Below are 57,137 nucleotides of genomic sequence, written 5' to 3' on the forward strand. Positions count from 1 at the left end.
GGCGTTTAAATCCGATACGATCGCCCAGGGCCCCCATTGGCAGCACCATACCCGCCATGACCAACGAATAAATATCGATGATCCACAGCAGTTCGTTGCCGCTGGCGCCCAGCGTCATGCTTAATGTCGGCGCCGCCACGTGCAGTACCGTGGCATCAATGGCCACAGGGATATAAACCAGCACGATTATCACTAACGCTAACCACTGACGAAACATAAATGTCCTTTTCATTACAAACCTGGACACATGTCCAGAAATGCGATCCTACGGAAAGCTGAATAACTGTCCAGCTTTTTGTTACACTCGTTGCGTCGCGATTGAGGGTGAACAGAATGGCCTATTTAAACAAGGATGAACGTCGGGAAGCGATCCTGCATGCCGCCATGCGTGTGGCATTAAGTGAGGGATTAACCAGCATGACGGTTCGACGTATCGCGGCCGAGGCCGACGTCGCCGCAGGCCAGGTCCATCACCATTTCGCCAGCATTGGTGAGTTAAAATCACAGGCTTTTATTCATCTTATCCGCGACCTGCTGGATGCAGAGGTGGTGCCCGCCGATGCCAGCTGGCACGACAAGCTTCACGCCATGCTGGGTAGCGACGACCGCCACTTTGAACCCTACATCCGTTTATGGCGTGAAGCGCAAATCCTTGCTGCCCGCGATGAAGAGATTAAAGGTGCTTATGTCCTGACGATGGAGATGTGGCACAAGGAGACGGTAGCCATTATTGCAGCGGGTGCAGATGAAAAAGTCTTTAATCTTCATGACACGCCAGAGAATATAGCCTGGCGATTGATAAGCCTGGTTTGCGGTTTAGACGGAATATATATGTTAAATATTGCCGGTATGGATGAAGCTGCATTTAATAAGCATCTTCATAAAGTCATTACTCTGGAATTATATTAAACCGCGTTACAAAATTATAATTTTACAATTAGTAACACTTAAGCAGACGCTTCTTAACCCTTCATTGCTCATGGATTCCCATTCTTATCTATCCTTTCAGACATATCCCAAAATTTCCTGATAATTCAAGAGAACAAACCTGCAGGCAACTGCCTGATTCCCGGTGCTTTTTCTGCTGTTTATGGACATTTAAGAGGGCGATATGTCACAACTTAATGAGAAAAATAATCATTATCTATTAAACAACTGGAAACCCGAAAACCCCGCCTTTTGGGAAAATAAAGGCAAACATATCGCCCGTCGTAATTTATGGATCTCCGTCAGTTGTTTACTTTTAGCCTTCTGCGTCTGGATGTTATTTAGCGCGGTGAGCGTAAACCTGAATAAGGTGGGTTTTAATTTCACCACCGATCAACTCTTTATGTTAACGGCCCTCCCTTCTCTTTCAGGCGCAATATTACGCGTCCCCTACTCCTTTATGGTGCCTATTTTTGGTGGTCGCTACTGGACGGTATTGAGCACCGTAATACTGATTGTTCCCTGCGTCTGGCTGGGCATTGCCGTACAGAATAACGCTACTCCGTACTGGGTATTTATTATTATCGCGCTGCTGTGTGGTTTCGCCGGGGCTAACTTTGCCTCCAGCATGGGCAACATCAGCTTCTTCTTCCCAAAAGCGAAACAGGGCAGCGCGCTGGGTATCAACGGCGGGCTGGGTAATTTGGGCGTGAGCGTCATGCAAATGGTCGCTCCGGTCGTGATATTCCTGCCGATGTTTACCTTCCTCGGCGTGCACGGCGTGCCGCAGGAGGACGGCTCTCTCCTGTCGCTGGCCAACGCGGCCTGGATATGGGTACCGCTGCTGGTGCTGGCAACCCTTGCTGCCTTTTTTGGCATGAACGATATCGCCAGTTCTAAGGCCTCGATTGCCAGTCAGTTACCGGTACTGAAACAGCCACACCTCTGGCTGTTAAGCCTGCTCTATCTTGCTACCTTCGGCTCGTTTATCGGCTTTTCCGCCGGTTTTGCGATGCTCTCTAAAACACAGTTCCCGGATGTGAATATTCTGCACCTCGCCTTCTTCGGGCCGCTGATTGGGGCGCTGGCGCGATCGGCCGGCGGCGTGGTCTCTGACAAACTCGGCGGCGTGCGCGTGACGCTGGTGAACTTTGTTCTGATGGCGATCTTCACCGCCCTGCTGTTCTTCACCCTGCCGGGCTCAGGCTCCGGCAACTTTACCGCCTTCTACATCGTCTTTATGGGACTGTTCCTCACCGCCGGGCTGGGCAGCGGATCGACCTTCCAGATGATCGCCGTCATCTTTCGGCAAATTACGATTTATAAAGTGAAATTGCGCGGCGGTAGTGAACAGCAGGCGCAACAGGAGGCCGTAACTGACACCGCTGCCGCGCTGGGCTTTATCTCCGCCATTGGCGCAGTCGGCGGGTTCTTCATTCCGAAGGCCTTCGGCACCTCGCTGGCAATGACCGGGTCCCCGGTAGGCGCGATGAAAGTGTTCCTCGTCTTTTACATCGTCTGTGTATTCATCACCTGGCTGGTGTATGGCCGCCGTCAAAAGCACATCAAATCATAAACATGCCATTAATTACGTTATGAGCAGTGTAACCACGGGGCGGGAGTCGCCCCGTCAGGAGAGACGTCATGAGTAAATTGTTGGATCGCTTCCGTTACTTCAAACAAAAAGGCGACAGTTTCGCCGATGGGCACGGACAGGTGTACCACACCAACCGTGACTGGGAGGACAGCTATCGTCAGCGCTGGCAGTTCGATAAGATTGTGCGATCCACCCACGGGGTTAACTGTACCGGCTCCTGTAGCTGGAAAATTTACGTTAAAAATGGCCTGGTGACCTGGGAGACCCAGCAGACCGACTATCCCCGCACCCGCCCCGACCTGCCTAACCATGAGCCGCGAGGCTGCCCGCGCGGTGCCAGCTACTCCTGGTATCTCTATAGCGCAAACCGCCTGAAGTACCCCCTGGTGCGCCGCGCCCTGATTGAACTCTGGCGTGAAGCGCTGGCGCAGCATGGCGACCCGGTGCTGGCCTGGGATGCCATCCAGAGCGACCCGGTGAAATGCCAGCGCTACAAACAGGCACGTGGGAAAGGCGGATTTATTCGATCGGGCTGGAAGGAGCTCAATCAACTGATTGCCGCCGCCAACGTCTGGACCATCAAAAACTACGGCCCCGACCGCGTGGCGGGGTTCTCGCCCATCCCGGCGATGTCGATGGTCTCCTACGCCGCCGGCACCCGCTATTTGTCATTGCTGGGCGGTACCTGTCTCAGTTTCTACGACTGGTATTGCGACCTTCCTCCCGCTTCGCCGATGACCTGGGGCGAGCAGACCGACGTGCCGGAATCGGCCGACTGGTACAACTCTGGCTACATCATCGCCTGGGGTTCCAACGTGCCGCAAACGCGTACCCCGGACGCCCACTTCTTTACCGAAGTGCGCTACAAAGGCACCAAAACCATCGCCATCACCCCCGATTTTTCGGAAGTGGCAAAGCTTAGCGATCAGTGGCTTGCCCCTAAACAGGGTACCGACAGCGCGCTGGCCATGGCGATGGGCCATGTCATTCTGAAAGAGTTCCACCTCGATAACCCCAGCGACTACTTCCTGAACTACTGCCGTCGCTACACCGACATGCCGATGCTGGTGATGCTCGATGAGCGTGAGGACGGGACCTATGTGCCAGGTCGGATGCTGCGCGCCTCGGACCTCGCCGACGGGCTGGGAGAGGCCAATAATCCGGAGTGGAAGACCGTTGCCTTTACCCTGGCCGGTGAACTGGTAGCGCCAAATGGCTCTATTGGCTTCCGCTGGGGAGAAAAAGGCAAATGGAACCTGGAACCGCTGGCGGCAGGCCAGGAGACGGAGCTGACACTCTCGCTGCTGATCACCCACGATCGCGTCGCGAACGTGGCGTTCCCCTACTTTGGCGGCAACGAAAATCCCCATTTCCGAAGCGTGAAGCAGGAGCCGGTGTTACTGCGCAAAGTCCCGGCAAAAACGCTGACTCTGGCAGACGGCACCACCAAACAGGTGGTCAGCGTCTATGACCTGGTGCTGGCCAACTATGGCCTCGACCGTGGGCTGGACGACAGCAATGCCGCCACCGATTACGCAGAGATCAAAGCTTACACCCCGGCCTGGGGCGAGCAGATCACCGGCGTGCCGCGCCACCATATCGAACAGATCGCCCGGGAATTTGCCGATACCGCCAATAAAACCCATGGCCGCTCGATGATCATTCTCGGCGCCGGGGTGAACCACTGGTATCACATGGATATGAACTACCGGGGGATGATCAACATGCTGGTCTTCTGCGGCTGCGTAGGCCAGAGCGGTGGCGGCTGGTCGCACTATGTGGGCCAGGAGAAACTGCGTCCGCAAACCGGCTGGCTGCCGCTGGCTTTTGCCCTGGACTGGAACCGTCCGCCGCGCCAGATGAACAGCACCTCCTATTTTTATAACCACGCCAGCCAGTGGCGCTATGAAAAGCTGACGGCGCAGGAGCTGCTCTCGCCGCTCGCGGACCCGGGGCAGTTTACCGGGCACCTGATCGACTTCAACGTCCGCGCCGAGCGCATGGGCTGGCTCCCCTCCGCCCCGCAGCTCAATCTCAATCCGCTGCATATCAAAGCCCGCGCCGATGCTGCCGGCATGACGCCGCAGGAGTACACCGTGCAGGGGCTAAAATCGGGCGACGTCCGCTTCGCCTGCGAGCAGCCGGATAACGGTAAAAACCATCCGCGTAACCTGTTCGTCTGGCGCTCTAACCTGCTGGGCTCCTCCGGTAAAGGCCACGAGTACATGCTGAAATACCTGCTGGGGACCGAGAGCGGGATTCAGGGCGAAGATCTGGGCTCGACGGATGATGTGAAACCGGAAGAGGTGGAGTGGCAGACCCCCGCCATCGAAGGGAAGCTTGACCTGCTGGTGACCCTCGATTTCCGCATGTCCAGCACCTGCCTGTTCTCGGATATTGTCCTGCCGACCGCCACCTGGTACGAGAAGGACGACATGAATACCTCGGATATGCATCCGTTTATTCACCCGCTTTCGGCCGCCGTTGACCCCGCCTGGGAGTCCCGCAGCGACTGGGAGATCTACAAAGGGCTCGCTAAAGTTTTCTCGGAAGTCTGCGTGGGCCATCTCGGTACCGAAACCGATGTGGTGCTGCAACCCCTGCAACACGACTCCCCGGCGGAGCTCTCGCAGCCCTTTGATATTCAGGACTGGCGCAAAGGCGAGTGTGAGCTGGTTCCCGGCAAGACTGCCCCCTCCATTGCGGTGGTGGAACGTAACTACCCGGAAACCTACGAGCGCTTCACCGCCCTCGGTCCGCTGCTGGATAAACTGGGCAACGGCGGGAAAGGCATTTCGTGGAATACCGAGAAAGAGATCGATTTCCTCGGCAAGCTGAACTACGTCAAGCTTGATGGCCCGGCGAAAGGCCGCCCGCGTATCGAAACCGCCATCGACGCTTCAGAGGTGATCCTCGCCCTCGCCCCGGAAACCAACGGCCAGGTTGCCGTGAAAGCCTGGGAAGCGCTGGGGCAGCTGACCGGACGGGATCATACCCACCTGGCGCTGAATAAAGAGGACGAAAAAATCCGCTTCCGCGATATTCAGGCGCAGCCGCGCAAGATTATCTCCAGCCCCACCTGGTCCGGCCTCGAGAGCGAACATGTCTCTTACAACGCCGGTTACACCAACGTCCATGAGCTGATTCCGTGGCGCACTCTCTCGGGTCGCCAGCAGCTTTATCAGGATCACCTGTGGATGCGCGCCTTCGGCGAAAGTCTGGTGGTTTATCGTCCGCCAATAGATACCCGTAGCGTGACGCACATGCGTGACATTCCGCCGAACGGCTTCCCGGAGAAAGCGCTGAACTTCCTGACGCCGCACCAGAAATGGGGCATCCACTCTACCTACAGCGAAAACCTGCTGATGCAGACCCTGTCGCGCGGTGGTCCGATTGTCTGGATAAGCGAAACGGATGCCCGGGAGTTGGGTATTGAGGATAACGACTGGATCGAGGCATTTAATGCCAACGGCGCCCTCACCGCTCGCGCCGTAGTGAGCCAGCGCGTGCCGCCGGGCATGACCATGATGTATCACGCCCAGGAGCGCATTCTGAACATTCCAGGTTCGGAAGTGACTGGCCGACGCGGCGGTATTCATAACTCAGTTACCCGCATCTGCCCGAAACCGACCCACATGATCGGCGGTTACGCGCAGTTGGCCTACGGCTTTAACTACTACGGCACCGTCGGGTCGAACCGCGATGAGTTCATCATGATCCGCAAAATGAAAAACATTAACTGGCTGGATGGTGAAGGTCGGGACCAGGTACAGGAGGCGAAAAAATGAAGATCCGCTCACAGGTTGGCATGGTACTGAACCTCGATAAGTGTATTGGCTGTCATACCTGCTCCGTCACTTGCAAAAACGTCTGGACCGGGCGTGAAGGGATGGAGTATGCCTGGTTTAACAACGTTGAGACCAAGCCGGGCATCGGCTACCCCAAAAACTGGGAAGATCAGGAGGAGTGGCAAGGTGGCTGGATCCGCGGTATCACCGGCAAGCTCACCCCCCGCCTCGGCGGCAAAATGGGGGTGCTGTCGAAAATCTTCGCCAACCCGGTCTTACCGCAGATTGACGACTATTACGAACCCTTCACCTTTGACTACCAGGATCTGCACCGCGCCCCGCAGGGGGAACACTTACCTACCGCCCGTCCACGCTCGCTGATTGACGGCAAGCGGATGGATAAAATCAAGTGGGGGCCAAACTGGGAAGAGCTGCTCGGCGGTGAGTTCGAAAAGCGCGCCCGCGACCGCAACTTCGACAAGATGCAGAAGGAGATGTACGGCCAGTTTGAAAACACCTTCATGATGTACCTGCCGCGCCTGTGCGAGCACTGCCTGAACCCAAGCTGCGTCGCCACCTGCCCCAGCGGCGCCATCTACAAACGCGAAGAAGATGGCATCGTGCTCATTGACCAGGATAAGTGCCGCGGCTGGCGTCTGTGCATCAGCGGCTGCCCGTACAAAAAAATCTACTTCAACTGGAAGAGCGGTAAGTCAGAAAAATGTATCTTCTGCTACCCGCGTATTGAATCCGGCCAGCCGACGGTCTGCTCAGAGACCTGTGTCGGGCGTATTCGCTATCTCGGCGTGCTGCTTTACGACGCGGATCGTATTGAGGAGGCGGCCAGCACCGAACATGTCACCGATCTTTATGAGCGCCAGTGCGATGTCTTTTTAGATCCGCACGATCCGGCGGTGATCGAAGAGGCCGTTAAGCAAGGTATTCCGCAGAACGTGATTGACGCTGCCCAGCGCTCGCCGGTTTACAAGATGGCGATGGACTGGAAGCTGGCCCTGCCGCTGCACCCGGAATATCGTACCCTGCCGATGGTCTGGTATGTGCCGCCGCTGTCACCAATTCAGTCCTACGCCGATGCGGGCGGCCTGCCCAAAACCGACGGCGTGCTCCCCGCCGTGGAGAGCCTGCGTATCCCGGTCCAGTATCTGGCAAATATGCTGAGCGCGGGCGATACCGGCCCGGTGCTGCGCGCCCTCAAGCGGATGATGGCCATGCGCCATTACAAACGTTCACAAACCGTGGAAGGCGTGACCGATACCCGCGCCATTGACGAGGTCGGGTTGACGGTCGAACAGGTGGAAGAGATGTATCGCTATCTCGCCATTGCCAACTACGAAGATCGCTTCGTGATCCCCACCAGCCACCGCGAAATGGCCCGTGATGCCTTCCCCGAGAAGAACGGCTGCGGCTTTACCTTCGGCGATGGCTGCCACGGCTCAGACACCAAATTCAACCTCTTCAACAGTAGCCGTATCGACGCCATCAATATTACCGAGGTGCGTGAACACGGGGAGGGAGAGTAATGCGGATTCTGAAAATCATTGCGCTGTTAATGGAGTATCCCGACGAGATGTTATGGGAGAACCGCGATGAGGCGTTAGATCTCATTGCCCAGGATGCCCCCACGCTGTTGCCCTTTACGCGAACCTATCTCAGCGCCCCGCTGCTGGACAGGCAGGCCGAGTGGTGCGAAGTGTTTGAACGTGGCCGGGCCACCTCGCTGCTGCTGTTTGAACATGTGCATGCGGAGTCGCGGGATCGCGGCCAGGCGATGGTCGACCTGATGGCGCAGTACGAAAAGGTCGGTCTGCAGCTGGATTGCCGGGAGCTCCCCGATTATCTGCCCCTTTATCTGGAGTATCTCAGTATTGTGGGCGAAGCGGAAGCGCGCGATGGGCTGCAGAACGTCGCCCCGATCCTGGCGCTGATTGGTGGGCGACTGAAGCAGCGCGACGTTGCCCATTATCAGCTGTTTGACGCTCTGCTACGACTGGCCGAAACCCGGCTTTCCAGCGATAGCGTAGCGGCACAGGTTGCCACCGAGAAGCGTGATGACACCCGTCAGGCGCTGGATGCGGTGTGGGAAGAAGAGCAGGTGAAGTTTATCGAAGACAACGCCACGTCGTGCGACAGTTCGCCGATGCAGCAATATCAACGACGCTTTAGCCAGGACGTTGCACCGCAGTACGTGGACGTCGGCGCCGGAGGCCCCAAATGACGCACTACCTGAACGTGTTTTTCTATGACATCTATCCCTATATTTGCGCCACCGTCTTCTTCCTCGGAAGCTGGCTGCGTTATGACTATGGTCAGTACACCTGGCGTGCCTCGTCGAGCCAGATGCTGAGCAAGCGCGGCATGAACTGGGCCTCTAACCTGTTTCATATCGGTATCCTGGGGATCTTCTTCGGCCACCTGTTCGGGATGCTGACCCCGCACTGGATGTACGCCTGGTTTTTACCTATCGCCGTGAAACAGCAGCTGGCCATGTTCGCCGGGGGCGTGTGCGGTGTGTTAACGCTGATTGGTGGGTCAATGCTGCTCTACCGCCGGCTGTTTAACCAGCGGGTGCGCGCCACCTCCACCACGCCGGACATCATCATCATGAGTATTTTACTGCTTCAGTGCATTCTGGGGCTGAGCACGATTCCCTTCTCCGCCCGTTTTCCGGACGGCAGCGAGATGATGAAACTGGTGGGCTGGGCGCAGGGTATCGTCACTTTCCGCGGCGGCTCATCGGAGATGCTTAACGGCGTGGACTTTATCTTCCGTGTGCATCTGGTGCTGGGGATGACCATTTTCCTGATCTTCCCCTTCACTCGTCTGGTGCATGTGTGGAGCGCGCCGTTTGAATATTTCACCCGCCGGTATCAGGTGGTGCGGTCACGGCGTTAATTTATTCGGGTGGCGTCGCCGCCACCCGGCTATTTCCCTGCCTGCGGATGCGTCTCAAACCCCGCCATCACCGCCGTCAGCTCGGCCAGTGAAAAACCGTTTTTCGGATCAGATACCCCCAGCCCAAACTGCTCCTGCAATACCTGATACAGCTCGGCGGCATCGGCGAGATGACGCTGCTCAACCGCCAGCGCCCCCTGCCAGCGGGTGAAATTAAAATTGGTTAAGGTCAGTTTGCCCCCCTCGGGCAGGTGTCGGCACATCAGCAGGTGATGGCGAAAGTGCGATTGCGGCCAGTGAGCAGACCAGAAATTGCCCATTACATAGTCATTGAAATGCTGCTCTGCGAGATCGAACTGGTACATCGACTGCCAGCGATCGTGATGGTGAACCTGTAAGGCCCAGTTATCCCCCTCGTTCTGCAGGCGGTACATGCCGTGCGGCGTGGGCTGCTCCAGGTCGGCAATCAGGCGAACCGGCGCGGTCAACGTCTGGCCGCCAAAGCCCACGTCGGCAATCCAGCGTTCGCCGTTTAGCTCAACCAGCAACAGTCGGTGGGTACGCGGCGGCATCTGCGGCGGATTCGCCAGCACCACGCGGCCCAGCAGGCTGCGGACCGTAAAACCCACCTCACGCAGCACGCGCTCGAAGAGTCCGTTCTGCTCAAAGCAGTACCCACCGCGACGGGCGGTAACCAGTTTGTCTTGCACGCTCTCCTCGTCGAGCTGGATCTCGCGTGGCAACACCACGTCAAGATTCTCAAACGGGATGCTGCAATTATGGTGGAGATGCAGCCCGCGCAGGGTGTCGATATTCGGGGTCGCGGGCTGTTGCCAGCCCGTGCGGGCGAAATACGCAGTCAGAAATGGAGACATAGTGAACTTCCTTGCAATGATGTTCCCTGTTTATAAACTATTTTTGCGTCGCCACCTGCGTAAAAGTGCTTTTTTAGCGCCCCGTCGTGCGCTGCATGATACCCAGCGCGCTCAGCATCAATATCAGTCCGGTCACTAACGTCAGGGTGGCCATCGCCATTCCCTGCCCAATCGAGCCTTGTTCGAACTGGCGCCAGATAAAGACCGAGACGGTCTGCGTCCCCGCCGGGGCCAGTAATAGCGATGTCACCAGCTCGCGAGAGGCAATGGCGAAGACCATCAACATCGCCGCCAGCATGGCCGGTGACACCAGCGGTATCACGATAAAACGTAGCGCCTGCAGTGCCGATGCGCCGTGTACCCGCGCCGCCGGTTCGAGATTACCACCCAGCTGGCGCAGTGCACTGCCAATGTAGCGGACCGGCCACGGCAATAGCAGGCAGCAGTAAGAGAGCAGCAGTATGACCCAGCTGTTATAAGGTGATAGCGGCCAGAAGGTGCGGTTCCACAGTAAAATAAGCCCCACGCCCACCACAATCCCTGGCAGCGCGGCGGGCATCAGGGATAACGCATCCACCAGCGCCCGGCCTCTGATTTTTTGCACCACCACCAACCAGGCGGCTAGCAGCCCCAGTAGCCCGGTAATGCACGCCGTTCCCAGCGCCAGCGACAGGCTGGTACCCAGCGCAGCCAGGGCATCTCCCTGCTGGCTAAAGAGTGCCGCGTAATGTGACAACGTCACGTTATCCGCAGTGACACCCGCCGATAAGGTGCCGAGCACGCCTGAAAGCGCCATCGAGGCCGCGGGCAGCACCACAGCAATCAGCCCAATCAGCCCCATCAGCACGACGACGGGTAATATAAAGATCCCGGCCTCCGCCCCTCTGTTCTCTGTCGGCTTACCCGTAACGCTGGTTACGTCGTGCTGCCCCGTTAGCTTTTTCTGCAACGCCCAGGCGCAGAGCGCGATCGCCACCAGTACCACGGACAACATCGATGCCCCCGAGAGATCGATAGGCCAGTCGGCCAGCTTTTTCTCGATATCGGTGGTCAGCATCAACACCCCTGCCCGCGTGCCCAGCGCCGCCGGCACGCCGTACTCTTCGATCGCCAGCGTAAACGAGAGCAGCATGCCTGCCGCCAGCGCCGGTGAAAGCAAGGGCAGCGTGATATGCCAGAAGGCCCGCCCTGCGCTGGCACCATGCACCCGCGCAACCCACGCCAGCCGCTGCCCGCTGGCCAGCAGACTGCGCGAGACGGCAAAATAGACTACCGGGAAGATATTGAGCGCCATCACCAGCACAATACCGGTTTTACTGAACAGCAGGTCGTTCAGATTGACACCCGTTAACTGTTGCAGGTAGCCATTACTCTGCAGGACCAGCATCCATGACAAGGCCGCGATATAGGGCGGTGTTAAAAAGGGGATCAGGAAGAGCAGATCCCACAGGCGCGGCAGCGGCAACGTCAGTAGCCCGCGCGCGACCCCGAGCGGAAAACCAATCAGCGCGCTGACCAGCGCCACGCCCAGGGCGATCTGCAGAGTTCCCCCCAGCATCCCCGGGAGCTGCGGCTCGGCCAGCAGTTGACGTACGCCACTAAAGGCGGCCGAAAAAGAGCCGGCGCTAAATTGCGGGAATACCGCCTGTAGCACAATAAACAGTAGCGGAAGCGCCACCAGTACCATCAGCATGGCCAGCGTCGCCCCTGAAAGAAAGGAGTGTTTCACACGCGATCCTGAAGACGGGGTTGCCCCCGTCGGAAAAGTTACAGAGAGAAGAGCGTGTTAAAACGCTTCAGAATGGCGCTGCGCTCGCTGCTGCCGTCGCTTTTGGTCGGCAGGATATTCAGTTCGTTCAGCAGCGGGCGTTTCGCCTTGATGTCTTCGCGGGCTGGCATCAACCAGGCGTCGGCCACCATCGCCTGGCCTTCCGGCGACAACACATAATCAACGAAGGCTTTGGCGTCATCCGCATGCGGGGTTGATTTGAGGATCATCATCGGGCGTGGGGCAATCACCGTGCCGCTGGCCGGGAAGATCACCTTCAGGGATTCCCCCTGGTGAATGTTGCCGTAAGAGACGTAATCCACCGCGCCAAATACCGCCGCTTTTGCCCCCTGCATCACTGGGGTGACCGCCTGAGCGTTCGGGCCGCTCACCACCATGCCGTTCTTCTTCAGGTTATCAAATAGCGACCAGGCCTTATCGCCCATCCCATTTTGTAACCCGATCAGCAGATCGAGAGAGGCGCCTGACAGCGCCGGGTCTGGCGTCGTCACTTTATCTTTGAAGGCGCCGGTGGTCAGGTCCAGCCACTCCTTCGGCTCCGGGGTGCCGCTTTTGGTGTTCCAGACGATGCCCAGCGCCGATACCCCCTGGGCCACGAAATCAGTAGATTTCAGGTCGGCGGGCACATGTTCAGCGTTGGCACTCTGGTACGGCAACAGCCAGCCGCGGTTATGCAGATCTTCCGCCGTATCCCAGGAGGCGGAGATCAGAATGTCGGCCTGCGGGTTGGCCTGCTCCGCTTCGAGGCGCGCCATCACTTTACCGGTAGTGGCCTGGAAGATATCCACCTTCACGCCGGTTTTCTTTTCGAAGCCGCTTGCAAGGTTCTTCGCCAGCGATCCCGGCCCGGCGGTATAGAGGGTGAGCGCGTGGGCGCTCGACATCATGACGGACGATAATGCCATGGCTACCAGCACTCCTTTTTTTACGGACAGTGTAATTTTCATGCAAACTCCCCTGAGGATTGAATCAAACGATCGGCAGCGACGCTGCCAGCAGAAAGGTGCACGATGCGATCGGCCAGAATCTCGGCTTCACGGCGGTCATGCGTAACGTAAACGGCGGTGGTGCCAAGCTGGCGCAGTAGCGACGCCATCTCCAGGCAGAGAGATTCGCGCAGTTCGCTATCGAGGTTGGAGAGCGGCTCGTCAAAGAGCAGTACCCGGGGTTCGGCGACAATGGCGCGGGCCAGGGCGACGCGCTGCTGCTGCCCACCGGAGAGCCCGGCGGGTTTGCGGTCGGCAAAGTCGGCCAGACCCACGCGTCGTAAAGCCTGCGCGACGCGATCGTCACGCGCGCTGCCTGAGACATTGCGCATCTTCAGTGGAAACGCCACGTTCTGCGCCACCGTCATATGGGGCCAGAGCGCGTAGTCCTGGAAGACCATGCCGATATCGCGGGCCTCGGGCGGTAACGACCAGCCCGCCCTCGCCACCTGACGATCGCCGAAATGGATATCGCCCTGCAGCGGGTGGGTTAACCCGGCCAGCAGACGTAACAGCGTGCTTTTTCCACAGCCCGAGGGTCCGAGCAGCGCAATCACGCTACCCGCCTCGATGTGCAGATCGATTTGGTTTAATACGGTATTCGCGCCAAACGCGTACGAGACGCCTTTGAGCGTGATGGGGGTGAGCATATTGTTATCCTCTTTGGGATTTAGTGCCGTCACTGTAGGGGGGCTATGTGACGAAACCATGAACAAAATGTTGCGTATTGATTTTGTCTGCGCTTCAGAGGTTTAATGGCCTGGCGCTAATACTGAGGAGTTGTTATGAGCCACTTTCGCCCCGTCGAGTTAAAACATGCCAGCCGTCTGCTGAACCACGGCCCTACGGTGCTGATCACCAGCCGGGATGAGCAGATTGATCGACGTAATGTTATGGCGGCCGCCTGGTCGATGCCGGTCGAGTTTGAACCGCCGCGTATCGCCATCGTGGTGGATAAAAGCGCCTGGTCTCGCGAGCTGATTGAGCGCAGCGGCATGTTTGGCATTGTGGTGCCGGGCGTTGCTGCCGCTAACTGGACCTACGCGGTGGGTAGCGTCAGCGGGCGGGATGAAGATAAATTTAACTGCTACGGGATCCCGGTTATCAACGGCCCGGTGCTGGGGCTGCCGGTCGTTGAAGAGAAGTGTCTGGCGTGGATGGAGTGTCGGCTATTACCGGTGACCTCCGCCGCCGAGAAATATGACACCCTGTTTGGCGAAGTGGTGGCCGCGGCCGCAGATGAACGGGCGTTTGTCGCCGGACGCTGGCAGTTTGATGAGGATAAGCGCAATACGCTGCATCACCTGGGCGCAGGGACCTTTGTGACCAGCGGCAAGATGGTGAAGGCGGCGGAGTAAGCGCTGGGCCCTGCTAAACCCTCAGCATGTTGCTTGCGAAGCGACTGTGACTTTATCAATAAGGTGCCCGGGCCTTATTGCAAATGGCACGTCGACGCCCGCCATTGTCACCAACTTTACAGCAACGTCATTATTCAGGGTGATAACCGTACCGGGTTACTGCCCTTAGTGGTCGGAGTTTAAACAGAACAGTTTACAGAATCCAATAATCCTTTCTAAATGCGGTAACGTCTGCTGAGTGATAATATGCCACTCTTCAAAAGTGAGCTGGCCATGCCATTCCGTTATATTCTTGCCTTTAAAGAAAAAGGACAAGCCATTGAAACAGTGGCGCTCATTGGTGCCCTCTTCAAGATTTCCACTTTCAATGAGACGTTGCAGTAACTCACCGGCTTCAGTGATTATCGAAAGATGTTCAGCGGTAAGTTTTGGCATGGCAGAGAGTTCGTTAGCAGTTAATAGTAAATAATCCCTGAATCTATAATAAAGTTACGTTCAGGCTTCAGGGAATGAATTAATAGCGTGGCGGTGAGAGGCCTGTTAAATAGTCATTTCAACCAGCCCTTAATCACTCTGTTATCAATAAGATTAGCCTTGCCATTTTTATAAATAACCACCTGATATAGCCCCTGAGAATAAACCTGTGCCTGTTTAGTAGATTCATCCAGTGCGGCAGGTTTCCCATCAACATACACTAAGCCATCTGCATGACGCGCGACCGTGACGTCAAAACCAGACCATGTACGGGGTTTTACGGCGAGGGTATGTTCACTTGTCGGTGCACAGGCCTCATACTCTTTCACCTGTTGCGGGGTAAGTTGTAGCCCCTGAGCGTGGAAATTGCGGAGATCTTTACAACTGGTTTTATGAGCCCGCTGCGCATATTGTTTAGCCGCGTTTTCTAAAGCCTGTTTTTCTGCGGCTGCGTTGATAGTGGCACGTTTATTCTGTTCTGCAAGATAACAAGCATCGCGTGAAATACCTTGTGCTTCACATTGTGCAATTTTGTCAGCCTGAGAAGAGCAGCCGGCCAGTAATAAGCCTGCAATTAATGAGAGGTTTTTACAGTTCATCATTATAGTAGCCCTGAATAAGTTACATTCGTTGTTTATATCCGGTTCTCGCCCATGTCAGTGAACAAACAGCGAGAAGCTTAATGTCAATTTTATACTGCGTTAGGTCACGTACTCTTTGCTGCGCGGTAAAGGAATAATTCTTCGGTTACTCCACAAAACATCACTATCAAACATCCCTCCCCCAGCTTGCATAAACAGGAATATGCCATCGGAAGGTTACCAGCCGATGGACATGCCTGCCCCATAACCAATATTGGACGCGGTGTCATCTGAGACGGTAGCTTTCATGGTGATACGTTGAGAAAGACGGGCAGAAAAGCCGACAGCGACGGCAGACTCACCGTCATAGCCGCCTACGCCAGCCCCTACTGCAAAAGATTGCATTTGTAGAACCTGAGGAATATTGCTCATTGCCATTGCGCCGGAAACGCCTGCCGAAGCTTGTTTCTTATTCTCATTAACCTGACTTTTCAGGTTGCTAAAATTGCTGTTCAGCTTGTTAAGCTGCTGGGTGTTGCTGGCTACCTGTGACTGTGTAGAGCGGAGCGCTGCGTGGTCAGCATTCACTACTCCGGTTTCTCTCTGCTGGCTCGTTGCCAGAGTTTTAATCTGCGTGCCGTAATAAGCAGATTGCACCTGCTGCTGTTTCGCCAGTTGAGTAACCTTATCCTCTGTCGCGGCGACGGTATTATGATTAATGGCGATCTCTTTTGCCTGGCCGGCGTCAGGCTTAGGCGTCGGGATTGCATCAATTGCAGTTTTCACCGTGGCCTGGGTTTCGGCCTGCTGCTTAGCGTGCAACATCCCCTGAACGCGGTCACTGTTTATCATTGCAATCTGTTTAGCTGTCCCCTCAGCAGCTGCGGAGGTGTTAGTTATCGCAGTAGCATTCTCATTGATCGCCATGGCGTTGGACTGAATGGCACGGGTGTTGTTATCGGTTTTAACCGTGCTGCTGCTAAGCTGGGCGCTTACCTGATTCAGGCTCGTCTTCATCGAAGTCAGGTTGGACTGCGTCAGCGTAATGTCTTGCTTATTAGCGGTAATATTGTCCTGATTCTGCTTAATGAAGGTACTTTGTTGCTGCAGGGTATGTAATGCCGAATCAGCGTTACGCTGGGCATGGTGAAGTGCTGAATCCTGAGCACTATCCTTCAGGGTTTGTGCAGAGGCGTTAGCTTGAATAGTTTGGCTATTGGTCGTCGCCAAATGCTCGGCACGATCTGCTGTGGTCTGAACTGCGCTTGTGTCACGCTGAACGTTTTTCACATCATCCTGGAGGGACGTAATGGAAAGCGCGTGCGAATCAATACGCTGCGTGTTAGTTGTCACCGCCTGCCGGGTGGAATCTATAGCCGCTTTGTTAGCGTCGATATCAATCTGAGCAACCATAATTGCATGGTGAGCGTCAGCAACCTTTGTGTTTGTCCAGGCCGCATTCTGCTCTGTTTTTGCAATAACACTGTCTTGCAAAGTATCACGGCTAGCCTGAACCGCTACAGGGTCTGCGTGCTGTGACGCGGTGCGATCAATATTGGCCTGCAGGAGGGCTCTACCCTGCTCCGCCTGCAGTTGATGGAAGTGGTTAACCTGGGCAGCTTTCAGGGCTGCTTTCTGGCTTGCAGTACGATCAATATTGGCCTGAATAAGTGGGGAAAAGCTGGCGGCTGGGATTTCTGAGTTCGATGCTGCGGGTTTTGAACCTGCTAATTCCGGGTTTGTCAGCGGCGTTTTGTCTACATCACTGCCACTATTGCCAGGGTTCTCATTATCCGCGAAGGACGTTTTAGCAATGCTCTTCGCGGGGGCTGCTGATGAATCTGCTGAAAGAGGTTTGATAAATTCCAGATTCATCAGCTGGTGCGTTTCTTGATTCCAGGGATGGTTGCCAGACAGCTGATTATTCGCCTCCTGTAGCGTGGCGGCACGGTAAGTGTTTTCCAGAATCCAGGACGCATGCGTCGCGATTTCAGGGTGTGCCAGGAAATAAGCATCCGCCGCCAGTCTATCTGTACCCTGCAGATCAGCAAACGCAGGTGCACATACCGCACTGATAACCACAGCCATAATGGATTTGTCTAACCGTTTCATCTCTTAATTTCTCTTGAAAATTTATACGTAACATTGGAAGAAACGGTTCTTTAAGTTTCATATTAATGTTTCTTAAAGAACTCATTGACGTTCCTTTTCGAAATGAAAATACCTCCGAAAAAATGTGATGTAAAGCGGTTACATTCGCCTGATAGTTCATATTAGTTATAATTGAAACGAAATTATGTTTACATGAGAAACAAAAGGAAGCGCAAATTCATAGCGTTTCTATCTAAGAAACAGCAAAGACTTGTTTTATTTAGCAAATAAAGCGCTGTTTATAGCCCATGGCTGAATGTGATTCTCAAAAGTGCTAAAATACGTTTCTTTGATAAATCTCAATTTTTAAAGAGTGCATCCGTAAGGGCGTTTGATATGAACGAGTTTGAAAAGATCTTCAACGATCTGGGGATAGACAAGGGCTTGCTACCTATTTTGTTTCGTTCGAACAGGTCTGTGATACATAAATACCTAAGCGGCGAGAGCACAGCCCCCGCATCAGCGTTATCGCTGTTATTGTTGATAGAGTTGATTGAAAAGCGAAATCCCGAACTTCTGGATGAATGGGCGGTACTGTCAGATTTTCAGGTTCCTCGCGAGGTCTATTTGGAGCAGCCTGATTATTACAAGGGCTGGACCTGGGCGACTCATAAGCTACATCCGAAAGTGCTTGAGTTCCTGCGGGCACGGCACCCGGAGATCGAATGACGAAGCGGAGCAAATGGCCCCGTTTCGTGGAATAGCCATTGAGAAATGGTGATGATTGTTGCGAAGAACGTAGCAGATCTTGTTCTGACTGGCGCATCCCTGCGCCCATGCCAGTTCTATGAACATAACGGGTGACGAACCGTCAACGTGAAAAAAGCACGTTGTCCACCCAATAATCGTTAAGCTCCTTTCGAACGGCTGGCGATAATCCCTTCTGCAACATTACGCGGCGCTTCGGCATAGTGATGAAACTCCATGCTGTAGGTCGCGCGGCCCTGGGACATCGAGCGCAGCGTGGTGGCATAGCCGAACATCTCTGCCAGCGGCACATCGGCGCGGATAATCTGGCTACCGTACCGCTCCTCCATGCCCTGCACCATGCCGCGGCGGGAAGAGAGATCGCCCATTACATTCCCGGCGTAGGTCTCAGGCGTCTCTACCTCAACGTGCATCACCGGCTCCAGGATGACCGGATCGGCCCGACGCGCCCCCTCTTTGAAACCAAAGATCGCCGCCATGCGGAAGGCCATCTCCGAGGAGTCCACGTCGTGATACGAACCAAAGGTCAGAGTCGCTTTTACGTCCACGACCGGATAGCCCGCCAGCACGCCGCTGTTCATCGCCTCGCGCAGCCCTTTTTCCACCGAAGGGATGTATTCGCGCGGCACCACCCCGCCTTTCGTGGCATCTTCAAAGACAAAACCGCTGCCCGGCTCCAGGGGTTCGAGGCTGAGGACAACATGGCCGTACTGCCCTTTACCGCCGGACTGACGCACAAATTTGCCCTCGATCTCTTTCACCGCTTTGCGCAGGGTTTCACGGTAGGTCACCTGCGGCCGACCGATATTCGCCTCCACGCCAAACTCGCGTTTCATCCGGTCAACGATAATCTCCAGATGCAGCTCACCCATTCCGGAGATGATCGTCTGCCCTGACTCCTCGTCGGTGTGCAGGCGGAACGACGGATCTTCTGCAGCCAGACGTTGCAGCGCGATCCCCATTTTCTCCTGATCCGCTTTGGTTTTTGGCTCAATGGCCAGCGAAATCACCGGGTCCGGGAACTCCATCCGTTCCAGGGTAATCACCGCCGCCGGATCACAGAGCGTGTCGCCGGTGGTGACATCTTTTAACCCGACACAGGCCGCGATATCCCCGGCGCGCAGCTCGTCTACCTCGTGGCGATCGTTAGCCTGCATCAGCACAATGCGCCCAATACGTTCCTTCTTGTCTTTCACCGGATTGTAAACCGCGTCGCCTTTTCTCAGCACGCCGGAATAGACCCGGATAAAGGTCAACTGGCCCACGTAGGGGTCGGTCATCAGCTTGAACGCCAGCGCCGAGAAGGGTTCGTCGTCGCTTGGGTGGCGCTCGGCAGCCTGCCCCTTCGCATCTACCCCGTCAATTGCCGGGACGTCCAGCGGCGAGGGCATCAGTTCAATCACCGCGTCGAGCATCCGCTGCACCCCTTTGTTTTTAAAGGCGCTGCCGCAGAGCATCGGCTGGATTTCGCCCGCCACGGTGCGTTGACGCAACCCGCTGATGATGTCAGCTTCGTCCAGATCGCCCGTTTCCAGATATTTATCCATGAGCGCATCGCTGGCTTCAGCCGCCGCCGAGACCATCTGCTCACGCCAGGTCTGCGCGGTGGCCTGCAGCTCATCCGGCACCGGCGCATAGCTGAAGGTCATGCCCTGCGTGGCATCGTCCCAGACGATAGCGCGCATCTTAATGAGATCGACCACGCCGGTGAAATGCTCTTCCGCCCCGATCGGAATCACGATCGGCACCGGGTGAGCTTTTAACCTGTCGACCATCATCTGGACCACGCGGAAGAAATCAGCACCCGGGCGGTCCATTTTGTTGACGAACGCGATACGGGGTACGTGATACTTATTGGCCTGCCGCCAGACGGTTTCCGACTGGGGCTGCACGCCACCGACAGAGTCATACACCATGACCGCGCCGTCCAGCACCCGCATGGAGCGTTCTACTTCAATGGTAAAATCTACGTGCCCCGGGGTATCGATGATATTAATCCGGTGCGGTTCATAGCTACGGTCCATACCGGGCCAGAAGCAGCTCACCGCCGCAGAGGTAATGGTAATACCTCGCTCTTGCTCCTGCGCCATCCAGTCGGTTGTTGCCGCGCCATCGTGGACTTCACCCAGTTTGTGACTCATTCCGGTATAAAACAGGATGCGCTCAGTGGTGGTCGTTTTACCGGCATCGATATGCGCGGAGATACCGATGTTGCGATAACGTTCGAGAGGGATGGGTCGGGGCATGATGCGTCCTTAGTCAGTTGACTGTGAGTAAGCGACCGGGATGGTCGCGTCTGAGTTCGTCTGCTATCATAGTCCTACTGTACGAGTATGTACGAACTATTTTTTAAGGTTTGCGCTATCAATGGTATAGCTCAAACTGATGCCTTATCCAGGAGCCTTATGATCCCTAACCATCCCGAACCGGAACAGATACAGCTGGAAAACGTGCTTTTAGCGCTGGGTAATCCGCTGCGTCTCGCCATCATTCGCCAGCTTGCAGACGGCAGCGAAGCAAGCTGCAATGCCCTGCGACCGCCGGATATCGCGAAATCGACCATGACACACCACTGGCGCGTTTTGCGCGACAGCGGGGTCATCTGGCAGCGGCCACAGGGGCGAGAAAATATGATTTCATTGCGCAGCGAGGATCTCGATAATCGCTTTCCCGGCCTGCTGGAAACATTGTTGCGGGTGATGAATAACGCGGCTCCGCGCGCCTGAGTCAGGCGCGCTGGTCATATCAGAACGCCGGGGACCCGTCGTCGTATTGCAGGCTAAATGTCGCTTCGCCACGCTTTACGCTGGCGCTTACCGGTGAATTGAAGTGCATACCGGTCACGCTGAGATTATCTGTCGCTACCCGCTCAAGCAGGCGTTTGCGCGTTGCCGCCGCGGTCTCCGGATCGCTGTCAAAGGCAATGGTGACATCTGGCTGCTCTACCTGAATATGTGGGAAATGGACGATATCCCCCCAGATTAATAGCGAATCCTGCGCGTTCCCGACCACATAGCCGGTATGCCCCGGCGTGTGACCAGGCAGTGGCACCGCCTGAATACCGGGCAAAATATCTTCCTGTGTGAAGGTCACCAGTCTGTCGTCATACGCGGCAAAAGCATTTTGTGCCAGCTCGAACGAGGGCTTAAACCTCTCTGGTGCGCTGGCCTGCATCGTTTTGTTGCGCCAGAACGCCAGTTCACGCTCGTGCACAAACAGCCGTTCAACATGGCGAAAATGGGGCGTGGCGAGCGGCCCGGCAAGGCCACCGATATGGTCTGGATGGGCATGTGTAAGCAGGACGGTGTCGATCTGCAAGGGATCGATTTCTGCCGCCGCCAGCGCCACCGGCAGCCGCCCGCCCCAGCCTTTGAAGTTGCCCGCGCCGCTATCCACCAACACCGTATGCTGTCCGGTCTGGATCACGTAAATGTTGATGTTCATACGTGGCAACGTGCTCACGCCCCGCGCCTGCAGCAGGGCTTCGGCTTTTGAGCCGGTGATCCCCGAAAGTAGCTCAAACGACCCATCCAGGTAGCCATCGCTGAGCATGGTAACGATGCTATCGCCCACTTTTTTCCGGTTGACCATGGGTGCCTGAACCTGGTGTGTTAACGGCATGATATGACCTCTCTGGTTGGTGTGGCTTAAGCATAAGTCGTTGGTGAGGCAGTAAAAAGAGGCGTTTTCGTATTACACTGTTATCCACAGAGTAATAATCGTTAGCTGAGGCCATCCCGATGCGTGCCAGAATGTATGAACAGATGAGCATTTTTGTTGAAGTCGCCGAACGGGGAAGTTTCGCCCGGGCAGCGGATGTGCTCCACCTGCATCGCCCCGCCGTAACCAAAGCCATCCAGCAGCTGGAAGAGGAGCTGGGTACGCGCTTACTGCATCGCACCACCCGAAAAGTCAGCCTCACCTCTGAGGGCGAGCTCTTTTTCCAGCGGGCGAAAGCATTGCTGCATGAGATGGACGATGTGATGGCATCGTTTTCGCCGACGCGTCCTCCGCGCGGTCGACTACGCGTTGATACGCCACTCTCGCTGGCACATGCCGTACTGATCCCGGCGCTGAGGGACTTTCAGGCACGTTATCCGGATATCGAACTGGAGCTGACCTCTTCCGATCATCGGGTTGATATGGTGGCTGAGGGCATTGATTGCGTGATCCGCCTTGGCGAATTGCAGGACTCTACGCTGGTGTCACGACGTCTGGGTGATGCGCGGCTGGTCACCTGCGCTACGCCGGAATATCTGGCGCACTATGGCGTGCCCGGCACGCCGGAGGATCTCGCCAGACACCAGACCGTGATGTTTTTCAGCGGGCACAATCGCGTTGTAATGAAGTGGCGATTTATAAAACAAGGTTCGCCGGTGACGGTCCACCCGGCCAGACACATGCTGGTCGACAACACCGATATTATGCTCTCCTGCGGGCTGTCGGGGCTGGGGATAATCCAGGGTATCCATGCGGTTATGGCCCCTCATCTCGCCGCCGGCCGACTGGTGGAAGTGCTCTCTGACTACACCACCGCATCGAAACCGGTCTCGGTTCTCTTTCCGGACCGACGCTATCTGACACCTAAAGTACGGGTCTTTATCGACTGGCTGAGTGAGCTTTTTGCCGCGAAATCCGGGGGTTTTAAAAGATTATTATCCTGAAAGAAACAGTACGCGGAGAGCGGCGATGGTATTAACTCACAAACCTTACAGGTAAATGCCGTAAGAGAATGACCCGATGTCGCCCTCCTCCTATGCGCCATAATTTCGCCAAAAAAAACGGTAACCTTCGTTACCGTCTTTGCCTTACAGAGAATATCCCGGCTTCTTAATCAGCTCGTCGAGCTTCGGGCCAATCTCCGTATCCCAGACCTGCGCTTTCCAGTCTGCTTCCTGAACTTCGTTAAGCGCCACGGAAACAGCGCGATCTTTACTGTTCAGGTGACGAACGATCACCTCGGCGATCTCCTCTGCCAGAGCGGTTTTTTGTTCGTCATTCAGATCGCGCGGGAAACATTTAATATCAACGTGTGGCATAAGCAGGGCTCCTTTATCAGTTAGCCTTTCACGCTATCAGATTATCTCGTTAGCTTTTAGCACCTTGTGCAGTTTAGCGAGCTGGCTCACCTTATCGGCGATGGCGACGATATTGGGGGTATTGGCCGCGAACCACTCGCCGCGCGGCCCCCAGCTACGCATCACCACAAGGTAAGCGTCGAGTAAGGTGAGCTGTTCGCCAAGGGCCCACGGCGTGGCCTTGAGATGGTTATCCAGCCACAGATAGAGCGATTTGCGGTACTCCCGACAGTTTTCTTGCAGTTGCTGCGGTGCATCAGGCGCCCAGCGCTCCGGATAATCGGCGTAGGTAAAGGTGGGATAGACGTTAGCGACCAGCCAGATGAGTAAGCGCTGAAACTGCTGACGTTCACTGTGCCCTACCGGCGGCGCCAGTTCGGGGCAGCGGTCGAGGATCATCAGCGCAATCGCGGCGGTCTCCGTCATGATCTCGCCATTCTCCAGTTCTAGCGTGGGCACCTGGCACAGCGGGTTAAGCCGCTCGAGCCTTTCGCGCTGCGGCCCGGGGGCGTCAAAGCCCTCTACGTTGATAAACTGATACGGAATATCGGCGAGGGTTAGCATCACCTCACTGATTGCCGAGCCCCAGCCGGGTACGCCATAGACTTTAATCATGCTGCCTCCACGCAAGAGAAACCCTAAGTGTAGAGCAGCATTAGTAGGTTATCCCCGGCGGATTGACCTCCGATCGTTCCACCGCTTCGCCCTGCTCGCCCCAGCGCGCCAGCACCTGCTGATACTCCCCGCGCTGGATGGCCCCGTCCAGGGCCGCCTGCAGGGCATAGACCAGGCCATTGCCCTTCCTGGTGGTGGTTGCCACATAGGCCTTCTTCGGCCCTAACCCGACCACGCGGGTTTTGCCGGTGAGAGCCGCTTTGTAAGCTGAGACAGACTGCGGCCCGAAGAAGACATCCGCCCTGCCGGACTGTATATAGAGGTTGCCCGAGGCATCGTCCGTCAGGTAGACCGGCAGCGCCGGCTGGCGCCCCGCCCGAATATTTTCTTCATTCCAGCCCAGCAGGATCCGCTCCTGATTCGTCCCCGAGCCGACAATCACTTTTTTGCCCGCCAGATCGGCGGCCGTGTTGATCGACGCTATTTCGCTGGTGGATTTCACCGAAAACGCCAGCGAATCCACGCGATAGGTGGCAAAGTCGAACTTCTGCTTACGCTGCTCCGTCACCGCTATGTTCACCAGCGCCACGTCGTAGCGCCCGGCAATGATCCCCAGCGGCCAGTCTTCCCAGGCTACGGGAACCAGCTTCAACTTTAACCCGAGACTGCCCGCCAGCAGTCGGGCAATATCCGGATCGCTGCCGATACGGGTGCGGTTATCGCTGGCAAGGAGCGCCAGCGGGGGCGAGTTTAGGGCCGAGATCGCAACGGTCAGGGTGCCCGGCTCGATAAAACGATAATCTGCCGGGATCTTCGCCACCGCCTGTTTATCGAGAGTTACCGTCAGCGGCTGTTCATTGGCCTGCAGATTAATGCCGGCGTGGCTTGCAGTGGATACGAGCAGCCCGGCCAGAAGTCCATATTTCATCTACGCTCCTTACAACACTTTCGAGAGGAACTGGCGCGTACGCGCATGGGAAGGACGGTTCAAAACTTCGTCGCTGCTACCCTGCTCCACAATTTTGCCATCGACCATAAACACCACCTGGTCCGCCACTTCACGCGCAAAGCCAATCTCATGAGTCACCACGACCAGCGTGGTGCCCGAGCGGGCCAGCTTTTTAATCACATCCAGCACTTCGCCCACCAGCTCAGGATCAAGCGCCGAGGTAGGTTCATCAAACAGCATGACGCGCGGTCGCAGCGCCAGGGCGCGGGCGATGGCAATGCGCTGCTGCTGCCCACCGGAGAGATGGCGCGACCAGGCGTCGGCCTTATCGCGCAGCCCTACCACATCCAGCAGCTCGTAAGCGCGTTCTATTGCCGCTTTACGGGTCAGCTTTTTATGCGCCACGGGGGCTTCAATCAGGTTTTCCAGCACCGTCAAATGCGGGAAGAGGTTGAAGTTCTGGAACACATACCCCACGTTCACCCGCTGCTTGAGGATCGCTTTCTCTTTCAGTTCAAAGAGCTTGTCGCCCTGACGGCGATAGCCGATGTAGTCGCCATCTATCTGAATAAACCCTTCGTCCACCCGCTCCAGGTGGTTAATGGTGCGCAGCAGGGTCGATTTGCCCGAGCCGGAGGGGCCGAGGATCACCGTCACGGAACCCGGCGGGATCTCCAGCGAGACGTTATCCAGCGCCTTGTGGCGACCAAAAAACTTACTGACGCCGGTGATTGAAATATGTCCTTCAGGAGAGGCTGGCATGGATAGGCTCCTGTGTCTGGGTGGGAGTAACGGAACGGCTGCGGCTGGCGCTGCGGTTCTGGTTGACCGCGGAGCGACGCTCGCTGCGGGCGAGGCCACGCTCCACCAGGTGTTGAATAGCGGAAAGGACGGTCGTGATCGCCAGATACCAGACGGCACCCACCATCAGCAGCGGTATCACCTCCTGGGTACGGTTGTAGATCATCTGAATGGTGTAAAAGAGCTCAGGCATCGCCAGCACGTAAACCATTGCCGTCCCCTTGGCGAGGCTGATGATCTCGTTAAACCCGGCCGGCAGAATGGTGCGCAGCGCCTGGGGCAATATGATGCGCAGGGTGCGGCGCGAGGCGGGTAACCCCAACGCAGCGGCCGCTTCATACTGACCGTGATCCACCCCCAGAAAACCGCCGCGAATGATCTCGGCGGTATAGGCGCTCTGCACCAGCGTCAGCCCCACTACCGCGGTGGAGAACTGCCCGAGCACGTTAATGGTCTCAAAACGGCCCCAGGTGATCTGTGTAAAAGGCACTCCGAGAGAGAGCGTGTCGTACAGATACGAGAAGTTATAGAGAATAATCAGCACCACAATCAGCGGTAGCGAGCGGAATAGCCAGATATAGCCCCACGCGAGGCCACTGAGCAACCACGACGACGACAGACGCGCCAGCGCCAGCATGCCGCCAATCACCACGCTCAGCGCGGTGCCAATCAGGGTGAGTAACAGCGTCTGCCCCACCCCCTCCAGGATGACCGGGTCGAAGAACCAGTGGGCAAACACCGCCCACTCCCAGCGCGGATTAAAGGCCACCGATTGTACGACCACAGCCAGCACAAAGAGCGCCACAACGGCCCCCAGGGTACGCAGCGGGTAGCGCGCCGGGACCACTTTGATGGTTTCAACGTTGTTCATTGTCACTTCCTCATGCGGTTTTACTGAGCGCTTCGCGCACCAGCGTTTTGGTGAAGCGCAGACGGCCATCGAACGGTGGCTGGCTGTACTCTTCCGGATCGCGATTCAGATCGAACTGCGGCTGATACCCCTGACTGAGATAGAGCCGCACCGCCTCTGGCTGGCGAAAACCGGTAGTAAGGTACATCTGGCTGTAACCTGCACGCACTGCCCTGCGCTCCAGCTCCTGCACCACCCTGGCCGCCAGTCCCTGCTGACGCAGCGTTTTGTCCGTCCAGATCCGTTTGATCTCTGCGGTTTGGGGATCAAAGGCTTTATACGCGCCGGTGGCGATAATCACCCCGTTGCGCTCCAGCACGATAAACAGCCCCTGCGGCGGCAAATACCACTCGGTCAGTTCGACTTCCGCATCTTTCGAGAAGTAGTCGCCGTAGCGGTCGGCATACTCCTGGAACAGTCCTTCGAGAATCGGCTGCAGATCGGCATCTTGCGGCGAAACGTCGCGAAATAGCTCGCTCATGGGGCCTCCTTAGTCGCCAAGTCCGGCCGGATTCACTTCAGAGTGCGGAATACGCTCCACGCCCTCGCCCCAGCGGTTGAGTACCTTGTCGTAATCGCCGTTTTTGATCGCTCCGTTGAGCGCGGTCTGCACCGGCTCGACCAGGCCACCGCCTTTTTTCAGCGTCACGGCGATGTGCGCCGCCTTCGGCCAGCCGCCATCCACGCTGCCCACCAATTTCGTTTTACCGGTGAGCGCGGCTTTCCAGGCCCCAATCACGTTCGGGCCAAAAAAGGCATCTGCGCGACCCGACTGGATCGCCAGGGTTTGCGCCGCATCATCCTTGGTATAGACCGGGATAAAGGGCTTCAGCCCTTTTTTGAGGTTCTGCTCATTCCACGCCAGCAGGATGGCTTCCTGATTGGTGCCGGAGCCCACAATAATGCGCAGTCCGGCGATATCTTCCGCTTTCTCAATGGCGTGGATCGGACTGGAGGATTTAACGTAGAAGCCGAGAGAGTCTTTTCGGTAGGTGGCAAAGTCGAACTTCTCTTTGCGCGCCTTGGTCACGGTAATATTGCTGATTGCGGCGTCATATTTACCGGACGAGACCCCCAGCGGCCAGTCTTCCCAGGAGGTTGGCACCACGTTCAGCGCCAGCCCAAGGCTATCAGCGACAAGGCGCGCGACGTCGACTTCGCTGCCCAGCAGCGTTTTGTTGTCATCAGAAAAAACGGTCAGCGGCGGTGAATTTAGCGCTGCTACCGCCACGGTAAATTTCCCCGGCACCGCAAAGCGATAGTCTTTCGGTAACTGTGCCACCGCTTCGTCGTTTTTCGGGGTATGGATCGGGGTTTTATTGGCCTCAAGGCTCACGCCGGTGCCGTTAATAGTGACATTCTCTGCCCAGACGGCAGGGGTAAAGGCCAGCGCGAGCGCCAGAATAAGCGATGTTTTCTGCATAGCGGATGTCTCTTTTATTATTTTACGAACTGGTTTTCAGGCTGCTCTAACCCCAGGCTGTCGCGCAGGGTGGTCCCAGGATAGTCGGTGCGGAACAGGCCGCGGGCCTGCAGGATCGGCACCACCTCATCGACAAAGCGCGGGAAGGTCTCCGGCGTGCCGCCCTGAATGATAAAACCGTCCGCGCCCCGGGCGTCGAACCACTGCTGCAGACCGTCTGCCACCTCTTGCGGGGTGCCGGAAAAACGCGGGCGCGGTGAGGCCGCCTCCAGCGCAACCTGGCGCAGTGTGAGATTGCGTTCGCGGGCATTGCGCTTGATCTCATCGGTGGTGCTGCGAAAGCTGTTCTGCCCCAGATCGCCGATGTCCGGGAAGGGTTCGTCGAGAGGATATTGCGCGAAATCGTGATGCTCGAAATAACGCCCCAGATAGTTGAGCGCGTCATGAATGGACACTAACGCCGCTGTGGTTTGATATTGTTGCTCTACGTCATCGGCATCTTTGCCCACGATGACGCTCACCCCCTGAAAAATATGTAACTCCTCGTGGCGGCGACCGTGTAATTCGAGCTGTTGTTTAACATCCTGATAGAAGGCGCGGGCCTCCTGCAGGCTGTCGTGGTGAGTAAAAATGGCGTCGGCATGTTTCGCCGCCAGCTTTTTGCCGTCGTCTGACGCCCCGGCCTGAAATACAATCGGTCGCCCCTGCGGCGTACGCCCGATATTCAGCGGCCCTGCTACCTGGAAGAAATCGCCCCGATGGTTGAGGGTATGCAGCTTTTCAGGATCAAAGAACTGACCGCTCTCTTTATCACGAATAAAAGCGTCTGCCTCCCAGGAGTCCCAAAGCCCTTTTACCACCTCCAGATACTCGTCGGCGATGCGATAACGTAGCGCGTGCTCCGGATGTTTATCCCGGGAGAAGTTTTTCGCCGAGCCTTCCAGCGGCGAGGTCACCACGTTCCAGCCCGCGCGCCCGTTGCTCAGGTGGTCGAGGCTGGCAAACTGCCGGGCCACGGTAAAGGGTTCGCTATAGGAGGTGGAGAGCGTGCCTACCAGCCCCAGGCGTGAGGTCAGGGTCGCCAGAGCGGATAATACCGTCAGGGGTTCGAAGCGATTTAAAAAATGCGGAATCGACTTCTCATTAATATAAAGACCGTCGGCGACAAAAATAAAGTCCAGCTTGCCCGCTTCCGCCTTTAATGCCGTCTCTTTAACAAAGTTAAAATTAATACTGGCATCGGCAATCGCCGCCGGATGGCGCCAGGCCGACATATTTCCGGAAGCGCCATGCAGTATGGTCCCCAGTCGCAATTGTCGTGTTGCAGACATATTCACCCCTTAACGATTAAATGTGTTGTAACGCTTTCTCGGCAAGCTGCGCGAAATATCGGGCGGCGGGCTCGATTAATGCCTCGTCCGGATTGAACGCCGGATGGTGCAGTCCGAACGCGCTGGCGCTGCCAATACTGACGAACGCACCGGGGATCTGCTGCAGGTACACCGCAAAATCTTCTCCCCCCATATGCAGTTCGGCGTGGTGGGTTTCGTAGCCGGTTTCCCTGGCCACGGCGGTGGCGAAATCAGCCCAGTGCGCATCGTTAACCAGCGCCGACGGGCCGGTGTACCAGGTGATATCAATCTGGGCGTTAAACGCGCTGGCAAAGCCGGCGGCAATTTCACTGACCCGATCCTTCACCTTCTGCTGCACCTGAGTGCTGTGGGTGCGCAGGGTCCCCTCCAGCTCGACGCTTTCCGGCAGGACGTTCCAGGTATTGCCCCCTTCGATACGGGTTACGCTGAGCACCACCGACTCCAGCGTATTAACATTACGGCTGGCCACGCTCTGCAGGGCCGTAACTAACTGGCTGGCGAGTACGATAGCGTCAGAGCCCTCATGCGGGCGCGCCGCATGGGCACCTTTACCGGTGATACGAATGACAAAACGATCGACGTTGGCATAAAACGGGCCCCCACGGGTGGCAAAGGCGCCCACCGGCAAACCGGGTTCGTTGTGCATGCCAAAGATAGCGCTGACACCCTGCAGGGCTCCCGCGCGGATCAGGCTTTTCGCGCCGCCAAAATTCTCTTCTGCGGGCTGGAACAGAATACGCACGCGACCGGGCAGCGTGGCTTCACGGGCTTTTAACTGCAGGGCCGCGCCGAGGATCACGCTGGTGTGAATATCGTGTCCGCAGGCGTGCATCACCCCGGCGTGCTGCGAGCTAAACGCAACACCGCTGCGCTCATCGATGGGTAAGGCATCAATATCGGCCCGCAGGGCGATCTGTTTCGGCCCGGTGCCGATCTCGGCGATCACGCCCGTCGGGATGTCAAACGGGAGTACGGCGATCCCGGCGTTATCGAGCCAGCGGCGAATGCGGGCGGTGGTTTCCACTTCCTCGCCCGACAGCTCCGGGAAGCGATGCAGCTCGCGTCGCCAGGCGATCAGTTGTTCATTGAAGTTCATGCCAGCACCTCGCGGGTTTGCGCCAGCAGACGCAAGGACTGCGCCCGGCTCTGTCCGTCGGCGATCGGCGTATCGATAATAAATTCGTCGATGCCCCAGCGGTCATGCAGCGCCTGCAATTGCGCCGCCACTGACTCTGCGGTGCCTGCCAGCAGCGACTGGGCGCGCCGGGCAATGCGCAGCGGTTCGCTACCCGCCTGGCGTGCGAAAGCGTAAGCCTGCTCTTCGCTGGCTACCGACACGCGCTGGCCGTTCACCAGCTCCACGCCCCACACCTCGACCTTTTCCGCCAGGGCATCGGCCTGGGCCTGGGTCGGCGCGACGATGGCCTGCACGGCTACTATCACATCCAGCGCACTGCTGGCGCGCCAGGTAGCAATGACATAGCGTAGCAGATCGGGGTCGCCGTTCAGGTGCGCGGCGAAGACAAAGTTCCAGTTAAGGCGCGCCGCCAGCAGTGCGCTCTCGATGCTGGCTCCCAGCAGATACCCCTGTGCCGGAATGGCGGGCAGCGGAGTGGCACGCAGTTCGTTATCAGAGGGGGTTAGCCAGCCGTCCAGTTGGGTCAGTTGTTCGGCGAAACTGCCCTTCTCCTGCGGATTTACCCCCTGTTGCAGGGCGCGGGTCGAGAGCGGCAGCCCGCCCGGGGCTTTGCCAACGCCGAGATCGACCCGGCCAGGGGCGAGATTGGCCAACACGTTGAAATTTTCTGCCACTTTATAGGGGCTGTAGTGTTGCAGCATTACGCCGCCAGAGCCGACGCGGATGCGGGAGGTCTGCCCGAGGATCCAGGCAATCAGTAACTCCGGGGATGGACTGGCCAGCTGCGCGGTGTTGTGGTGCTCGGCAATCCAGAAGCGGTGGTAACCCCAGGCTTCGGCCTGCCTGGCCAGCTGTAAGGTACGCGCCAGCGCATCGGCGGCGGTGTCGTTTTCCGCGACGGGACTTTTATCCAGAATGCTGATTCGCCAGGACATGTTTTGTTCTCGTTTGACTTAACATGTCGTCATTATTAAAGGGCGATTTCAGCGCTGAGAAACAATTAATTTACATTTGGTTTGCCAGAAATCAGAAATAGCGCGGCAAATTAGGCCAATGCGCGTAACTCGGCAATCAGATCGTCGGCCTGCTGGCGTCGGGTTATCCGCACAAAGCGAATATGGGAAAATTGCGGGTTAGCCATGTCGGCTTCATAGCGCGCACGGTTGCTGCGCCAGGTTTTAATGGTCCAGAGCAGAACCGATTCGCGGCTGAAGAAGGAACGGCGAAAGCTCTCGCGATTGCCGGTGCCGGGCCATAACTCTTGCTGGCTCCAGGCGCGTTTAGCTGCCCTCACTACCGCCTGGCGAAGCGTACGCATAAACCCGTAATCGACCCAGATAATCAGATCCACATCGCGCCACTTTACGGGACGCGTGCGATTGTAGTTGCCATCCAGCACCCAGCCCGGCGTAGCGCTGAGGACGTTTTCCAGCTTTGCAAAGAGCTCCTCATCAGGCGTACCTTGCCACGCTGGCCGCCAGTAGAGCGTATCCATTTCGATATAAGGGAGATGCAGTTCGGCGGCGAGGCGTCGCGCCAGGGTGCTTTTACCACTGCCGCTGGTACCAATAAGATTGATCTTCACAAACGGGCTCCGTCAGGGATTATCGGGGGCGTATAATAGCGTTTTCACCTTGTTAATGAAACGGCAGTTCAAAACAATAGTTTTGCCCACGGATTCATTTCGCGCTTTTTATTTCACTTAAGTCACTTCATTCACCCGCCCTGTTTATTAATATGGTAATGTTATTTTCATTTTTATTACATTATCGTCGGCACGGTATTAAAAATTATTTAATTTAGGCACTTTCTAATTCCAGATATTTTGTGGAGAATACGCCGCCTGGTTTATAAAAAATAAATACTTTATCTTGCCTGATACTTTATCGGGTAATCGCTATTTATGACGACACCACCCTGGAGTAACGTATGAGGCGTAACAGTCCTGTTACACAAAACGAGTATTTGCTTAACGATGGCACGACGTTAATGTCGACCACGAATACGCAAAGTCATATTACTTACGCCAACTCGGCCTTTATTGCGGCCAGTGGTTATAAAGAAGAAGAACTTATTGGCGAGCCGCATAATGTGATTCGTCATCCGGATATGCCGCCGGAGGCCTTTAGCGATCTGTGGTACACCCTGCAACAAGGCGAGAGCTGGACAGGGCTGGTGAAAAACCGCCGCCAGAATGGCGATCACTACTGGGTGCGTGCCAACGTGACGCCCGTTTATCAGAACGACACGCTGACCGGCTATATTTCAGTGCGTAATATTCCCCTGCGCGACGAAATCGCCGCCAGCGAAAAATTATACGCGCGCGTCTGCAATAATGAATTAAAAGGGCATCGCTTTTATAAAGGGGTGCTGATACGCCGGGGTCTTCTCTCTTTCTTATCATTATTTAAGCGTATTAGCACCGCCAGCCGTGTCAATTATGCAATGGTGGTATTCGCCGCTCTGGCGATGACGACCCCTTTTTTATTTACTCAGCCGCTCTGGCAAGCCTCCGTGCTGGTCCTGTTATTTGTCTTGCAGGCATGCTATTTCAATAGCCAGATTTGCCGCCCGCTAAAAACAATCGTTAAACAGATGCAGCGCGTCGTTTCGGGCCGAAAAACCGATTATTACCATTTTGACCGCGTTGATGAAATTGGGTTGATGATGCGCCTGGTAAACCAGTCCGGGTTGAATCTCAATTCGCTGGTTGACGACGTAGGAACTCAAATTACCGGTATTCGCGAGATCAGCCAGCGGGTAGCCACCGAGGGCGATGCGCTGCAGGCGCGTTCGGAGGAGATGGCGGACGATCTGCAGCAAACCGCCGCCGCCGTAGAAGAGATAGCCAGTGCGGTAAAACAGACCGCCGAAACAGCCCGTGAAGCGATCCTGATGGCCGACCAGACCCGTACCAGCGCAGACCATAGCGAAGCGATCATGAAGCAGACCATTGGCATGATGCAGGCGGTATCACAGGATAATGGCCAGATCGTCGACATTATCGGGGTGATTGATCGTATCGCGTTTCAGACCAATATTCTGGCGTTGAACGCCGCGGTTGAGGCTGCGCGCGCCGGGGACGCCGGTCGGGGCTTTGCGGTGGTGGCAGCCGAGGTGCGCCACCTGGCGCAGCACTCTGCCTCCGCTGCAAAAGAGATCAAAGCGCTGATTGAGAAAAACGTCGCCAGCGTTAACGCCGGCGTGGATAAAGTGGAGCAGACTGAAACCCACCTGAGCGCAATGATCGGCAACGTGCTGACCATGTCGACATTGATTAAAGAGATAGGCCACGCGACTCAGGAACAGACGCAGGCGTTGTCCCTTATCAATACCGCCATTTCACGTATTGGCGTGATGACCCATAACAATACCGCCATGGTTGATAATGTCACCCAGGCGGCAAATCACCTCACCCAACGCACCACCCGCCTGCAGCACGCGATTGCGGTATTTGGCGGCTAAACGGTCGCTCTTCGCCAGGTATCGGGCCGTTAGCGGCCCTGATACTGCTCGTCGCTGACCTTCTCCATCCACGTCACCGGGCTACCGTCCACCGATTCCGCAATAGCAATATGGGTCATTGCCGTTTCGCTGCTCGCCCCGTGCCAGTGTTTTACGCCGGGTGGGATCCAGGCGATATCCCCTGCATTCAGCCCCTGCGCCTCTTCGCCCCATGCCTGCAGCCAGCCGCGTCCCTGGGTGACAATGAGCGTTTGTCCCAGCGGATGGGTGTGCCAGGCCGTGCGTGCGCCGGGTTCAAAGGTGACGGTTGCGCCACCGACGGTGGCGGGCCCGGTTGCCTGAAACGGGGCATCAATACGTACGGCGCCGGTAAACCATGCTTCGGGGCCGCGCACGGAGGGCAGTGAACCATTTCGGATAATTTTCATTTTTGCTCCTGTTTAGCTGATGCGTTAACAGTAGCGCACCTCTGCTGCGCCGATTAGACTGCATAATCAGAAAGGAACCATGAGCCAAATTCATTAATGGGAAGCTGGTATGCTGAAAGACAATTTTAACGATCTGCTCTCCTTTATGGTGGTCGCACGCGAGCGCAGCTTTACCCGTGCGGCGGCGCAGCTGGGTGTCTCTCAGTCGGCGCTTAGCCATGCGATGCGTAACCTGGAGGCGCGCCTTGATGTGCGCCTGCTGACCCGCACCACCCGCAGCGTGGCCCCCACCGAAGCGGGCGAGCAGTTATTTCTCCGTTTGCGCCCCCATCTGCTGGAGATTGAACAAGAGCTGACAGCCCTGCGCGATATGCGTGACAAACCGGCCGGGAATATTCGTATCACCGCCGGAGAGCATGCCATGTCGGCGGTGCTGTGGCCGGTACTGAAGCCGTTTATGGCGCAGTATCCCGATATCCATATTGAGGTGACGGTCGACAATGGGTTGACGGACATTGTTGATGGCCGCTTTGACGCGGGGATACGGCTTGGTGAGCAGGTGGCGAAAGATATGATCGCGGTACGGATCGCCCCGGATATGCGCATGGCGGTCGTCGGCTCGCCCGCCTATTTTGCCCGTTACGGCGTGCCAGAAACGCCAGAACAGCTGGAAAACCACCGCTGCATCAATATGCGTTTACCGACGCGCGGTGGATTATATGCCTGGGAGTTTGAAAAAGAGGGCCGGGAGCTGCGGGTGCGGGTTGACGGGCAGCTTACGCTCAATAACCTGCCTCAGCGACTGGATGCCGCCGAGGCAGGGTTAGGTCTGGCCTACGTGCCGGATGATACTGTCCAGCAGGCACTCGCCGAAGGTCGGTTGATTCGGGTACTGGAGGAGTGGTGCACACCTTTCGATGGCTATCACCTCTACTACCCCAGCCGCCGTCAGCACACCACGGCCTTTGCCCTGTTTCTGGAGGCGTTACGTCAGCAATAGTTTATTTGCCCACACGCGCCTGAAGATGTTTCGGATAGCGATCTCCCACTACATCAATACCCTCCAGCGCCTGGTTAATTCGTGCCAGCGCGTCAGGTGACAACGTCACCTCTGCGGCACCGAGGTTCTCCAGTAGACGGTGCTGTTTGGTGGTACCGGGAATAGGCACTATCCATGGCGCTTTCGCCAACAGCCACGCCAGGGCAATCTGCGCCGGGGTCACCCCCTGCTCTCTGGCGAGGCGTTGCACCACATCGATGAGCTGCTGATTCGCCAGCCGCGAGGCTTCGCTAAAACGCGGCACCTGATTACGGAAGTCCTGCGCATCAAACGTGGTCTGTGCGTTAATCGCGCCGGTCAGAAAACCTTTCCCGAGCGGGCTGAAGGGGACAAAGCCGATATTCAGCTCAGCCAGAAGCGGTAAAATGGCTTTCTCCGGCTCCCGCCACCAGAGGGAATATTCGCTCTGCAAAGCAGAAACCGGGCACACAGCATGGGCGCGGCGGATAGTCTCCACCCCCGCCTCAGAAAGGCCAAAATACTTAACCTTCCCCTCTGCAATCAGATCCCTGAGAGTACCGGCCACCTCCTCGATGCCCACATCCGGATCGACGCGGTGCTGATAATAGAGATCGATAACCTCGGTTTTCAGCCGTTTCAGCGATCCCTCTACGGCAGCGCGAATGTGCGCCGGTCGGCTGTTCAATACCTGACCCGGCTGTGTACAATCGAAGCCGAACTTGGTAGCAATCACCACTTGGTCACGTACCGGCGCCAGCGCCTCACCGACCACCTCTTCATTGATGAACGGGCCGTAAATTTCTGCCGTATCAAACAAGGTCACCCCGTTTTCCACGGCGTTACGAATCAGAGAGATGGCCTGCGCTTTATCGGTTGCCGGGCCGTAGCCATAGCTTAGCCCCATGCAGCCCAGCCCGAGGGCGGATACCTGTAAACCGTTTGAACCTAACTGTCGCTGCTGCATTGTTTGCCTCATGAGGTTGTTAAATGACCTCAACAAGTGTGAACGGAAAATTTAATGAATACCACGCCAGTAATATGCTTAACGTTATGAATTCAATTCATCAATTTCACTGTTCAATAATTAAGCAAACCTGATGAGTTGTACGCCATTTAAGCGAAATACAGTTTCAAAATTTTAACCGATTCAGCCCTCTGTAACCCGCGCCTGCTCTGACCAGACGAATTTTTTCGAGCTCCATCACTTTCGACCCGTTATATTTTGCGTCACTTATTAATTGCGGGTAGGATGCTTCGCCATGTTTCGCCTATTCCACACGAAGAATAACTGGAAAGGGAGCATGTTTCCGGCCAAAGGCAATCGTTTGTGTCGCCGGGGCCGGAGAGAGGACATCCGAGGATGATTCAGACAGGTAAACAGGTAACTCAATGAAAACAAGCAATAAAAGCGCAGCCGACCATCAGGCGGCAAAACGTCGCTGGCTGGATGCCCACGAAGAGGGGTATCACAAGGCGATGGGCAACCGTCAGGTGCAGATGATCGCAATTGGCGGCGCAATCGGTACGGGGTTGTTTTTAGGTGCAGGCGCGCGCCTGCAGATGGCGGGTCCGGCGCTGGCGCTGGTCTATCTGGTATGCGGCATCTTCTCTTTCTTCATCTTACGCGCATTGGGTGAACTGGTTTTACACCGCCCCTCCAGCGGCAGTTTTGTTTCCTATGCCCGTGAATTCCTCGGTGAAAAAGCCGCCTATGTTGCCGGCTGGATGTACTTCGTCAACTGGGCGATGACCGGTATTGTCGATATCACCGCCGTGGCGCTCTATATGCACTACTGGGGCGCGTTTGGCGATGTTCCGCAGTGGGTCTTCGCGCTGGGCGCGCTGGCGATTGTGGGCACCATGAACATGATTGGCGTGAAGTGGTTCGCCGAAATGGAGTTCTGGTTTGCGCTGGTAAAAGTTCTGGCGATTGTGATCTTCCTGGTGGTGGGTACCGTGTTTCTCGGCACCGGCAAGCCGCTGGACGGCAACGCCACCGGCTTCCATTTAATCACTGATAACGGCGGCCTCTTCCCGCACGGCCTGCTGCCTGCGCTGGTACTGGTTCAGGGCGTGGTCTTCGCCTTTGCCTCCATTGAGCTGGTCGGTACTGCGGCAGGCGAATGTAAAGATCCGCAGACGATGGTACCGAAAGCGATCAATAGCGTGATCTGGCGTATCGGCCTGTTCTATGTCGGCTCCGTGGTGCTGCTGGTACTGCTGCTGCCGTGGAATGCGTACCAGGCAGGTCAGAGCCCGTTCGTCACCTTCTTCTCGAAGCTGGGCGTGCCGTATGTGGGCAGCATCATGAACATCGTGGTGCTTACCGCCGCGCTCTCCAGCCTGAACTCAGGCCTCTACTCCACCGGCCGTATTCTGCGCTCTATGTCGATGGGTGGCTCTGCACCGAAGTTCATGTCAAAGATGAGCAAGCAGCAGGTCCCTTATGCCGGGATCCTCGCCACGCTGGTAGTCTATGTGTTTGGCGTGTTCCTGAACTATCTGGTGCCTTCTCAGGTATTTGAGATTGTGCTGAACGTTGCCGCGCTGGGCATTATCGCCTCCTGGGCCTTTATCGTGGTGTGCCAGATGCGTCTGCGCAAGGCCATCAAAGAGGGTAAAGCCGCCGAGGTGAAATTCAAGCTGCCGGGCGCACCGGTGACCTCCTGGCTCACCCTGCTGTTCCTGTTTAGCGTGCTGGTGCTGATGGCCTTTGACTACCCGAACGGGACCTACACCATCGCGACCATTCCGCTGCTGGCTATTCTGCTGGTTGCCGGCTGGTTCGGGGTGCGTAAGCGCGTGCATGAAATCCACAGCACTGCCCCGGTTCATGCTGAAGAGGGAAATCAGGATGGTCCGCTGGTTGAAGAGACCTCGCGTTAATCAAACTTAGCCACTAAAAAAGGGAAGGCATAGCGCCTTCCCTTTTTATTTGCCTGCGTAAGGTCAACTACCCTTACAGCGCAATACGAATCACATCGTCAGGCTGGGTCGCTTCCTGCTGACGGCTAGACTTCTGCTTCACCGTCACGTACAGGGTTTTGCCATCGGCAGAGAGTGCCAGGCTGTTCGGGAAGGTCGGGGTCTCGAAGGTTTTCGTCACTTTATAAGTTTTGGTGTCGATCACGCTCACTTTACCCGCTTCGCGATGCGTCACGTAGGCTTCATTACGCGTCGGGTTGAAGAGCACGGCCAGCGACTCTGGCGCCGCCACTTTCTTGATCACGCTGCCATCTTTCAGCGAGACAACCAGCACTTCCGGCTGTTTGGAGTCGGTAAGGAAAGCGCGCTGGCCCGCCACGTCCAGGCTCAGGTTCAGGTAGAAGTGCTCTTTCCCGTCATCCTGCAGTTTTTTACGGCTGAGTATCTTGTGGGTAGCGGTATCAATGGTTAGCAGTTCACCGTCGGCATTGGTGGTGTAAAGGCGTTTCGCCTGTGCATCCAGCGCCAGACCGGTGCTGAACTTACCGGTATTGGCGATAGTCTCTTTCAGCTTCAGCGTGGCGCCGTCCACAACCCAGATCACGCTCTCTTTGCCGATACCGGTGATATAGACGGTGTTGGTGGTGTCATCGGCCACCAGCTCGCGCGGCTGCAGCGGTTTAACCGTTTCGCTGCGCTGACGATCGTCCAGCACCAGGCGCCCTTTTACTTCACCCGTTTTCGCATCGATCGCGGTGACGGCGCTGTTGGTGGTATTGCCAAACCACAGGGTTTGCGTGGCGTTGTTGATGGTCGCGCCAAAAGGTTTCAAATCGTTATGAATGGCCTGGGTCACTTCGAGAGTGACGGGATCAAGACGATAGACCACCCCGCCTTTATCTGTTTTGCGGCTCTGGGTGGTGGCAACCCACAGCGCGTTCTCCTGCTGGCTGACGGCCATCTCGTAAGCGCCTTTCCCCACCGCTTTACGCAGCATCTCTTCGGCGGCATGGACATTGAACGTACCCGCTACCAGCAGAGAACCCAGCAGCAAAGAACCACGCAGACGCGGTGAGCACAGATGACGTAAATTCATAACAACTCCCTTTTAAACATAGGTGGAATGGCTGACATCGCTTCCGGCTGCAAAGTCATGGCTTTGCATTTATTGAATGCGAATACTAATCATTATTTATATGAATGTGGAGTAAATCTTGCCGCTTCCGTCGCGATCCGTCTTTTTTATCTACACTTCGATTAACGCAATGTGCGTTTATGGTTTTCAATACATTTACAAAACATTTAACATACACGCACATGTTCCATTTGGTACGTTTAATTCCACTATCGGCAACTATTCATGAAAATCATTTCTGCCAGTAAGGCAACGTTTCCCCTGCTGTTGGTTCCTGTCGTCTTTACCCCCGTTAACGCCATGGCTGCCGACGAACAGACCATGATCGTCAGCGCAACGCCGCAAACCGTTTCAGAACTGGACACCCCCGCCGCCGTCAGCGTGGTGAACGGCGAAGATATGCGTCAGGCTACGCCGCGTATTAACCTGTCGGAGTCGCTGGGCAGCGTGCCGGGCTTGCAGATCCAGAATCGCCAGAACTATGCCCAGGATCTGCAGTTGTCGATGCGTGGCTTTGGCGCTCGCTCTACCTTCGGCGTGCGCGGCATCCGTATGTATGTCGACGGCATCCCCGCGACGATGCCGGATGGCCAGGGGCAGACCTCCAATATCGATCTCAGCAGCGTCGAGAGCGTGGAAGTCTTGCGCGGCCCCTTCTCTGCCCTGTATGGCAATGCCTCCGGCGGGGTGATCAACGTCGCCACCGAGACCGGCAAACAACCCAATACCATTGAAGCCAGCAGCTACTATGGCAGCTTCGGCAGCTGGCGTTATGGCATGAAGGCCACCGGAGCGATGGGCGACGGTACCCAGCCGGGCGACGTGGATTACACCGTTTCCACCACCCGTTTCACCACCAAAGGCTATCGCGACCACAGCGGCGCGCGTAAAAATCTCGCCAACGCCAAACTGGGCGTGCGCATTGACGATGTCAGTAAGCTGACCCTGCTGTTCAACAGCGTGGATATTAAAGCCGACGACCCGGGCGGGCTGACCGAACAGGAGTGGCGTGCTAATCCGACCCAGTCGCCGCGCGCCGAACAGTTCAATACCCGCAAAACGATTAAACAGACGCAGGCCGGCTTACGCTATGAGCGTCAACTGAGCCAGCAGGACGACCTGAGCGTGATGATGTACGCGGGTGAGCGTGAAATGACCCAGTACCAGTCGATTCCTGTTGAAGCACAGAAGAATGAAAAACATTCCGGCGGCGTGATTGATATGCAGCGTCATTACCAGGGTATCGATACCCGCTGGACCCACCGGGGCGAGCTGCTGGTGCCAATGACTTTCACTACCGGTCTCAATTACGAGAACATGAGTGAAAATCGCCGCGGCTATGAAAACTACGTGCTCAATAATGGCGTGCCCACCTTCGGCGAAAAAGGTAACCTGCGTCGCAATGAACGCAACCTGATGTGGAACGTTGACCCCTATCTGCAGACCAGCTGGCAGCTGACCCAGAAGCTGACCCTGGACGCGGGCGTGCGTTACAGCTCGGTCTACTTTGACTCCAACGACCACTATATTAAGGGCGAAAATGGCGATGACAGCGGCGACGCCAGCTACCACAAGTGGCTGCCGGCCAGCTCCCTCAAATATGCGGTGACCGACGGCTGGAATCTGTATGCCGCGGCCGGACGCGGGTTCGAAACCCCGACCATCAACGAACTCTCCTACCGCTCTGACAATCAGGGCGGGCTTAACTTCGGCCTGAAGCCATCGACCAATAATACCTGGGAGGTGGGGAGCAAAACGCGCATTGGCAATGGTCTGCTGACCGCCGCGCTGTTCCGTACCGATACCGATGATGAGATTGTGGTCGATACCAGCAGCGGCGGCCGTAACAGCTATAAAAACGCCGGTAAAACCCGCCGTCAGGGGGTCGAAGTGGCCCTGGATCAGCAGTTCGCCGAGAACTGGAAGCTGAAAATGGCGTGGACCTATCTGGATGCCACCTACCGCACGAACGTCTGTTCCAAGAGCGATTGCAACGGTAACCGTATGCCTGGCATCGCCCGTAATATGGGCTTTGCCTCCTTTGGCTGGCAGCCTGCTGAGGGTTGGTACGCCGGCACCGATGTGCGCTATATGAGTGACATTATGGCGAACGATGAAAACACGGCGAAAGCCCCCTCCTATACCGTTGTTGGCCTGAACACCGGCTACAAGTTTAACTACGGTAACTGGGGAATGGACCTCTTTGGTCGCGTAGATAACCTGTTCGACAAAGAGTATGCCGGTTCGGTTATTGTCAATGAATCGAATGGGCGTTACTACGAACCCGCGCCGGGACGTAACTACGGCGTCGGCTTGTCGGTGTCGTACCGTTTCGAGTAATAAAAAAACCGGCAGCCTTGCGCTGCCGGTGCTTTTTTAAGCCAGCTGCGCCTTCTGATCCAGGCGGAACGCGGCAACCAGCGTCTCCAGCAGCCGCGCCTGATCTTCCAGCGCCTCTGCCGCCGTTGACGAGGCACCCACCAGCGAGGCGTTTTGCTGGGTCGTGGTATCCAGCTCCATCACTGCACGCGAAATCTGCTCAATACCGCGGCTCTGCTCTTCCGATGCCGAGGAGATCTCTCCCATAATGTCATTCACGCGGGTGACCGAGTTCACCACCTGCTCCATGGTCTGCCCGGCTTTCGCCACCAGGTCGCTACCGGTGGTAATGCGCGAGACCGATTCGCTGATCAACAGTTCAATATCCTTCGCCGCCTGCGAGCTGCGCTGCGAAAGGCTACGCACTTCGCTCGCCACAACGGCAAAGCCGCGCCCTTGCTCACCCGCGCGGGCGGCCTCGACGGCGGCGTTCAGCGCCAGGATATTGGTCTGGAAGGCGATACTGTTAATCACCGCGGTGATATCGGCAATTTTCTGCGAACTGGTATTGATGTCGCTCATGGTACTGACCACATCCTGCATCACGCGTCCGCCCTGGGTGGCGGTTTGCGAGGCTTCTGCCGCCAGCTGACTGGCGTGACGGGCGTTGTCGGCGTTGTTTTTTACCGTGGCGGTGAGCTCTTCCATACTGGCGGCGGTCTCGACGACGGCAGCTGCCTGCTGCTCGGTGCGGGAAGAGAGATCGGTGTTGCCCTCGGCGATTTCGGAAGCCGCCAGCGATACCTGCGCCACGCTGCTACGCACTTCGCCAATCATGGCGCGCAGTTTCTCGTTCATCCGGCCCATCGCTCCGGTCAGTTTACCCAGCTCATCTTCACCCTGCGGATGGATTTCGGAGCTGAGATCACCGCTGGCAATCCGTTCTGCCAGCTGCAGGTTGTGTTTCACCGGATGGGTAATCTGGCGGGTGACCCACCAGGAGACGATGATCCCGAACAGAATCGCCACCACGCCAACAATGGCAGTGATGGTACTGGAGCTGTAAGCCAACGCATCGTTGTGCTTTTTCACCAGGGCGATAATGGCGCGCAGAGAGGCGCTACTGTCATCCCCTGCGGATTTGACGTTATCTTCTGCCGCTTTCAGCGCGGCAACGGCTGCCGGGTCGTTCTTGTCAGCGGTATAGGCCGTCATGGCGGTCTGCATTTCGCTTACGCTACGGCCAAAACGGGCCAGGTGCCCCGCCACATCATCGACAATCACCTTCTCTTGTGTGGTCCACTCCAGCTGCTGCGCTTCGGTGGTTAATTCAGCGGCGTGTTTAACATAATTTGCCATCAGCTGACCCGACTTCTCGTCAGCGGTATAGAGGAATTTGAGACGGTTAATCTTGGCCTGGAAAACCTCGATGTTGATGTTGTAGATCAGATTGGTTTGCTGGTAGACATCGCGGATCTCTTTAAAGCGTAATACGCTCATCAGTGTTGATACCGCCACTAACAGCAGCACCAGACCAAAACCTGCGGCGAGCTTTTTGCTCATTTTTATATTACGTAATCGTTGACTGACACTCATTCCTGGCTCCTTAAAAGGCAACTGTGCCTTTTAAGGTTATCGGCAGGACAATTGGTTATTTCAGCGTCAGTCTGGTCTTATCAGTCGAGAAATGAAATAACGTTTCCGGCAGCACAAAGTCTGCCGGAAATTATTGACAGCGCAATATCGAGCGATATTACCGCCGAGCCCGGTTTAAAAAATGACTTAGCTTAAATATTGCAGAATCAATATGTCGTTCGCTTCATCTATTACTTTATCGATGGCGGTCCGACAGCCCTCGACATCGCCTTTTTCTAGCGCACGGAGCAGTGCATCATAGCGATACGTAGACGACGGGAGATCGATATTCTCGTCATAGAGGCAATTAAAGCAGGGGCCAATGCGTACCCATAGCTGCTCGATAAGCGACATCAGCGTGGGCATACCGGCATAGTGATACAGCGTAAAGCGAAAGGCCCGGTTGGCATGTAGCGCTCGCTCAACTTCACCGTTGTGCATCGCTTCATGGAATTTCTCTGACAGGTTTCGCAACGTCGTCAGTTTCTCGGCGGACATTTGCAAACAGGCCTCTTCAGCGGCCATGCCCTCCAGTGTCTTACGAATGGCGTTAACTTCTCTATAACGCTCGAGTGACACTTCCGGCACCAGAAACGCTTGCGCCGGGGTCGCGTGCAGTGCACCTGCGGAGACCAACCGCAGCAACGCTTCACGCACAGGAGTAATACTGGTACCTAATTTATCCGCAATCTCTTTGGTGACGAGCCGGGCGCCTGGTTTCAGCGCGCCTGCAATCAGGGCGCTTTTAAGACTCATTTCAACCTGCATCGTCAGGCTCATTCGTTGAGCTTTTTCTAAGTTGTCCAAATCCAGCATGTTCTATTCCTGTAACTAACACTTACCTTTGTTAGCCGCAGCGGCGGGAAATTCGCCACTGCGGGTATGATATGTCCTGTATCTGCATGCCTGGTTCGTGCTAAGAGAAACAATAAATAACAGCAAACCTGCCTAAGTGATTGAATTAACTCAATCCACAGGGACGACTGGAGTAATCTTTGCTTGTATAATTAAAGACGTTATTTGGAAATTTGCACAACTTAATATGGCGGAATAATCCGCCATATCTGCAAAAGTTAGTTATCTTTCGCCACGCGTATAACCACTTTGCCGAAGTTCTTCCCTTCCAGCAAACCGATGAACGCCTGCGGGGCATTTTCCAGGTCGTCCGTTACCTGTTCGCGGTAGTGTATTTTACCTTCGTTCACCCAGCGCCCCATCTCCTGCTGAAACTCGTCGATGCGATCGCCATAGTCCTGAGCGATGATAAAACCCTGCATGCGAATGCGTTTTTTCAGGATGGTGCCCATCAGCAGTCCCAGACGATCGGGTCCGGGCGGCAAATCGGTGGCGTTATACCCGCTAACCAGACCACAGACCGGAACGCGGGCCGAGGTATTCAGCAGCGGCAGTACCGCATCAAACACCTTGCCACCGACGTTCTCATAATAGATATCGATACCCTCTGGACAGGCTTGTTTCAGCTGCTGCGCAAAGTCGTCTGCGTGGTGATCGATACAGCGGTCAAAGCCCAGGACCTCGACGGCATGGCGACATTTTTCCGCTCCACCGGCAATCCCGACCACATGACAGCCTTTGATTTTACCAATCTGCCCAACGGTGGCACCCACCGGCCCGGTAGCCGCAGCCACCACCAGGGTTTCGCCTGATTTCGGCTGGCCAATATCCAGCAGGCCCATGTAGGCGGTAAAGCCCGGCATCCCCAGGATACCCAGCGCCCAGGAAGGGTGCTGCGGGTTGCTGCCCAGTTTTACCAGGCCTGTACCGTCCGACAGCGCATAATCTTGCCAGCCGCTGTAGCTCAGTACCCACTCGCCGACGGGATAGTCAGGGTGTTGGGATTGTTCAACGCGGCTGACCGTGCCACCCACCATGACCGCCCCGATCTCAACCGGCGGTGAATAGGAGGGGGCATCGCTCATACGCCCGCGCATATAAGGATCTAACGAGAGATAAACGGTGCGCAGTAAGATCTGGCCCTCTTCAGGCTGAGGGACCGAGGTTTTTTCCAGACGAAAGTTCTCTACGGTGGGTGCGCCATGGGGACGGGAGGCCAGAACCCATTGACGATTCTGTGTTGAAGACAGACTCATACATCACTCCTGTTTATGCAAATGTCTTTAAAGACTAGCGTTAACCTCCCAGGTTCGCCTGGCCATTATGCGCCGGATTGATTAAGCCGAACGATCAGGTAAACGCAGGGAGCGTCGCTTTCGTTGATGAACCGGCAGTCATTTGGCGGCCCCAGTTCGAGGCAGTCGCCGGCGTGCATCTCGTGGCGGGTATCCCCTTCCTGGAAAATGAGTTCCCCTGATTGTAACCAGATCAGCTGGCGTGCCAGCGCATACGACGACGCAGGCATCGGCACATCACTCCCGGCAGGCAGTTCTACCTGCACCAGATCGATAGGCAGGTCGGTGCGCGGCGAAACATGTCGTCGTAGATAATGCGTTTGCGGGTCCCGCCAGACGGGTTGATTTTCCAGACGCAGCAGCTTGCCCTCCTGCATCTCGGCGCGGGCTATCAGGGTGGACATGCTAATGCCAAACGCACCGGACAGACGCGCCAGCAACGTCGCCGTTGGGCTGCTCTCGGCGCGTTCGATTTTGTGGATCATCGCCCGCGATACGCCTGCACGCTCGGCAAGCTCGCTTAACGACCATCCCCGGGACTCTCGCTCAAGGCGAATACGCGCGCTGATGCGATGATTGATGTTGTCTGACATAGTATTCATGGCGTAATACTATAGTTTAGAAAATCTATTTCAACGCCGTTTTTGATAACAAAAAGATATGGTTTATACCGTAGCGAGAGCGGCGCCCGCTTGTGTAATATGGTGACGCACCGTACTACTATAGTGAACAACACACGCCGAGGTTTCTCCATGCTTATCCGTCACGCCTGTAAAGAAGATTGCGCCGCCATTGGCGAGATTTATAACCACGCGGTGCTGCATACCGCCGCGATCTGGAATGATACAACCGTTGATACCGACAACCGTATCGCCTGGTTTGAAGCGCGAACCTTGATGGGTTACCCGGTGCTGGTCTGTGAGCAGGAGGGTCGGGTTGTCGGTTATGCCTCCTTTGGCGACTGGCGTGCTTTCGATGGCTTCCGCCACACCGTGGAGCACTCTGTCTATATTCATCCTGAGCACCAGGGCAAAGGCATCGGTCGGGCGTTAATGAAACAGCTGATTATCGAAGCGCGGAACATTGGCAAGCATGTGATGGTCGCCGGTATCGAAGCGCAAAACCGCGGCTCTATTCATCTGCACGAAACCTTAGGCTTTATCACCACGGGCCAGATGCCGCAGGTGGGCACCAAGTTTGGCCGCTGGCTGGACCTCACCTTTATGCAGCTGCAGCTTGATGAGCGCACCGACCCGGACGCCATCGGATGAATCAGTCATTAACGCTGGTATTTCTGGTGGCGGCAGGCATTGGCCTGGTCGTGCAAAACACCCTGATGGTGCGGATCACCCAGTCCTCCAGCACCATCCTGATCGCCATGCTGCTAAATTCGCTGGTGGGCATTGTGCTGTTCGTCTCGATCTTGCTGATTAAAAATGGCGTGGCGGGGTTTAGCGAGCTGGTGCACACCCTGAAGTGGTGGACCTTAATTCCGGGACTGCTGGGGTCGTTCTTTGTCTTCGCCAGCATCAGCGGTTATCAGTATGTGGGTGCCGCCACCACCATTGCGGTGCTGGTTGCCAGTCAGTTGATCGGGGGGCTGGTGATGGATGTGGTACGCAGTCAGGGGATCCCCCTGCGGGCGCTGATTGGGCCGGTATCCGGTGCGATCATGCTGGTGATTGGCGCCTGGCTGGTGGCAAGGCGCCAGTTCTGACTCAGAGAATGGTGCCGCCTTTTGTCAGCTGCTGGTGGCGGGCCTCCATCTCTTCTTTATGCTGTTTACCATGATGGGCAATGGCAGTGCGCAGACGTTGCTGTTGAGTATAGCGATCTTCGCGGCTCAGGGCGGCGTCATCGCTGAGCGCAATCAGCAACTCATTCATATGCGTAATCACGCTCTCTTCAAGGGTGGCATCTACGCGGGCGATCACTTCCTCTAAATGTGACATTGTCACTCCTTATCGGTTCACCGGGTGGCACCCTGCCACCCGGCACAGGCTTAGTTGAGCTTCGCTTTCGAGAAATCGCTCCCCATCAGACTGACGCTATAACCGCTCACGTTGCTGCGGGTGGCAAAGAAAGTCTTGCCATTCGCCAGCGCGATCCACGGCGCCTGCTGGTAGAAGATCTCCTGCGCCTGGCTGTAAAGCTTAGCGCGTGCAGCCGGGTCGCTGGTCAGCTTCGCTTTGTTGACCAGCTCATCATACCCCTTGTCACACCAGCGTGCAGCGTTGGAACCGGTTTTAATGCTGTCGCAGCCCAGCAGCACGTCGGCAAAGTTATCCGGGTCACCGTTATCCGACATCCAGCCGAACAGGGCGCTGTCGTGTTCCCCTTTGCGCATACCGGACAGGTATTCGCCCCACTCATACGAGACGATTTTTGCTTTCACGCCCACTTTCGCCCAGTCGCTCTGGATCATCTCAGCGATACGGCGAGAGTTGGGGTTATAAGGGCGTTGCACCGGCATAGACCAGAGGGTGACTTCTGCCCCCTGCTCCAGCCCGGCCTGCTTCAGCAGAGCTTTCGCTTTTTCCGGATCGTACGGGTAATCTTTCAGATCTTTGTTAAAGCCCATCATATTCGGCGGAATCGGGGATTTTGCCACCGTACCCGAGCCCATAAAGACGGCATTGATAATCGCTTTTTTATCGGTAGCGTAGTTCAGCGCCTGTCGCACCAGCACGTTATCAAACGGCTTTTTCTCGGTATTAAATGCTAAATAACCGACATTCAGCGCATCGACCGTATGCAGGGTCAGATCTTTATTCTTTTTAATGACGTCGAATTGCACCGGCGACGGCGCAGGAATGATCTGGCATTCGTTCGTCTGCAGCTTAGCCAGACGGGTCTCTACGTTGGGGGTGATAGAGAAGATCAGGTGCTTAGTCGGAACCTCCCCATCCCAGTAGTTCGGGTTGGCAATATAGCGAATCAGGGAGTCGACTTTATACTGCTGCAGGACGTACGGCCCGGTGCCAATTGGCCAGTTGTCTACGTTTTCCGGCGTCCCTTTTTTCAGCATGGCGTCGCCATACTCAGCCGAGAGAATAGAGGCGAAATCCATCCCCCAGTCGGCAAGGAAGGCGGCATTCGGCTCACTCAGTACAAACTGCACGTGATAATCATCAATCTTCTTCACGTCCTGAATCAGCTTATCCAGCCCGACATCATTAAAGTATTCGTAGTTGCCCTGGGAGACGTTGTGATACGGGTGCTTAGGGTCTTTCTGACGCATAACCGAGAAAATAACGTCATCGGCATTAAAGTCGCGGGTAGGTTTAAAGAACTTATTACTGTTGAACTTCACCCCTTTACGCAGCGTGAAGGTATAGGTTTTACCATCCGGCGAAATAGTCCAGGACTCCGCCAGCGACGGAACCGGGGTGTTTTTCACCGGATCGAAGTTGATAAGGCGGTTATAGAGCACCTGCGAACTGGCCACAAAAGTGGGGCCTGAGCTGGCGATTTGCGGGTTGAAAGACTCCGGAGAGGCTTCTGAACAGTAAATAATCGTATCGTTATTCGCGGCCCATGCCGCGCTTGCCGGTAACAGCGCGCTGAATGCCAGCGCGAGGAGCGTTTTCCCTGTAGACATCGTTATTACCCTTTGCGGATTTATTATGAAGAACCGTAATAACAGCACAGCACATTCGTACTGGCAAATAACGAAACACTATCAGGATATTCTAAAGGCGCTATTTTCGCTGGTTTTCTCACCGCTGCTCCAGGGAGATTTGCCTTAAGTGCCATTCAGCGTCAAGCACTTTTCGTCCGCGCAATGCGGTAAGAAATCGCCCCTTTTGTTGTCTCTTCTGCCGTTTAGTTGCCAACGGATTCCGTAAAGTACAAGGGTGAAGAAGTCTATGGGATCAAATCGTGGCAAAAACACTTTTACGTAGCGGTAATCTGGATGATTTTCAGGCCGTTGGCGGCGGCGGTCAGGCCGTTTTCGAATCTGCATTACAAATCCGCGAGGCGCTGCGCCTGCGCAAACAGCAGTCCATCGTCGACTGCCTGGCGATTCCGCAAGTCAACGACGAGGGTGACAGGGTTGACTGGTATGCGCCTGTTGAGGGCAGCGTAAGTAGCTGGAAGGCCGCCGATGAAGATGCCCGCTATCGCGCCCTGCGCCTGCTGGAAAGCACCCTCTCCAGCGTCGAGTCCCTGAGCAAAAAATCGCTGCAGTCCCCCAAAACCGCTCAACAGCTGTTTGGCTCCCTGCTGTCCAAAGCCTTCCAGTTCCCCGGCGAAAACTTTTTATTCCTGGTGGATGGCAAACCGGTCATCACTTTCTGGGGTTTTGTTAATCTTAACGAAAACGCCAGGGACGATGTGCTCGAGTGCCTGCGCGAATCCCTGCGCCCGGTGGAGATCCCCGCCCCGGTAGAAGAGCCCGAGCCGGAACCGGTGCAGGAGATCATCTTCGAAAAAGCCGATGAACCGCTGATTTCAGCCCCGGCCACGATTCAGATCACCGCAGACGATCTCTACACCGCCCAACCCGCCCCGCAGGTGTTAGTTAAAGAGCCTGAACCCGAGCCCGAAGCGCCGCTTGCCACGCCTGTAGTGATGAAAAAACGCCGCTTCCCGCTGTGGCCATTGCCGGTGGCCGCGCTGGTCGTCGTAGCCGTGGCTGCGCCACTCTTGTGGTCTACCCATAGCGCCCCGGTAGAGACCGCTGAGGCCCAGCCTGCCCCCGCCCCTGTTGCGGCCGTAGAGATTGCACCTAAACCCGTCGCGGCGGTGAAGTCCCTGCCCTTAACGCTGCCTCTGCACCAGGCGGAAGTGGTGGCCGCGCAGGTAAAAGCGCCAGAGCCTGCCGCCCCAACCGAGCCGGTAGTGATTGCCGCTATCCCGAAAGAGGCGCTGGTGATGGAGGCCGGTCAGGTGAAAGCCGGCTCAACCCGCTTCCTTAACGGTAGCTGGCGCGTCATGCTGGATGTGAAAGATCCTATCACCGGTAAACCGCCCTCACTGCGCTACCAAATCCAGAACAATAAAGGCACCGCGCGCGTGGTGCATGGCGACAACATCGTCTGCCGTACGGAGGTCTTCTCCGGGCTGCACAGCAACGGTGAGCTGATGATTAAAACGCGCGGCAATGCCCGCTGCACCGACGGCTCTCGCTATCCGATGCCGGAGATCGCCTGCAAAGCCGGGGTGAACGATGTGGCGGAATGTACCGCCCGTTACGACGCCAAGACCGTGGTTCCGTTGACATTCAGAAAAGCAGGTGCGTGATCCCATGCTGGTAACTCTTTGCGACTATAAACAGAGCGTCACGCTTATCGCCAACAGTGGCGTACAGTTTCTTGATTTTGGCCTGACGCCGCAGGACAGTGCCCAGAGCGGACGTTTTGTGCGTAAAACCGCCAACGGCCCCTTGCTGCGTCTCAATTTTGACGTGATTAACAACCGCTACACGCTGCCCGCCAGCGGTGGTGGCCAGCCGGAAGTGGTTAAACCCGAAAGCACCCTTTCGCTGCAGCACTCCCTGACGGTGCTGGATGGCGTCTGGCTGCCGGTGCCCTTCCTGCGCTTCAACCCGCCGCGTACCTTCGTAGAAGGCCCGGACAACTGGGCGCGAGTGCAGGTGCGTAAGCTGGAAGCGCCGGATAGCGCAGGCCATACCCACCGGGTGACGCTGGCTCTGGATAGCCAGATAGCGCCGCATGCTACCTCCCGACTCTCACCGGTGGAAAACGATATCCTGAACGGGACCCGTTTCTCCCTCGCCTGGCGTGATGACGAAGTGGCGGATTTCCTCGACCAGACCTGGATTGACGGCTGGCTGCGAGAAGCCTTTACCCAGTACGCTTCCGGCGTGGAGAACCGTGCCGATCGCGATCTGCAGCTGGCGATGCGTAACTTTGAGTACCAGGCCCACTGGCTCAACGTGCTGGCCATGCTCGGTGAACAGCTCACCATACCGGAAGTAAAATTTGTCACCCATACCCTCAGCACCCCGGCTATCCCGGTGGATCTGATTCTGGATGTGGGGAATACCCATACCTGCGGCGTGATCATTGAAGATCATGGCGACGCCAACGATGGCCTGCGCCAGACGGCAGAGCTCCAGGTGCGGTCTCTGAGCGAACCCCAGTTCCTGAATGAGCCGCTGTTTACCAGCCGTCTCGAGTTTTCTGAAGCCCGCTTCGGTAAGCAGCACTTCTCGGTAGAGAGTGGACGCGAAGACGCGTTCGTCTGGCCGTCGATTGTGCGCGTAGGCGATGAAGCCCGTAAACTGGCGACCCAGCGTCTGGGAACCGAAGGCAACAGCGGGATTTCAAGCCCGCGACGCTATCTGTGGGATGAGACCCCGGTGGTGCAGGACTGGCGTTTTAGTCAGATGAATGCCAAAACCCAGCGCGAACCGCTGGCGACCGCTTTCCCGCTGATGAACCTGATGAATGACGACGGAGAGCCGCTGTTTACCCTGCCGCAGGACGAGCGCTTGCCGGTCTTCTCGCCGCAGTACAGCCGCAGCACCCTGATGACCCACATGCTGTGCGAACTGCTGGCACAGGCGCTGGGGCAGATCAATAGCGTCGCAACCCGTCTGCGTCTGGGCTTCCCGGCCTCCCCGCGTCAGCTGCGCACCCTGATCCTTACCCTGCCGTCGGCAATGCCCAAACAGGAGCGTGAGATTTTCCGTCGCCGCATGTTTGAAGCTATCGCCATTGTCTGGAAGGCGATGAGCTGGCATCCGCAGGATGAAGATTTCGCCAGCCGCAAGCAGCAGGAAAAAAGCGTGGTACCGGTGCCGGAAATCCAGATGGAGTGGGACGAGGCAAGCTGCGGTCAGCTGGTATGGCTCTATAACGAAGCCATCTCGCATTACGCTGGCCAGACCGAAACGTTCTTTGCCTCCGTTGCACGTCCTGACCGCGAGCCGGAGCCTGGCTGTGCGCCAGGGCGGGCGCTGCGGGTAGCCTCTATCGATATTGGCGGTGGCACTACCGACATGGCCATCACCCATTATCAGCTGGATGACGGTTCTGGTAGCAATGTCAAAATCACCCCGCAACTGCTGTTCCGCGAAGGCTTTAAGGTGGCCGGTGATGACACCCTGCTGGATGTGATCCAGCGCTATGTACTGCCGGCCCTACAGACAGAGCTGCAAAAAGCAGGCATTGCCGACGCTTCGCTGCTGATGGCCTCGCTGTTTGGCGACTCCGGGCGTATTGATACCCAGGCAGTGCTGCGCCAGCAGACGGCCCTGCAGCTCTTTATGCCGATCGGTCACGCCATTCTGGGCGCCTGGGAAGCCAGTGATATCGACGACCCGCTGGACGGACTGCATGCCACCTTTGGCGATCTGCTGAGCCGCAAACCGACGCGCAACGTCATGAACTACCTTCAGCAGGCTATCGATCATGCGCTGCCGGCTGGCTCAGCGCCGTTTGACCTCTTCGCGGTGCCGCTGCATGTTAACTTCCGCGAAATGCAGGAGGCGATGCTGGCGGGCCATTTCACCCTCGCCGCCCCGCTGCATGCGGTATCCGAGGCGATCTCCCATTACGCCTGCGATATTTTGCTGATTACCGGCCGTCCGGGTTGCCTGCCGGGCGTCCAGGCGCTGATCCGCCATCTGCAGCCCGTTCCCGTTAGCCGTATGGTGTGGCTGGATAAGTACCGCGTCCACGAATGGTATCCCTTCAGTCAGCAAGGGCGCATCGGCAATCCGAAATCCACCGCCGCCGTCGGCGCCATGCTCTGTAGCCTGGCGTTGGATCTGCGTCTGCCGCGCTTCAACTTCAAAGCGGCAGATATCGGCGCTTACTCGACCGTGCGCTATCTCGGCGTACTGGATAACACCGTGAATACCCTGCGCGACGAGAACGTCTGGTATCAGGATATCGACCTCGATAAGCCCGGTGCGAAACTGGACACCCGGCTGCACTTCCCGCTGCGCGGCAACGTCACGCTCGGCTTCCGCCAACTGGCAAACGCCCGCTGGCCTGCGACGCCGCTCTATACCCTGAGCATCAACTCCGCCGACCTGGCGAAGTCCATCGCGGGCGACGGAGTGCTGAACGTGCGCCTGCAACTGCGCGGCGGCAGCCGACATGAAGGGCCGGAGGCCTTTGAGCTTAGCGATGCCTGGCTCCAGGACGGTACGCCGGTACCGCCCGACGCCCTCACCTTTAAATTGAACACCCTGGCCGATCGCCGTCATAGCGGTAGCCACTACTGGATCGACAGCGGGAGCGTATACCTGAAATGAGTGCATCCATTACTAAAGCAGTCATCGACTGGATTAATCAGACCCGCCAGCACGCTCCAATACTGGATAACGACGCCGACGCTCTGCTGGCGCGGCTGGCCGCAGCAGAAGCCCAGGAGAGCGCCATCGAACGTGCGCTGCATGCAGGCAGCACCATCGGGCTTTATGGCCACGCTCAGGCTGCGAAAGCGCATCTGCTGGCCTCCCTCTGCGGCAGCGGCAACGGACGTATGAACGTGACCGTTGGCGCACGGACTTTCGACTACTTCACCCATATCAACCCCGGTCATGCCCTGACCAATATGGCGATCCGTTTTACGCCGACCGCCGAAGCGCCTGCCGACGATGCCTTCCCGCTGCGTCTGAGCCTGATTACCGAGGCCGAACTGGTGCAGCTCTTTATCACCCGTGCAACCGTGCCGGCGGTGGATAAAGCGGTGATTGAAGCGCGTCTGGAAAAATGGCGCGCCCTGCGACAACCTCAGGCGGTGCCGGGGATCTCCGCCGCCGATGTGGGATCCATTGCCCGCTACTGGCGTGACACCGTGCCTGCCGCAGTACAGCAAATGGACGACGCCCTCTGGCATCAGTTCGCGCTGCTACTGCCTTCGCTGGATCTCAGCACCCGCGCCAGCGTCTGGTCGCTGCTGTGGGGTGAACAGCACGAGCTAACCCAGGCCTGGCTGGCGCTGGCGCATATTCTGCATCAGACCAGCCATGCTCCGGAGCTGGCAGCACCGGTCAGCCTGCTGGTCGATAATTTTGGTCTTCCGACCGAAGGTTTTCTCACTCAGGGCGATCTTGCCCAGCCGGATGTTCAACAGGCGGTACTGCACCCCGTGCAGAACGGCGAACTGATGAACGCCATCAGTATCCCTCTGGACGTGCTGGCCCTGCTCACCCGCGAAGTGGTGCTCCCGGTGGAGAGCAGCGCGCTGGATGGCGTAGCGATGATTGATATTCCCGCCCCCGCGGCGCAGAGCGAAGCACCGCTGGCGCAGGCGAAGCGTCAGTGGCTACTGGAGCACTACCGCCAGCAGTTGCAACCGGATGTGCTGGTGATCTGTAACGCCACTCTCCAGCATAGCCATACCGCCAGCACCGCCCGCGCGCTGCTGAACTGGGTTCAGGATACCCAACCCGGCGAAGAGGCCGCGCTGCCAGGGCTGGTATGGGCGATTACGCCGCAGGATGCCCGTTTTACCACCCGCTCGAATCTCGACGAGTCGGTTCAGCAGCTGCTGGGCAAACCGGGTCAGCATTGGGGCACGCTGCAGGCACTGGACAGCAGTAGCATGCAGCGCGTCATTGAATGGCTGTCGCAAGCGACGCTTGCCGGTCAGCGTCAGGCGCGCTTACAGGCGCTGCGCGCGCGCTTGCACCGCGAACTGCGTACGATGATGCAGGGTTATCTGGCTCCGCTGACTCAGGAGCCCGCGGCACAGCGTAGCGCCGCAGAAGGGGTCGTTCGCGCCCTGCAGGGGATGGCTGGTCGTCATGGTGAGTTACTGGAGGGGCTGTTGCCGCCGCTGAAGGCCTTTGAAACTCTGATGGCCGTGCAACAACCGCGTGAAGAGCAGGTCAATGGTCTCTTCACCGATGCCATTGATCTGTTTGCCGACAGCGCCCAGCAGAGCGATGAGCGCTGGGAGCCGCAAGACAAAGCCCGGCTGGCACACAAATTATGGGTTAACCATGTTCGCCAGTGGAGCCGCGACGACGGGGCCGCCCATCGTCTGGGACTGGAAGCCAGGGTGTTGCAACAGATTGCTGATGTGCTGGTCACCAGCAGCTACCGACTGAATCTGACAGGGCAATTGAAGCAGATCGTTGATACTGACAAGGGCAGCGCCGCCCAGCTGTATGCCGCGCTGGGTAACTTCGTAAGCTGGGTGGGTTATGCGCAGACCCCTGCCGAAGCACGCCCGGCCAGCCGTATTCGCAAAGGGCAGCCGATTTTCGTCACGCCGACGGTGGCCAGCACCGCGCCTCGCCTGAGCCGTCTTGGCGAACAACCGGTTCATGCGGCCACGGCGTATGTTTACGACTGGCTGGTCGCGCTTTATACCCAGGCGTGCGAGAACATCGGCTACCAGCATCCACAGGATGTGACGCCAGCGGCACGCCAGCAGTTAAAAGCGATTTTGTCGTAACGCTAACGGCGGCCCGCTCACCAGCGGGTCGTCTCTTCACCCCTGCTGTCAGCCAGTGCCTTCGCCATGACCGAGGAGATCGCTTATGACACTGCGCGTCCAGCGTGTGGACATTCACCATCCCGAGAGCAGAGCGGCTTTTGTCGGCGCGAAACAGGGCTTTAGAAAAGCGAGATCAGTAGCGCCACCGGGAAGCTCATCGGCCAGGTTGAACCGACAAGAAAGGCGCTCAGGAAGCGGATACGCTTACGATCTTTGGAGAGGAACCAGGTGATCAGCGCGCAGATGGAGGCCATGATTGCGTAAAAAACTAACATTTTTTGATACAACGTCATCGCATTCACCCGATCTGTTTAAAATAACCGCGCGCAATATGCGGTATACGTTGATACAGATCAAGTTTTTTTGTTACAAGTTATCCATGAAATTTGTGTGGTAATAACAAATGAGTATAACCCGCTACATAAAAAAGGTCGCCGAAGCGACCTTTACACGGTGTTATTTTTTCACCGGCTGTGGCTGTTTATCACCCGACTCGGGCGCATTCCGAGGATCGTCTTTTTCAACATACTGCATAAGCATCTCCTGCATTGCCATCGGAATGGGTAAGTATAGACCACCTGAGAGGTACCACTTTAAAGTTGCATTTTAAATGCACTTTATGCAAAATAACCCTTACTGAAGCGTGGTGTAATGGTCTCAGGCTTTAGAGGGAAAAAACGATGCTACCTATTCCGCAAAGTTGTATTCATACCCGTTCCACGCCGTTCTGGAACAAAGAGACTGCCCCTGCTGGCATCTTCCAGCGCCATCTTGACCAGGGCACCCGTCCCGGCGTTTATCCTCGCCTGAGCGTGATGCGGGGCACTGTGCGCTATCTCGGCTATGCTGATGCAACCACCCCCGAGCCCGACAGCATCCTGATCATTGAAGCCGGTCATTTCGGCGTCTTTCCGCCGGAGCGCTGGCATCACATTGAGGTGATGAGCGATGACACGCTGTTCAATATCGATTTCTTCGTCGAGCCCGATGTTTTGAAATCACTTTAAGCGCCCTGCCGCTGATAAGGAACTGACTATGTTACGTATTCCTGAAAACTATGTTCACACCCGTGCGACCCCGTTCTGGAACCAGACAACCGCCCCTAAAGCGCTCTTTACCCATCACAACACCAAAGCCGGCGTGTATGGTCGACTCTCCGTGATGCAGGGTGCAGTGCGTTACTTTGGTTTTGCCGAT

At 56.6% G+C, this 57,137-nt stretch carries 51 protein-coding genes and 1 pseudogene (2 of these 52 cut by a window edge); 21 read left to right on the forward strand and 31 right to left on the reverse strand.

Translation table 11 applies throughout. The features are described 5' to 3' along the window. Positions 1 to 217: the beginning of an MFS transporter gene (locus WFN75_RS07025; RefSeq protein ID WP_327061770.1), read on the reverse strand. The gene continues 1,274 nt to the left of window position 1, outside the view; the window shows 217 of its 1,491 coding nt (coding positions 1-217); its start codon is at positions 215 to 217; the stop codon falls past the left edge of the window. Positions 218 to 333: 116 nt separating this feature from the next. On the opposite strand from WFN75_RS07025, the gene WFN75_RS07030 reads away from it, so the two are divergent. From WFN75_RS07030 to narI, 6 genes are all read left to right on the forward strand, one after another. Then, a complete protein-coding gene (locus WFN75_RS07030; protein ID WP_336995909.1) occupies positions 334 to 909 on the forward strand; it encodes a TetR family transcriptional regulator in 576 nt (191 codons plus the stop codon). 202 nt (positions 910 to 1,111) lie between these two features. After that, complete coding sequence (locus WFN75_RS07035; protein WP_040075627.1) at positions 1,112 to 2,503, forward strand: NarK family nitrate/nitrite MFS transporter; 1,392 nt, start codon at positions 1,112 to 1,114, stop codon at positions 2,501 to 2,503. A gap of 68 nt (positions 2,504 to 2,571) precedes the next feature. Further along, entirely contained in the window at positions 2,572 to 6,312 is a 3,741-nt protein-coding gene (locus tag WFN75_RS07040) for a nitrate reductase subunit alpha (protein ID WP_336995910.1), read from the forward strand. Then, the gene (gene narH, locus WFN75_RS07045) at positions 6,309 to 7,853 is read left to right on the forward strand and encodes a nitrate reductase subunit beta (RefSeq protein WP_336995911.1); all 1,545 of its coding nucleotides are present in this window, start codon (positions 6,309 to 6,311) and stop codon (positions 7,851 to 7,853) included. The genes WFN75_RS07040 and narH overlap by 4 nt, the downstream gene beginning before the upstream one ends. Continuing rightward, a complete protein-coding gene (gene narW, locus WFN75_RS07050) occupies positions 7,853 to 8,548 on the forward strand; it encodes a nitrate reductase molybdenum cofactor assembly chaperone (protein WP_212476029.1) in 696 nt (231 codons plus the stop codon). Before narH ends, narW begins: the two co-directional genes overlap by 1 nt. Continuing rightward, complete coding sequence (gene narI / locus WFN75_RS07055) at positions 8,545 to 9,225, forward strand: respiratory nitrate reductase subunit gamma (RefSeq protein ID WP_212476028.1); 681 nt, start codon at positions 8,545 to 8,547, stop codon at positions 9,223 to 9,225. Before narW ends, narI begins: the two co-directional genes overlap by 4 nt. A 29-nt stretch (positions 9,226 to 9,254) precedes the next feature. Here narI and nhoA read toward each other — a convergent pair whose 3' ends face one another. From nhoA to WFN75_RS07075, 4 genes are all read right to left on the reverse strand, one after another. Next, positions 9,255 to 10,100 (reverse strand): N-hydroxyarylamine O-acetyltransferase, encoded by an 846-nt coding sequence (gene nhoA, locus WFN75_RS07060; protein ID WP_336995912.1) that lies wholly within the window; start codon positions 10,098 to 10,100, stop codon positions 9,255 to 9,257. A 73-nt stretch (positions 10,101 to 10,173) separates the two neighbouring features. Next, on the reverse strand, positions 10,174 to 11,793 hold the full coding sequence (locus tag WFN75_RS07065) for an ABC transporter permease (protein WP_442913308.1): 1,620 nt from the start codon (positions 11,791 to 11,793) through the stop codon (positions 10,174 to 10,176). A gap of 74 nt (positions 11,794 to 11,867) precedes the next feature. Beyond that, positions 11,868 to 12,836 (reverse strand): ABC transporter substrate-binding protein, encoded by a 969-nt coding sequence (locus tag WFN75_RS07070; protein WP_336995914.1) that lies wholly within the window; start codon positions 12,834 to 12,836, stop codon positions 11,868 to 11,870. After that, complete coding sequence (locus tag WFN75_RS07075) at positions 12,833 to 13,525, reverse strand: ABC transporter ATP-binding protein (RefSeq protein ID WP_336995915.1); 693 nt, start codon at positions 13,523 to 13,525, stop codon at positions 12,833 to 12,835. Before WFN75_RS07075 ends, WFN75_RS07070 begins: the two co-directional genes overlap by 4 nt. 135 nt (positions 13,526 to 13,660) lie before the next feature. Here WFN75_RS07075 and WFN75_RS07080 point away from each other — a divergent pair, with 135 nt between their 5' ends. Next, positions 13,661 to 14,233 (forward strand): flavin reductase family protein, encoded by a 573-nt coding sequence (locus WFN75_RS07080; protein ID WP_046885406.1) that lies wholly within the window; start codon positions 13,661 to 13,663, stop codon positions 14,231 to 14,233. A gap of 165 nt (positions 14,234 to 14,398) precedes the next feature. On the opposite strand, the gene WFN75_RS07085 is transcribed toward WFN75_RS07080, so the two are convergent. The 3 genes from WFN75_RS07085 to WFN75_RS07095 all read right to left on the reverse strand — a co-directional run bounded on the left by WFN75_RS07085 (position 14,399) and on the right by WFN75_RS07095 (position 17,400). Continuing rightward, a complete protein-coding gene (locus WFN75_RS07085; protein WP_336995916.1) occupies positions 14,399 to 14,668 on the reverse strand; it encodes a hypothetical protein in 270 nt (89 codons plus the stop codon). Between the two features lie 113 nt (positions 14,669 to 14,781). Further along, positions 14,782 to 15,306 carry a hypothetical protein gene (locus tag WFN75_RS07090; RefSeq protein ID WP_336996228.1) on the reverse strand — a complete coding sequence of 175 codons (525 nt, stop codon included), beginning with the start codon at positions 15,304 to 15,306 and terminating at the stop codon, positions 14,782 to 14,784. A gap of 219 nt (positions 15,307 to 15,525) precedes the next feature. After that, complete coding sequence (locus WFN75_RS07095) at positions 15,526 to 17,400, reverse strand: YadA-like family protein (RefSeq protein ID WP_336995917.1); 1,875 nt, start codon at positions 17,398 to 17,400, stop codon at positions 15,526 to 15,528. Positions 17,401 to 17,775: 375 nt separating this feature from the next. Here WFN75_RS07095 and WFN75_RS07100 point away from each other — a divergent pair, with 375 nt between their 5' ends. Further along, on the forward strand, positions 17,776 to 18,108 hold the full coding sequence (locus WFN75_RS07100; protein ID WP_212476009.1) for a hypothetical protein: 333 nt from the start codon (positions 17,776 to 17,778) through the stop codon (positions 18,106 to 18,108). Between the two features lie 179 nt (positions 18,109 to 18,287). On the opposite strand, the gene fusA is transcribed toward WFN75_RS07100, so the two are convergent. Then, on the reverse strand, positions 18,288 to 20,393 hold the full coding sequence (fusA, locus tag WFN75_RS07105; protein WP_336995918.1) for an elongation factor G: 2,106 nt from the start codon (positions 20,391 to 20,393) through the stop codon (positions 18,288 to 18,290). A gap of 159 nt (positions 20,394 to 20,552) precedes the next feature. Between fusA and WFN75_RS07110 the strand changes: the two genes are divergently transcribed. Then, positions 20,553 to 20,873 carry an ArsR/SmtB family transcription factor gene (locus tag WFN75_RS07110; protein ID WP_233802338.1) on the forward strand — a complete coding sequence of 107 codons (321 nt, stop codon included), beginning with the start codon at positions 20,553 to 20,555 and terminating at the stop codon, positions 20,871 to 20,873. 19 nt (positions 20,874 to 20,892) lie between these two features. Here WFN75_RS07110 and WFN75_RS07115 read toward each other — a convergent pair whose 3' ends face one another. Beyond that, entirely contained in the window at positions 20,893 to 21,768 is an 876-nt protein-coding gene (locus tag WFN75_RS07115) for an MBL fold metallo-hydrolase (RefSeq protein ID WP_263617573.1), read from the reverse strand. 119 nt (positions 21,769 to 21,887) lie between these two features. On the opposite strand from WFN75_RS07115, the gene WFN75_RS07120 reads away from it, so the two are divergent. Beyond that, positions 21,888 to 22,811 (forward strand): LysR family transcriptional regulator, encoded by a 924-nt coding sequence (locus WFN75_RS07120; RefSeq protein ID WP_263617572.1) that lies wholly within the window; start codon positions 21,888 to 21,890, stop codon positions 22,809 to 22,811. A 144-nt stretch (positions 22,812 to 22,955) separates the two neighbouring features. Here WFN75_RS07120 and pptA read toward each other — a convergent pair whose 3' ends face one another. The 10 genes and pseudogenes from pptA to WFN75_RS07170 all read right to left on the reverse strand — a co-directional run bounded on the left by pptA (position 22,956) and on the right by WFN75_RS07170 (position 32,019). Beyond that, positions 22,956 to 23,186, reverse strand: a complete 231-nt coding sequence (gene pptA, locus WFN75_RS07125) for a tautomerase PptA (RefSeq protein WP_040075610.1) — start codon at positions 23,184 to 23,186, stop codon at positions 22,956 to 22,958. A 36-nt stretch (positions 23,187 to 23,222) separates the two neighbouring features. Beyond that, positions 23,223 to 23,840: a glutathione S-transferase family protein gene (locus tag WFN75_RS07130; protein WP_040075609.1), complete on the reverse strand. Its 618-nt coding sequence runs from the start codon at positions 23,838 to 23,840 to the stop codon at positions 23,223 to 23,225. Positions 23,841 to 23,880: 40 nt separating this feature from the next. Next, entirely contained in the window at positions 23,881 to 24,768 is an 888-nt protein-coding gene (locus WFN75_RS07135) for a transporter substrate-binding domain-containing protein (protein WP_336995919.1), read from the reverse strand. Between the two features lie 9 nt (positions 24,769 to 24,777). Then, positions 24,778 to 25,551: an amino acid ABC transporter ATP-binding protein gene (locus WFN75_RS07140; RefSeq protein WP_212475992.1), complete on the reverse strand. Its 774-nt coding sequence runs from the start codon at positions 25,549 to 25,551 to the stop codon at positions 24,778 to 24,780. Next, positions 25,535 to 26,461 (reverse strand): amino acid ABC transporter permease, encoded by a 927-nt coding sequence (locus WFN75_RS07145; protein ID WP_263617569.1) that lies wholly within the window; start codon positions 26,459 to 26,461, stop codon positions 25,535 to 25,537. The genes WFN75_RS07140 and WFN75_RS07145 overlap by 17 nt, the downstream gene beginning before the upstream one ends. A 10-nt stretch (positions 26,462 to 26,471) precedes the next feature. Next, a complete protein-coding gene (locus WFN75_RS07150) occupies positions 26,472 to 26,981 on the reverse strand; it encodes a GNAT family N-acetyltransferase (RefSeq protein WP_212475990.1) in 510 nt (169 codons plus the stop codon). A gap of 9 nt (positions 26,982 to 26,990) precedes the next feature. After that, a pseudogene (locus WFN75_RS07155) lies at positions 26,991 to 29,254 on the reverse strand (NtaA/DmoA family FMN-dependent monooxygenase). A gap of 16 nt (positions 29,255 to 29,270) precedes the next feature. Beyond that, positions 29,271 to 30,392 (reverse strand): amidohydrolase, encoded by a 1,122-nt coding sequence (locus tag WFN75_RS07160; RefSeq protein WP_336995920.1) that lies wholly within the window; start codon positions 30,390 to 30,392, stop codon positions 29,271 to 29,273. After that, the gene (locus WFN75_RS07165; protein ID WP_336995921.1) at positions 30,389 to 31,369 is read right to left on the reverse strand and encodes an LLM class flavin-dependent oxidoreductase; all 981 of its coding nucleotides are present in this window, start codon (positions 31,367 to 31,369) and stop codon (positions 30,389 to 30,391) included. The genes WFN75_RS07160 and WFN75_RS07165 overlap by 4 nt, the downstream gene beginning before the upstream one ends. Positions 31,370 to 31,479: 110 nt before the next feature. After that, positions 31,480 to 32,019, reverse strand: coding sequence for an AAA family ATPase (locus WFN75_RS07170; protein ID WP_263617839.1), 540 nt, complete (start codon positions 32,017 to 32,019; stop codon positions 31,480 to 31,482). 344 nt (positions 32,020 to 32,363) lie between these two features. Here WFN75_RS07170 and WFN75_RS07175 point away from each other — a divergent pair, with 344 nt between their 5' ends. Next, positions 32,364 to 33,899 (forward strand): methyl-accepting chemotaxis protein, encoded by a 1,536-nt coding sequence (locus WFN75_RS07175; RefSeq protein WP_336995922.1) that lies wholly within the window; start codon positions 32,364 to 32,366, stop codon positions 33,897 to 33,899. A 29-nt stretch (positions 33,900 to 33,928) separates the two neighbouring features. On the opposite strand, the gene WFN75_RS07180 is transcribed toward WFN75_RS07175, so the two are convergent. Further along, entirely contained in the window at positions 33,929 to 34,327 is a 399-nt protein-coding gene (locus WFN75_RS07180; protein WP_336995923.1) for a (R)-mandelonitrile lyase, read from the reverse strand. A 109-nt stretch (positions 34,328 to 34,436) separates the two neighbouring features. Here WFN75_RS07180 and WFN75_RS07185 point away from each other — a divergent pair, with 109 nt between their 5' ends. Continuing rightward, positions 34,437 to 35,327, forward strand: a complete 891-nt coding sequence (locus WFN75_RS07185; RefSeq protein WP_046885390.1) for a LysR family transcriptional regulator — start codon at positions 34,437 to 34,439, stop codon at positions 35,325 to 35,327. Between the two features lies 1 nt (position 35,328). Here the strand turns inward: WFN75_RS07185 and WFN75_RS07190 are convergent, their stop codons facing one another. Further along, positions 35,329 to 36,312: an aldo/keto reductase gene (locus WFN75_RS07190; RefSeq protein WP_046885389.1), complete on the reverse strand. Its 984-nt coding sequence runs from the start codon at positions 36,310 to 36,312 to the stop codon at positions 35,329 to 35,331. Positions 36,313 to 36,737: 425 nt separating this feature from the next. Between WFN75_RS07190 and ansP the strand changes: the two genes are divergently transcribed. Further along, the gene (gene ansP, locus WFN75_RS07195) at positions 36,738 to 38,234 is read left to right on the forward strand and encodes an L-asparagine permease (RefSeq protein WP_046885388.1); all 1,497 of its coding nucleotides are present in this window, start codon (positions 36,738 to 36,740) and stop codon (positions 38,232 to 38,234) included. Between the two features lie 73 nt (positions 38,235 to 38,307). Here ansP and yncE read toward each other — a convergent pair whose 3' ends face one another. Continuing rightward, complete coding sequence (gene yncE, locus WFN75_RS07200) at positions 38,308 to 39,369, reverse strand: 7-bladed beta-propeller protein YncE (protein ID WP_046885387.1); 1,062 nt, start codon at positions 39,367 to 39,369, stop codon at positions 38,308 to 38,310. Positions 39,370 to 39,633: 264 nt separating this feature from the next. Here yncE and pqqU point away from each other — a divergent pair, with 264 nt between their 5' ends. Then, on the forward strand, positions 39,634 to 41,748 hold the full coding sequence (pqqU, locus tag WFN75_RS07205; RefSeq protein ID WP_336995924.1) for a TonB-dependent receptor PqqU: 2,115 nt from the start codon (positions 39,634 to 39,636) through the stop codon (positions 41,746 to 41,748). A gap of 36 nt (positions 41,749 to 41,784) precedes the next feature. Here the strand turns inward: pqqU and WFN75_RS07210 are convergent, their stop codons facing one another. From WFN75_RS07210 to WFN75_RS07225, 4 genes are all read right to left on the reverse strand, one after another. After that, positions 41,785 to 43,323, reverse strand: coding sequence for a methyl-accepting chemotaxis protein (locus tag WFN75_RS07210; protein ID WP_336995925.1), 1,539 nt, complete (start codon positions 43,321 to 43,323; stop codon positions 41,785 to 41,787). A gap of 186 nt (positions 43,324 to 43,509) precedes the next feature. Beyond that, positions 43,510 to 44,178, reverse strand: a complete 669-nt coding sequence (locus tag WFN75_RS07215) for a GntR family transcriptional regulator (protein ID WP_046885384.1) — start codon at positions 44,176 to 44,178, stop codon at positions 43,510 to 43,512. Positions 44,179 to 44,435: 257 nt separating this feature from the next. After that, positions 44,436 to 45,473, reverse strand: coding sequence for an NADP-dependent oxidoreductase (locus WFN75_RS07220; RefSeq protein ID WP_336995926.1), 1,038 nt, complete (start codon positions 45,471 to 45,473; stop codon positions 44,436 to 44,438). Between the two features lie 65 nt (positions 45,474 to 45,538). After that, a complete protein-coding gene (locus tag WFN75_RS07225; RefSeq protein WP_233802310.1) occupies positions 45,539 to 46,114 on the reverse strand; it encodes a helix-turn-helix domain-containing protein in 576 nt (191 codons plus the stop codon). 150 nt (positions 46,115 to 46,264) lie between these two features. Here WFN75_RS07225 and WFN75_RS07230 point away from each other — a divergent pair, with 150 nt between their 5' ends. After that, positions 46,265 to 46,783: a GNAT family N-acetyltransferase gene (locus tag WFN75_RS07230; protein WP_207293736.1), complete on the forward strand. Its 519-nt coding sequence runs from the start codon at positions 46,265 to 46,267 to the stop codon at positions 46,781 to 46,783. Continuing rightward, positions 46,780 to 47,229, forward strand: coding sequence for a DMT family transporter (locus WFN75_RS07235; protein WP_040075577.1), 450 nt, complete (start codon positions 46,780 to 46,782; stop codon positions 47,227 to 47,229). Before WFN75_RS07230 ends, WFN75_RS07235 begins: the two co-directional genes overlap by 4 nt. A 1-nt stretch (position 47,230) precedes the next feature. Here WFN75_RS07235 and WFN75_RS07240 read toward each other — a convergent pair whose 3' ends face one another. Together WFN75_RS07240 and WFN75_RS07245 are read right to left on the reverse strand one after the other, a co-directional pair. Further along, complete coding sequence (locus WFN75_RS07240; RefSeq protein WP_040075575.1) at positions 47,231 to 47,464, reverse strand: YdcY family protein; 234 nt, start codon at positions 47,462 to 47,464, stop codon at positions 47,231 to 47,233. A 50-nt stretch (positions 47,465 to 47,514) separates the two neighbouring features. Further along, positions 47,515 to 49,113 (reverse strand): ABC transporter substrate-binding protein, encoded by a 1,599-nt coding sequence (locus WFN75_RS07245; protein ID WP_336995927.1) that lies wholly within the window; start codon positions 49,111 to 49,113, stop codon positions 47,515 to 47,517. Positions 49,114 to 49,394: 281 nt separating this feature from the next. Here WFN75_RS07245 and WFN75_RS07250 point away from each other — a divergent pair, with 281 nt between their 5' ends. The 3 genes from WFN75_RS07250 to WFN75_RS07260 are packed head-to-tail and all read left to right on the forward strand — an operon-like array spanning position 49,395 to position 55,898. Then, the gene (locus tag WFN75_RS07250; RefSeq protein ID WP_336995928.1) at positions 49,395 to 50,759 is read left to right on the forward strand and encodes an SrfA family protein; all 1,365 of its coding nucleotides are present in this window, start codon (positions 49,395 to 49,397) and stop codon (positions 50,757 to 50,759) included. Between the two features lie 4 nt (positions 50,760 to 50,763). After that, on the forward strand, positions 50,764 to 53,745 hold the full coding sequence (locus tag WFN75_RS07255) for a virulence factor SrfB (protein WP_336995929.1): 2,982 nt from the start codon (positions 50,764 to 50,766) through the stop codon (positions 53,743 to 53,745). Continuing rightward, positions 53,742 to 55,898 carry a virulence factor SrfC family protein gene (locus WFN75_RS07260; protein ID WP_336995930.1) on the forward strand — a complete coding sequence of 719 codons (2,157 nt, stop codon included), beginning with the start codon at positions 53,742 to 53,744 and terminating at the stop codon, positions 55,896 to 55,898. The genes WFN75_RS07255 and WFN75_RS07260 overlap by 4 nt, the downstream gene beginning before the upstream one ends. A gap of 161 nt (positions 55,899 to 56,059) precedes the next feature. On the opposite strand, the gene WFN75_RS07265 is transcribed toward WFN75_RS07260, so the two are convergent. Together WFN75_RS07265 and WFN75_RS22645 are read right to left on the reverse strand one after the other, a co-directional pair. Then, entirely contained in the window at positions 56,060 to 56,233 is a 174-nt protein-coding gene (locus WFN75_RS07265) for a GhoT/OrtT family toxin (RefSeq protein WP_046885377.1), read from the reverse strand. 163 nt (positions 56,234 to 56,396) lie between these two features. Then, positions 56,397 to 56,489 carry a hypothetical protein gene (locus WFN75_RS22645; protein WP_442913271.1) on the reverse strand — a complete coding sequence of 31 codons (93 nt, stop codon included), beginning with the start codon at positions 56,487 to 56,489 and terminating at the stop codon, positions 56,397 to 56,399. Between the two features lie 131 nt (positions 56,490 to 56,620). Here WFN75_RS22645 and WFN75_RS07270 point away from each other — a divergent pair, with 131 nt between their 5' ends. After that, entirely contained in the window at positions 56,621 to 56,947 is a 327-nt protein-coding gene (locus WFN75_RS07270; protein ID WP_040075567.1) for a DUF1971 domain-containing protein, read from the forward strand. A 28-nt stretch (positions 56,948 to 56,975) separates the two neighbouring features. Continuing rightward, positions 56,976 to 57,137: the start of a DUF1971 domain-containing protein gene (locus WFN75_RS07275; protein WP_040075566.1), read on the forward strand. 192 nt of this gene lie beyond the right edge of the window; only the first 162 of its 354 coding nucleotides appear in the window; it begins with the start codon at positions 56,976 to 56,978; the stop codon falls past the right edge of the window.

Source organism: Leclercia sp. UBA7405 (genome assembly GCF_037152215.1).
In the GTDB taxonomy this organism is placed as follows: domain Bacteria; phylum Pseudomonadota; class Gammaproteobacteria; order Enterobacterales; family Enterobacteriaceae; genus Enterobacter; species Enterobacter pneumoniae.

Bases quoted from the DNA above. Each gene is read 5' to 3' on its own strand.
- WFN75_RS07030 (WP_336995909.1), top strand. From the start codon at position 334: ATGGCCTATTTAAACAAGGATGAACGTCGGGAAGCGATCCTGCATGCC.
- WFN75_RS07035 (WP_040075627.1), top strand. From the start codon at position 1,112: ATGTCACAACTTAATGAGAAAAATAATCATTATCTATTAAACAACTGG.
- WFN75_RS07040 (WP_336995910.1), top strand. From the start codon at position 2,572: ATGAGTAAATTGTTGGATCGCTTCCGTTACTTCAAACAAAAAGGCGAC.
- narH (WP_336995911.1), top strand. From the start codon at position 6,309: ATGAAGATCCGCTCACAGGTTGGCATGGTACTGAACCTCGATAAGTGT.
- narW (WP_212476029.1), top strand. From the start codon at position 7,853: ATGCGGATTCTGAAAATCATTGCGCTGTTAATGGAGTATCCCGACGAG.
- narI (WP_212476028.1), top strand. From the start codon at position 8,545: ATGACGCACTACCTGAACGTGTTTTTCTATGACATCTATCCCTATATT.
- nhoA (WP_336995912.1), bottom strand. From the start codon at position 10,100: ATGTCTCCATTTCTGACTGCGTATTTCGCCCGCACGGGCTGGCAACAG.
- WFN75_RS07065 (WP_442913308.1), bottom strand. From the start codon at position 11,793: ATGCTGATGGTACTGGTGGCGCTTCCGCTACTGTTTATTGTGCTACAG.
- WFN75_RS07070 (WP_336995914.1), bottom strand. From the start codon at position 12,836: ATGAAAATTACACTGTCCGTAAAAAAAGGAGTGCTGGTAGCCATGGCA.
- WFN75_RS07075 (WP_336995915.1), bottom strand. From the start codon at position 13,525: ATGCTCACCCCCATCACGCTCAAAGGCGTCTCGTACGCGTTTGGCGCG.
- WFN75_RS07080 (WP_046885406.1), top strand. From the start codon at position 13,661: ATGAGCCACTTTCGCCCCGTCGAGTTAAAACATGCCAGCCGTCTGCTG.
- WFN75_RS07085 (WP_336995916.1), bottom strand. From the start codon at position 14,668: ATGCCAAAACTTACCGCTGAACATCTTTCGATAATCACTGAAGCCGGT.
- WFN75_RS07090 (WP_336996228.1), bottom strand. From the start codon at position 15,306: ATGAACTGTAAAAACCTCTCATTAATTGCAGGCTTATTACTGGCCGGC.
- WFN75_RS07095 (WP_336995917.1), bottom strand. From the start codon at position 17,400: ATGAAACGGTTAGACAAATCCATTATGGCTGTGGTTATCAGTGCGGTA.
- WFN75_RS07100 (WP_212476009.1), top strand. From the start codon at position 17,776: ATGAACGAGTTTGAAAAGATCTTCAACGATCTGGGGATAGACAAGGGC.
- fusA (WP_336995918.1), bottom strand. From the start codon at position 20,393: ATGCCCCGACCCATCCCTCTCGAACGTTATCGCAACATCGGTATCTCC.
- WFN75_RS07110 (WP_233802338.1), top strand. From the start codon at position 20,553: ATGATCCCTAACCATCCCGAACCGGAACAGATACAGCTGGAAAACGTG.
- WFN75_RS07115 (WP_263617573.1), bottom strand. From the start codon at position 21,768: ATGCCGTTAACACACCAGGTTCAGGCACCCATGGTCAACCGGAAAAAA.
- WFN75_RS07120 (WP_263617572.1), top strand. From the start codon at position 21,888: ATGCGTGCCAGAATGTATGAACAGATGAGCATTTTTGTTGAAGTCGCC.
- pptA (WP_040075610.1), bottom strand. From the start codon at position 23,186: ATGCCACACGTTGATATTAAATGTTTCCCGCGCGATCTGAATGACGAA.
- WFN75_RS07130 (WP_040075609.1), bottom strand. From the start codon at position 23,840: ATGATTAAAGTCTATGGCGTACCCGGCTGGGGCTCGGCAATCAGTGAG.
- WFN75_RS07135 (WP_336995919.1), bottom strand. From the start codon at position 24,768: ATGAAATATGGACTTCTGGCCGGGCTGCTCGTATCCACTGCAAGCCAC.
- WFN75_RS07140 (WP_212475992.1), bottom strand. From the start codon at position 25,551: ATGCCAGCCTCTCCTGAAGGACATATTTCAATCACCGGCGTCAGTAAG.
- WFN75_RS07145 (WP_263617569.1), bottom strand. From the start codon at position 26,461: ATGAACAACGTTGAAACCATCAAAGTGGTCCCGGCGCGCTACCCGCTG.
- WFN75_RS07150 (WP_212475990.1), bottom strand. From the start codon at position 26,981: ATGAGCGAGCTATTTCGCGACGTTTCGCCGCAAGATGCCGATCTGCAG.
- WFN75_RS07160 (WP_336995920.1), bottom strand. From the start codon at position 30,392: ATGAACTTCAATGAACAACTGATCGCCTGGCGACGCGAGCTGCATCGC.
- WFN75_RS07165 (WP_336995921.1), bottom strand. From the start codon at position 31,369: ATGTCCTGGCGAATCAGCATTCTGGATAAAAGTCCCGTCGCGGAAAAC.
- WFN75_RS07175 (WP_336995922.1), top strand. From the start codon at position 32,364: ATGAGGCGTAACAGTCCTGTTACACAAAACGAGTATTTGCTTAACGAT.
- WFN75_RS07180 (WP_336995923.1), bottom strand. From the start codon at position 34,327: ATGAAAATTATCCGAAATGGTTCACTGCCCTCCGTGCGCGGCCCCGAA.
- WFN75_RS07185 (WP_046885390.1), top strand. From the start codon at position 34,437: ATGCTGAAAGACAATTTTAACGATCTGCTCTCCTTTATGGTGGTCGCA.
- WFN75_RS07190 (WP_046885389.1), bottom strand. From the start codon at position 36,312: ATGCAGCAGCGACAGTTAGGTTCAAACGGTTTACAGGTATCCGCCCTC.
- ansP (WP_046885388.1), top strand. From the start codon at position 36,738: ATGAAAACAAGCAATAAAAGCGCAGCCGACCATCAGGCGGCAAAACGT.
- yncE (WP_046885387.1), bottom strand. From the start codon at position 39,369: ATGAATTTACGTCATCTGTGCTCACCGCGTCTGCGTGGTTCTTTGCTG.
- pqqU (WP_336995924.1), top strand. From the start codon at position 39,634: ATGAAAATCATTTCTGCCAGTAAGGCAACGTTTCCCCTGCTGTTGGTT.
- WFN75_RS07210 (WP_336995925.1), bottom strand. From the start codon at position 43,323: ATGAGTGTCAGTCAACGATTACGTAATATAAAAATGAGCAAAAAGCTC.
- WFN75_RS07215 (WP_046885384.1), bottom strand. From the start codon at position 44,178: ATGCTGGATTTGGACAACTTAGAAAAAGCTCAACGAATGAGCCTGACG.
- WFN75_RS07220 (WP_336995926.1), bottom strand. From the start codon at position 45,473: ATGAGTCTGTCTTCAACACAGAATCGTCAATGGGTTCTGGCCTCCCGT.
- WFN75_RS07225 (WP_233802310.1), bottom strand. From the start codon at position 46,114: ATGAATACTATGTCAGACAACATCAATCATCGCATCAGCGCGCGTATT.
- WFN75_RS07230 (WP_207293736.1), top strand. From the start codon at position 46,265: ATGCTTATCCGTCACGCCTGTAAAGAAGATTGCGCCGCCATTGGCGAG.
- WFN75_RS07235 (WP_040075577.1), top strand. From the start codon at position 46,780: ATGAATCAGTCATTAACGCTGGTATTTCTGGTGGCGGCAGGCATTGGC.
- WFN75_RS07240 (WP_040075575.1), bottom strand. From the start codon at position 47,464: ATGTCACATTTAGAGGAAGTGATCGCCCGCGTAGATGCCACCCTTGAA.
- WFN75_RS07245 (WP_336995927.1), bottom strand. From the start codon at position 49,113: ATGTCTACAGGGAAAACGCTCCTCGCGCTGGCATTCAGCGCGCTGTTA.
- WFN75_RS07255 (WP_336995929.1), top strand. From the start codon at position 50,764: ATGCTGGTAACTCTTTGCGACTATAAACAGAGCGTCACGCTTATCGCC.
- WFN75_RS07260 (WP_336995930.1), top strand. From the start codon at position 53,742: ATGAGTGCATCCATTACTAAAGCAGTCATCGACTGGATTAATCAGACC.
- WFN75_RS07265 (WP_046885377.1), bottom strand. From the start codon at position 56,233: ATGACGTTGTATCAAAAAATGTTAGTTTTTTACGCAATCATGGCCTCC.
- WFN75_RS22645 (WP_442913271.1), bottom strand. From the start codon at position 56,489: ATGCAGGAGATGCTTATGCAGTATGTTGAAAAAGACGATCCTCGGAAT.
- WFN75_RS07270 (WP_040075567.1), top strand. From the start codon at position 56,621: ATGCTACCTATTCCGCAAAGTTGTATTCATACCCGTTCCACGCCGTTC.